Consider the following 56765-nt stretch of genomic DNA (forward strand, 5'->3'; position numbering starts at 1 on the left):
GTCATTTTCCGTTCGATGGGCGCAAGTATATATTGCCGCAGATTTTGTGTGTGCTTGTCCCGTCCACAGGGTGAAGTTCGCAGAAGTCGGACTAACCTTACATCAACAACAAAAATGAGTTGGATCAGCCGATGAACAAGCTATTGGTGAGTCTGCTCCTGCTGCTGGGCATTACCGGCGCAGCGCGAGCCGCTGATGTGGTCGTGGGAGACCCCGCCGCTGGCCAGGCGAAAACCGCTGTGTGTGGTGCCTGTCATGGCCCGGATGGTAACAGCATGGCTCCCAATTTTCCGAAACTGGCCGGACAGGGCCAGCGCTATCTGCTCAAACAACTGCACGAAATAAAAGACGGCAAGCGCACCGTGCTGGAAATGACCGGGATGCTGAACGCCCTCAATGATCAGGACCTGGCGGACATCGCCGCTTATTTCTCCGGCCAGAAAGGCAGCGTCGGCGCGGCGGACGCCAACCTGGTGGCGCGGGGCGAATCACTGTTTCGCGGCGGCAAGATTGATCAGGGGATGCCCGCGTGTACCGGTTGTCATTCACCCAACGGCGCTGGTAATGCGGCGGCAGGCTTTCCGCATCTGGGTGGGCAACATGCGGACTACGTGAAAAAGCAGCTGACGGCCTTCCGCGAAGGTGACCGCACGAACGATGGCGACACCATGGTCATGCGCACCATTGCATCCAAACTGAGCAACAAGGATATCGACGCGTTGGCGGCCTACATACAGGGTCTTCATTAAGTCTGGATTAACGCTAAAGCCTTGATTCAGGGCCATTCGACGGCCGGAAAACGTCGTTCACGTTTATCGTGCAGACGGGCTAAAAAGGGTAGCGAACGGCTGCCCTTTTTTGTGCGCGCAAGCGTTACACTTGCGAACTCACATCACCCCGCCCGGTCCAACTGCGGCCATCGTGGTGACTTTTCATGCCCAGGAGTTAAGCATGCGTAATCTGATTCTCAGCGCCGCTCTGGTGTTCACCAGTCTGTTCGGTCTGACCGCTCAAGCGGCAGAGCCGATCGAAGCTGGCAAGCAATATGTCCAGCTGAGCAGCGCCGTTCCGGTCGCCGAGCCAGGCAAGATCGAAGTCGTTGAAATGTTCTGGTATGGCTGCCCACACTGCTACGCGTTCGAGCCGACCATCAATCCATGGGTTGAAAAGCTCCCGGCTGACGTTCACTTCATCCGCATCCCGGCGATGTTCGGCGGCCCATGGGATGCCCACGGCCAACTGTTCATCACGCTGGACACCATGGGTGTAGAGCACAAGATTCACACTGCTGTGTTCGATGCCATCCAGAAAGGCGGCAAGCGTCTGACCGACCCGAACGACATGGCTGACTTCGTCGCCACTCAAGGTGTCGATAAGCAGAAATTCCTCGAAACCTACAACTCGTTCGCGGTTAAGGGCAAGATCGCTCAATACAAGGACCTGGCCAAGAAGTACGAAATCACTGGCGTCCCTACCATGATCGTCAACGGCAAATACCGTTTCGACCTGGGCACGGCCGGTGGTGCTGAGCAAGCGCTGGATGTGGCCGATCAGTTGATCGCCAAAGAACGCGCAACGCTTGCCAAGTAAGCGCCGATCATGACGCGCTGGGGTACTGAACGCACCGTTGCCCGGCATATCCCCAAGGTCAACGAGCGACACCTGCAAGAAACCGGATTGCCTGCCGATGGCCGGCTCCGGTTGCTCAGCTTCAATATTCAGGTGGGCATCAGTACCGAGCGCTATCGGCATTACCTGACCCGTGGCTGGCAGCATTTGCTGCCCCACACCGGTCGGGCTGGAAACCTGCAAAAGATCGGCAACCTGCTGAACGACTATGATCTGGTCGCGTTGCAGGAAGTCGATGGCGGCAGCCTAAGGTCAGGCTACGTCAATCAAGTCGAACACCTCGCCCAGCTCGGATCATTCCCGTACTGGCACCAGCAGCTTAACCGTAACCTCGGACGTTTCGCCCAGCACAGCAATGGCGTGCTGAGTCGTCTGCGCCCGTGGGACATCGAAGATCATCCGTTGCCCGGCCCCTCGGGTCGCGGCGCGATTCTGGTCCGCTTCGGTGAAGGTGAAGACGCGTTGGTGGTGGTCGTCATGCACCTCGCACTCGGGGCGCGCACCCGAACCCGGCAACTGGCGTACATCCGCGAGCTGATCGGTGGCTACAAGCATCAGGTGCTGATGGGTGATATGAACACCCACGCAGCGGACCTTTTGGAAACCTCCCCCCTGCGCGATCTGGGCCTGCTTGCGCCTCAGATCGAAGCCACATTTCCCAGCTGGCGCCCGCAGCGCTGTCTGGACCACATCCTTCTCAGCCCGACCCTGACGCTTGAAAAAGTGCAGGTGCTGGCTCAGCCCATTTCCGATCATCTGCCGGTTGCGGTGGAGATTCGCTTGCCGGCCTCATTAATCGGTGACTCCCTGCCGATAACAAGCACATCTCCCCGTGAGCCCTCGGAATGAGCGACGAAGCCCAACGCTGGAAAGAAAAATACCTCAAGAGCATCGAGCAACAGGACAAGCTCGAAAAGCGCTGGAATGCCCGTCTCGACCTGCTGCGGCGTGGTCTCGTGCGCAGCAGCCTGGCGGCTGAAGGCGCTGACAAGGCAGTCGATCAGTGCATGAAAGAAATGCGCGAAATTGTGCGCAGAGACGACATGGACGCCGGATTGGCGGCACTGATTCCACGGCTCGAAAAGGCGGTGCTGGATTCCGAACAGCGCCGCGAACAGCGTATCGAGCAAATGGGCACCGCGCTGACCTCGTTGGTCACTCAATTGCAGTCTTTGCCTCTGCCTCGCGAAGTCGCCAAGCCACTCAAACGCTTTGCCAAGAACCTCGAAGACCGCGTCAATCAAGCCCGTGAGTTGCCATTGCTGCTGAGTGAGCTCAGCGGTTTGCAAGGCCAGGCATTGTCGCAGGTCGAACACCCGGAAGGCGCGAGCCGGCCAGGCTTCTTGCAGCGCTTGTTCGGTAATCGTGATTCGGCAGCCGACGGCACTGACGCCTCGCTCCCGCCTGATCACCCCGTTGCCGAGGCGCCCAAGCCGATTGCGCCGGTTGCGCCGGTCAAGACTCACAATGATGACGACGATGACGAGGTGCCTGCCGCGCCGGTCGCGCAAACGGCGCAGTGGACTAACGAAGCCCCTCCCGCCGAGCTTCCAGCCATGGTTGAGCGTCCTGTCTCGCGCGCCGATGCTGCTGCGCCAGTCGAGGCCCCCGAGACGGTGGCGATGGCCCCGTCCCACGAGGTCAAGCCTGCCCCTGAACCTCGGTCGATCGAGCAACTGGAGAGCGAAGTTCCTATCGCCGAGGCAGCCCCATCGCCCGTGGCAGTGGTCGAGTCGCCTGCGGTCGTCGAGCCCGAGCCTGCGGATGTGGTCAGTGAAGTGCCGCTGAGCGACGAAAACAAGACGGGCGAAGAGACGTCCAGCGAAGAACAAGCCATTGAAGCTGCCGAGGCTGAGCGGGTGGAAGACGAGGTCGCTCAGGAAGCGATCGATGACCGTGCCAATGAAGAACAGGCCGACGAAGACGAGGCCGATGAGACTGAAGAGGAGGGTCCTTATGCGCTGCCGTCCTCTCCAGAGCCTAGCTACAGCTCTGTCGCCGCGCACATTGAAGAGACATTGCTGGGTCTTCTCAACGATCTGACCCTGCCCGAGCACCACCGGCCCCAGGCCGAAGCCATGCGCGTCAGGCTTGAGCATGGGCTGAACTGGTACGAACTGCTGCCGATCCTCGATGACCTTGCCGTGCTGATGCTGGCCATCACCGACAGCGGCCAGCACGAATTCGAGCTTTATCTCAAACAACTGAACGAGCGTCTGGAGTCATTCCAGGCGAATCTGCAAGCGGCCAGCGACGATCACGCAGGGCAGCAGACCGCCTCCCGCGAAATGAGTGATCAGTTGCGCGAGCATGTCGGTGATTTGCAGAGCAGTGTGCAGGAAGCGGCTGATCTCACCAGCCTGAAAACGATTCTGGAAACCCGGCTGGAAGATTTGCTGGGCACCATGGACGCGCATCAGCAGCAACGCGATGAGCGCGAGCAGGAAGTCGCATCGCGGTTGCAGTCCCTCGCCAGCCGCGTGGCGACCATGGAGCAGGAAGCGGTTGGCTTCCGTGCGCACCTTGAAGAGCAGCGGCAAAAAGCCCTGATCGATACGCTGACAGGGTTGCCCAACCGTGCCGCCTGGAATGAGCGCCTGGAGCACGAAGTCGCTCAATTGCAGAAGCGGCGCTCCAACTTGCTGCTCGGCATTCTCGATCTGGACCATTTCAAGCGCATCAACGACGGCTACGGTCATCTGGCGGGCGACAAGGTGTTGAAGATCGTCGCCGCACAGCTGAAGAAGCGTTTGCGGTCCTCGGATTTCATCGCCCGTTTTGGCGGTGAAGAGTTCGTGGTGCTGCTTCCTGACACTCAGTTGCCCGATGGCGTGGCGCTGCTGGAGCGACTGCGAGAAGCCGTCGAGCAATGCCCGTTTCACTTCAAAGGCGAGCCGGTGACAATCACGGTCTCGATGGGCGTCACCCTCTTCAAACCGGGTGAACGCAGTGATCTGGTGCTTAAACGGGCAGACGAGGCCCTGTACCGGGCCAAGGACAGCGGTCGGAATCGCATCGAGCAAGGGTGAGACAGCACGCGTTCAGTTTCGGCCTATCGCAACTTTGGGCGCCGCGCTGGCATTACGTTACACTGTTGCATTACTTGCCTCAGTGTTCTGCCTTTTTATGAAGTCTTATTGCGTACTTTTCCTCGCCCTGCTGCTGACAGCTTGCTCCAGCGGACCGAAGCTGGACACCAGCCATCCTTCGGCAAATTTCGACAGCCGCGCCCAGTTCGTGGTGGTCCATTACACCTCTGCCTCTCTGGATCGATCCCTCGCGTTGCTGACCCATGGCGAAGTCAGCGCTCACTACCTGATCGGCGATGGCCCTGCCACGACCTACAAACTGGTGGATGAAAGTCAGCGCGCCTGGCATGCCGGGGAAAGCGAATGGGACGGCCGCACCTGGCTCAATTCCAGCAGCATCGGTATCGAGATCGTCAATCCGGGCTATCGCGACACACCGACCGGGCGCCTGTGGTACCCATACAGCGAAGCGCAGATTCAAGCGCTGATCGTGCTGCTGAAAGACATCGTCAAACGCAACAAGATCGAACCCCGTCATGTGATCGGCCACAGTGACATTGCGCCCTTACGCAAACTTGATCCGGGGCCGTTGTTCCCGTGGAAGCGTTTGGCTCAGGAAGGGCTTGGCATCTGGCCGGACGAGCAGCAGGTTGCCCAACAGCAGGCGCAGATGACTGGCGTGGTGCCGAGCGTCACCTGGTTCCAGCAACAATTGGCGATGCTGGGTTATCCGACCCCGCAAACGGGCGAGTGGGATATTGCGACGCGCCACGTGCTGGGGGCGTTCCAGATGCACTATCGACCGCAGAAATTTGACGGCGAGCCGGACCTGCAAAGCGCGGCGATCCTGCAGGTATTGAATTCAAAGCACTAAATTTTTCTTAGGGCCGCTTTTTAACGGGCTATTTCTGCGCTTGTTGCTATACCTCATGGGTATTCCACTGGATATTGGCCGATGTTCACGGCTTCACCGCAGTTGCGCTCAGTCTTCTACCGCCCTTCGCTCCTGGCTTTGCTGGCAGCGTTGTTGAGTGCGGTCGTGCTGCTGGCGGGCAGTTTCGGGCTGGCGATGCATCAGGCCAAGCAGGAAGAAAGCGCGCAGATGAATGCTCAGGGCGAGCGTTTTCTGGTGCGTCTGGAGCAGCTTTTCGACCAGCTCCGCGCTGGCCTTGATCAGCTCGAAGCCCAGCCCTTGCGTGGTTGCAGTCCGGAAATGGTCGAGCAATTGCGTCAGGTAAACTCGCGCTACCGCTTCATTTATGAAGTCGCGTACGTCAGTGAGGCTCAAACCTGTTCCAGTTGGACGCGCGAGAGCATGATCGGCAAGCCCCGAGCACCGGACATTCGCGGCCCCATCTACGATTACTGGCTCAACACCTCGACTCAACCGGACGATAACCTCGCCTCGCTGATGCTGGGCAGGGGTGATTTTCGCGTATCAACGTCACGCGGCCATTTGACCGACGTGGTCGATCTGCCTGCAGGCGGGAGCCTGGTTGTGGTGCTCAATCAGGGTAAAAAAGCCGTCCCGGTGCTCGGGCCGCCCCAAGCGTGGCCGCCTACGCCCGACTGGTCGCCAACGACCATCGAGACATTGATCACCACTCAGGACAAGTTGGTCTACCGGATGCCCACGCAGAGCCCGGAATACCAGTTGGTCCTGATCACGCCGCGTAACGGCTTGCAACAGAAAATCACCGGCGCCTGGTGGCTGCTGGTTCCCGCCAGCGTGTTGGTCTCGTTGTGCATCGGGATTCTGGTGTTGCAGCTCGTTCGGCAACGCCAGTCGCTGGGTGGGGAATTGCACGGTGCGCTCCGTCGGGGCGAGTTGAAGGTTCTGTACCAACCCATCTTCGACCTGAATACCCGCTTGTGCGTGGGCGCTGAGGCACTGGTGCGTTGGCGACGACCTGACGGCACGCTAACCAGCCCCGACCTCTTCATTCCGCTGGCCGAAAACACCGGGCAGATTCGTCAGATCACTGATTTCGTGTTGCAGCAGTTGCTTGAGCAGCTCGGGCAACTGCTGCGCGCCAATCCGCATTTGTACGTGTCGGTAAACCTAGCAGCCTGCGATGTGATGGCACCTCGGATTGGTCGAGTGACTGCAAAGCTGCTGGCGCTGCATCGCGTTGCAGCCCGGCAGATTGCGTTTGAAGTGACCGAGCGGGGGTTAGTGGACGTGGTGGTCGCACGCAATCACCTGCAAGCGTTGCGTGACCGCGGGCATCAGGTGCTGATCGACGACTTCGGGACGGGGTATTGCAGCCTGGCGTACTTGCAAACCTTGCCGGTGGATTGTTTGAAGATCGACAAGGCCTTCATTGATGCCCTTGGTCATGACGCCGCCAGTAGCGGCGTTGCTCCACACATCATCCGCATGGCCCACGCCCTACAATTGAAAGTGATCGCCGAGGGTATCGAATTCGAATCCCAAGCCCTGTTACTCAAGAGCGAAGGCGTGATCTACGGCCAAGGCTGGCTCTTCGCCCGGCCTCTGACAGCAGCCAAATTCACCGAACTGGTGACCGGTGGGCGGCGCAATGCCGGACGCAGGGCCGATGATGTGGCGTGATGGGTTTAGTGGTTACGAAGTCAGCACTGGCCCTCTGTAGGAGCGAATTCATTCGCGAGAGGCGGGTGCATCCAACAGACATCTTTCGTCTGTACCACCGCATCGCGAATGAATTCGCTCCCACATGGGGCAGTGTTTATTCTGCGAGGGTTAAGCAGCGTCCAGGCTTGCGAACGATGCCTACAACGGCAACGCCATATAAAACTGCGTGCCTTGCCCCGGCCGTGAGTACACGCCCATGCGTCCGCCGTGGAGTTGGACGATTTCCTTGCACAGCGCCAGTCCCAGTCCCGCGCCACCTTTCTTGCGCCCGACCTGCACGAACGGTTCGAATATCCGGGCCTGCTGGCCGTAGGCGATGCCCTCGCCGTTGTCTTCGACGCTGATGATCAGCCGCTCCCCGTGTCGACGCGCCTGGAGCCGGATGAGCCCGGATTGCGGCGTGTGGCGCAGGGCATTGTCGAGGAGGTTGTCCAATACGCGGTCCAACTGGACCTTGTCGGCCTGCAGACGTGGCAAGGGTTCCTGCATTTCCAGCAGGACCATTACGTCCTGTTCCTGCGCGGTTTCGGCAAAGCGCTGACGCGCCTCAGTGAGCAGGTCATTAACATCACAGGGCGCCAGCGCGAGTTTTTGCAGGCCATTCTGGTAGCGCGAGAAATTCAGCAGGTCGTTGATCAGCTGCATCAGCCGCTGCATCTCTTCATTGACGGTCTTCAGCAAGTCCGTTTCCCGGGAATCGGGGGCGAAGTGCACGCGCTCCTGCAACAGCCCGAACGCCATGTGCATGCCGGTCACCGGGGTGCGCAATTCGTGGGAGGCGCGAAGCACGAATTCGCTGCGCACCCGTTCGAAGGCCCGCTGCTCCGTCACATCGTGCAACACCATCACCGCCCCGAGGATGTGGCCTTTGGTGTGGCTGACAGGGGTCAGGCTGTAGGTCAGCAGGCGGGTTTCGCCGTCGACCTCGATAGACAAGTCTTCCGGCGCTCGCTCCAGCGTTCCGCCGCGCAGCACCAGATACAACTGCTCATCCAGTTCCGGACGCTGCAACGCTTCACCCAGTCCTTGGCCCAAACGTCCCTCTTCCCAACCCAGCTGCCGCTGCGCGACTGGGTTCAGGTGTTCGAGGCGGCCTTGGCGGTCGATCATCAACAGCCCGTCGTCGATGCTGTCGAGGACCGCTTGCAGCCGCTGCTGACCGGCGAGCAGCTCATCCACGTTGGTGACCTGATGCTGGCGCAGGGCCTCGGCCATGATGCCGAAGCGACGCGTCAGCAAATTCATCTCGGCAGAGGATGAAATGGGCAGCAGCACTTCAAAGTTGCCTTGGCCAATGTTGTCCGCCGCCTTGGCCAACGCCTCGATAGGGGCGCCAAAACGGCGGGCGATGCCGTGGGCCGTGACGAAACCGATGGCGAGCACCGCCAACCCGACCAGCCCTAATAAAGCAGCCACCCACAGCGCGCGAGTTCGCGAGGCGCTTTCAGCCTGGCTGATGTTTTCCAGCGCCTGACGATGGGCGTCGAGCAAGCCATTGCGTAGCGCGTTGAAGGCCGTGGTGACCGTCTTGTCGTCATTCAGTGCATCGGCAGAGTCGCCCGCTTCTTCCAGCGACTTGAGGAATCGCTCGTAATCCACCCGCGCTTTCTCGAAACCGCTGTGGATGTTGGTCTGCTGATCGTGATCGATGCCTTGATCGAGCAAATCCTGGAACTGCGCCTGATTCTGCTTGAGCGCCGCTTGATCGGGACGGTCCTTGAGCAGCATCACCAACTGATCGCCCAGGTTCTGGCGCAGTTTGAGGCCGATATCGAGCGTGATGAAGTTGTGGTGGATCAAATCCTCCTGGGACTTGGCCATCTGCATGACGCTGACCAGACCTAGTATCAGCCCCAGCAACGCAACGGTCATCAGCGCCGAAATGCTGAGGAACAGTCGGGTGCGCAACTTCATCGCGAACTTCATGGGCGCCCTGTCACAAGTTGTACTGCTTGCGTTTGCGGTACAACGTCGAGGCGTCGATGCCCAGCGTGCGCGCAGCCTGATCGAGGGTATCGCTGGTGGCCAGCACGGCGCCGATGTGCGCCTTTTCCAGTTCGTCCAGACTCAACGCAGCGCCCACACGTGGTGCATTGTTGGTCGGTTGTTCACCCATGCCCAAGTGAGTGATTTCGACCTTCTCTTGCGGACAGATAATGCTGGCCCGCTCGATCACGTTACGCAGTTCGCGAATGTTGCCCGGCCAGCGGTAATTCACCAGCGCGCTCCGGGCTTCTTCACTGAAACCACGGGCAGGGCGACCGTATTCCTTGACGAAACGGGCCAAAAAGCGGTCCGCCAGCGTCAGGATGTCCTCGCCGCGCTCACGCAACGGCGGCAGGTGCAGCGTGATCACGTTCAAGCGATACAGCAGGTCCTCGCGGAAACGGCCTTCGCGAACCATGTCTTCCAGATTCAGGTTGGTGGCCGCAAGGATGCGCACGTCGGCACGGCGGGTAACAGGGTCGCCTACGCGCTCGTACTCTTTGTCCTGAATGAAACGCAGCAGTTTGGGCTGCAATGTCAGTGGGAAATCGCCGATTTCGTCGAGGAACAATGTACCGCCGTCTGCCTGATTGACCCGGCCCAGTGTGCTTTCGCTCGCCCCGGTGAAGGCGCCGCGGCTGTGACCGAACAGCTCGCTTTCCATCAGCTCGGCGGTGAGCGACGGACAGTTGATGGTCACGCAGGCTTTTTTCGCCCGTTTGCTCCAGCCGTGAATCGCCCGCGCCAGCTCGCCTTTACCGGTTCCGGATTCGCCGAGGATCAGGATGTTGGCGTCGGTGTTCGCCACTTGGCGAGCTGTTTCCAGAATCGCCATCATCGACGGGCTGTGGGAATCCAGACCGTCCTTGGGTTTGCGCACTTCGCCTTCCAGCGCTTCCAGACGCGCCGACAACTGACGCACCTCCAATTGTTTGGCGGTCGCCAGACGCAACTGATCAGGGCTGCACGGTTTCACGAGATAATCCGCCGCACCGGCCTGGATGGCGTCCACCGCAGTGTCCACCGCCGAATGTGCGGTCACGATGACCACGCGCATCCACGGCGCCTGAATGCGCATCTGCGCCAACACGTCGAGACCATTGTCTTCACCCAGACGCAGGTCCAGAAAGCACACGTCGAACACTTGACGTTGCAACAGCGCCTCGGCCTGGGCCGCACTGTTGGCGGTGGCGACGCTGTAGCCTTCATCTTCCAGGCAATAGCGGAAGGTGCGAAGGATGGCGGATTCATCATCCACAAGCAGAATACGGCCCTGATTCTCAGTGGCTGCTTCCATTTTTCCTACGCTCCTAAATGAATGATCATGGTTAGTCCCGGAAAAATCGGGCAAGTTGCATGGTTCATTCTGATTGATTCAATGCGATGCCGGGTAGTTATCTGGCGAAATTTCAGACAACAGATTGATCTACGTCCTACAGCGTCGACTCTCTGTCTGGTGCAGGGATCGTGATCTGCATCGCCATCCTCGGGTGTAGAACGTCTGGGCGAATGGAAAGTCTCTCCAGTAGCACCTTTTGGAACTGTCTGGAGAATTGCCATGCACCCGTTCAAGAAAATCGCCTTGGCTGTGGCCACCACCGGCTGGCTCGCGGCGATGCCGGTCGCGCACGCCGCGCAAGGCGATGTGCAAACGCAACTGGCGGAAGCACGTCAGGAAGGCTCGATATGGACGGCCTTCGCACTCAATCGCCATTTGAGCCCGTTCAACATCGGCGTGAAGGTCGAGCAAGGCACGGCCATTCTGACCGGCAAGGTGGAGAACGAGGTGGACAAGGAGTTGGCGACGCAAATCGCCGGCGACACGCAAGGCATCAACAAGGTCGACAATCAGCTGCAGATCGATCCGGGGGTCGCAGCGGAGCCCGGCACCAAAGCCAACATGGCACAGCGCTTCGACGACGCCACGCTGACCGCGACGATCAAATCCAAGCTGTTGTGGAACAGCGTCACAGAAGGACTGAACATCGATGTCGCGTCCGCCAAGGGCGTGGTGACGCTGAAGGGCCAGGCAAAAGATGCCGAGGCCAAGCAACTGGCGGGCAGCCTGGCGAGCAACACTGACGGTGTGACGGAAGTGAATAACCTCATCAGCGTCAGCGCACGCGACACCCAAGCCATCAAAGAGCAGAGCGAAGCGCAGGCCAACAGCGTGCGTGAAGAGTTCAGCGACGCGTGGATCACCAGCAAGGTGAAGTCCAGCCTCATCTATAGCCGCAATCTCGATGGCCTGAATATAAAGGTGGAAACCAAAGGCGGCGTGGTGAGCCTGGATGGCGTGGTAGCCAACTACGCCGAGAAAGAGCTGGCCGTTGAAATTGCTCGCAACATTCGAGGGGTCAAAGGCGTGGATGCCGATACCTTACGGGTGATGACCCGCAGTGCCGGTTGATAGCCAGCCTCTCTAGAGCAGCATGTTTGTCGGCGGTGGCGTCCTTGACGCCTGCCGCAACCGGCCAGCCCGCCGCTAAAGGCCGCGACACTTTGCCCCACCTCTTCGTGCAATACGCACGATGTCAAATGTTCAATCGTGCAGCTTGCTCGTAGGAAGCTTCATCACATCATTGCTAAGCGACTGATTTATAAAGGCTTTATAGGATCAAAAAAGCTGGCACACAGGCTGCAATATCTCTAGCAACAAGGTCTGAACCGTCGACCGACAAGATTGCCTGGAGCCCACTGCATGAACACTCAACGCCTCGCCACTCTGCGTATCTCTCCACTGCACCTGCAGCAAGGTTTGTTCGCCAGCCTGGCGTTGATGATCACGCTGATCGCCGTTCAGCAGTTCGCACACTGGACCCAGAAACAGCAAGAGGTTGTCCAGATTCACCACACCTATAGCCATGCAGCGCCTTTCGCCAAAGCGAGCGCGCTCAAGGCCACTGATGTAGGCCTGAGTCTGCAACCGGTTGAAGACGCCGCTGCCGCCGTTGAGCAAGCGCCGCGTCAACAGAGTTGGGTTTTCTGACCAGCAATGGCGAAGACGCAATCTATGCCGAGGTTCTTATCCGATACCTCGCTGTAGCTGAAAATTAAAAACAGTAAGGAGAATCACCATGTTGAGCTGGGCTATCACATTTCTGATCATCGCTATCGTCGCTGCAGTTCTGGGCTTTGGTGGCATCGCAGGCACCGCCACGGGTATCGCCAAGATTCTCTTTATCGTGTTCCTGGTGATGTTCGTCGTGTCGTTCTTCTTCGGTCGTCGTGGTCGAGGCTAACCAGAATGATCCGCAAGCACTTCCATGCCATGACGCTGGCGCTCCTCACGAGCGCCAGCGCCATGGCGATGGCAGCAAACGATGGTCAGGCGCGGGTGAACGAGCTGTTGAGTTCTGACCCCGAATACCGCCAGACCTGGTCGAGCGTTGTGAAGAAAGAAGAACGATTGCCCGATTGGGTGATCAATCTGTCCGGCGCATCGGATCAGATGAATGCCGTGACTGAAGACGGTGACAAATACCTGGTAGGGCCTCTCTGCGAAACCCAGGACACGTGCACCCATAACCGGCTCATCGTAGCGTTCAGTCTCGACAAGTCGCACGCCTATGCCATGTTGGTCGAGGTCCCAGCGGGCCTGCCGGCGGATAAATCCCCGACGCGCCATGCTGAATACCGTTTCATCGGCAAGCCGGACGAGGGCATGCAAGGCCTTCTCAAAGAGCAGCTAAAGAAAGATCCAAACTGGTACTGATTCAAATGATGGAAGACCGAATGCCGTTGGGTCTTCCTGAAGCCGCGCAACCCGAGGAGGGCCTGCGCGTGACCAAGGGGCCGGGGCGCTCTGACCAATGGAGTGGTTGCAGCGCGCCAGGTGTACAGGGAGTACTCCCACTTGTGGGCCGGGTCAGGAAGCCGCACCGCAAGTCCATCGTCCGATCGCCTTTGAGTGGCGAGCCGACAGTGGGCTTGCGACGCGCAAATGATAAGTTCGTATCACTCCGCTCAAAGCCCCCTGCTTCTAATTCTCTACGTCCTACGACCGTATATCGATAAATCTGCCCCTTCAGATGACGTCTCGGTCGTGTGTGACCATTTTGTCACTTGCCTCTCCCGATACACCTCCCACTGGGCTGCAGGCGACGTTTTAGCCACTTCTCAGCATAAATGTGCGCATCGGCTAATGCTGTGTTTCAGGGCATTTCACAGTAAGTCTTTGATTTTCCTCATGCCGATTACGCATGAGGTAGTCGTTTACGGCATTAGACGCTGATGGTCTGGATGGGAATAGTTGCGCCCTTTTTCCGCCTGCCGAGAGCTTGGACGCTCGTTTGCAGAGACCTTCTGGACAGATTCAAGGGCATCCGCGCTTCGATTCGACTTCACAAGAGCGACCCCGAAAGTGTCGGTGAGAAATGTCCACGCCAACTACAACAAGGTTAACGACATGAAGAAGGCAAAAATCAGCCTCGCCTGGCAGATCCTCATCGGTCTGGTGCTGGGCATCGCGCTGGGTGCTGTGCTCAACCACTTCAGCGCTGAGAAGGCCTGGTGGATCAGCAACATTCTGCAGCCCGCAGGCGATATTTTTATCCGCCTGATCAAGATGATCGTTATCCCGATCGTCATCTCGTCGTTGATCGTCGGCATCGCAGGGGTGGGCGACGCGAAAAAGCTCGGTCGCATCGGCCTGAAGACCATTTTGTATTTCGAAGTCGTCACCACCATCGCCATCGTTGTCGGCCTCTTGCTGGCCAACGTTTTCCATCCGGGCACTGGCATCGACATGAGCACGCTGGGCACCGTGGACATCTCGCAATACGAGAAGACCACCGCCGAGGTGCAACATGATCACGCCTTTATCGCGACGATCCTCAACCTGATCCCGTCGAACATCTTCGCCGCCGTTGCTCGTGGCGACATGCTGCCGATCATCTTCTTCTCCGTATTCTTCGGCCTGGGCCTGTCCAGCCTGAACGCAGAAGTGCGTGAACCGCTGGTCAAAGTGTTCCAGGGCGTCTCGGAAACGATGTTCAAGGTCACTCACATGATCATGAACTACGCGCCCATCGGCGTGTTCGCGCTGATCGCCGTGACCGTCGCCAACTTCGGTTTCGCCTCGCTGCTGCCCCTGGCCAAGCTGGTGATTCTGGTTTACGTCGCCATCGCTTTCTTTGCTTTCGTAGTGCTAGGACTGATCGCCCGTTTGTTCGGTTTCTCGGTGATCAAGCTCATGCGCATCTTCAAGGATGAGCTGGTGCTGGCTTATTCCACCGCGAGTTCTGAAACCGTGCTGCCGCGCGTGATCGAAAAGATGGAAGCCTACGGCGCGCCGAAGGCTATCAGCAGTTTTGTGGTGCCGACCGGCTATTCGTTCAACCTCGACGGCTCGACCCTGTACCAAAGCATCGCGGCGCTGTTCATCGCGCAGCTTTATGGCATCGACATGCCGATCAGCCAACAGATCATGCTGGTGCTGACGCTGATGGTCACCTCCAAAGGCATCGCCGGTGTGCCGGGCGTGTCGTTCGTGGTGCTGCTGGCGACCCTGGGCAGCGTGGGTATCCCGCTGGAGGGCCTGGCGTTCATCGCTGGCGTTGACCGGATCATGGACATGGCGCGTACCGCACTGAATGTCATCGGTAACGCCTTGGCCGTCCTGGTCATCGCCCGTTGGGAAGGCATGTACGACGACGCCAAGGGTCAGCGCTACTGGAACTCTCTGCCCCATTGGCGCAGCAAGGAATCGTTGCCTGCGGCGCATTCAGCGGTTGATTGATCGCTGCACCGTTTGAGTACAAACCCCGGCCTTGGCTGGGGTTTGTTGTTTTTGGGATTTTGCTCGCCCCGCGATCCTGATCTCTGCACAGTCTCTTTGAGCAGTTCAGGGGCAGTCGCTCAGGACTTCTTCAGCAACCGCTCCAATGCCGCCTTGCGCTCCTCTTGGGGCAACCTGCCGAGCGTTTCCGCGGCGGTGAAAAACGCTGGCCAATCCCCGTCCACCTGTTTGAACAGCGCCGCAAACGCTGGCGTCCATTGGTCATACAACCCAATCGGCAGCAGCCGCGCGTTGTTCATCGGTGCGTACACCCACGCATCGAAACGCTTGTCGCCACCCCACTGACTGTCGCGCAATTGCTTGTATTGACCACGCAAGCGCTCAAATTCGGTGGCCTTACGCTGACGCATGACGTCCGCGCTCAACGGTTCGGCATACAACGTTTTCAGCCGGTCTCGCGTATCCAGTACCAGTTGCGTCAGTTGATCGCGACGCAGGGTTTCGGATGACGCTGTTTCAGGCGACATCCCACGGGCTGCACGCCATTGTCGTGTGCCTTCCTGCTCCACGAAGGTGGCATAGGACTCGTTGAACTCGCTGTCGTCCTTCACGTAAAAACGCTGGTGCGCCAGCTCATGGAAGATCAGCGTCGCGAGACGTTCATCGCCCCAGGTCATCATCGAACTGATAATCGGGTCGTTGAACCAGCCCAGCGTCGAGTATGCCTCCACGCCGCTGACGTAAACGTCCTTGCCGTCGAGCTTTTGCAGCGCCGCTTCGCCCCGCGCCGCGCTCTGGTCGTAGTAGCCGCGATAGGCCACGCAGCCTGCGATGGGAAAGCAGTGGGTCACGGGGTCGAGCGAGAACTCGCCCGTGGCAAAAACGTTCCAGACCACGTATTGCCGATGAATGTCGGCATAGAGTCGATAGCTCTGATTGTCCGGCAGATGCAGGTGCCGACTGGCGAACTCGCGGGCCTGCTGCGACGTGCGCAGACGGTCGCGCAGTTTGGGGTCGCGCTGCGGATCGGCAATCACGGCGGCCACCGGTTCGCGGGCGCGCAGCAATGCCAATTGGCCGCCCGCCAACTGTGTGTAATAGGAAAGACTGGAGCAACCGCTGAGGAGTAAAATCGCCAGCATCGGCACGCCGCGCCGGAACCACAAGATGTTCAATCGATTCATGCAGCGGCCTTAACGTCGGAATAAAGGGTTGCCCCCAGCGTTATGCCGGAGAGACGACCTTCGTCGCAACCTTCTTGTTATTTCCCTGAATGCGGAGTTTGTCATGCGCCTGCCCTTGTCGATCATTGCCCTGAGTCTGCTGGCCGGATGCGCAGGCCCGTTGCCTGCGGTTGACCCGCAACAGGCGTGGGTCGATCTGCACACGTTCACGGGCAAGACCCTGATGGCCGACAAACTCGACGGCGTCAGAACGGAAGACGGTCGCTATTTCCAGGTAACGCCGGGCAAGCATAAGCTCGAAGTGCGCTACGACTATGAATACGCGCCGGGCGGGATGGGGTTGTCGATGGACATCTACAACGAGCTGACCTGTTACGTGACGATCAACTATGACCATTTCGAAGCGGGCCGCCGTTACAGACTCGACGTCCGCCACATCGCCAACAGCATCGACGCGCAATTGCGCGATGAACAGCGCAAGGTGCTGGCGGAAGAGGGGCAGATTTTTTGTATTCCGTGATCAAGATCAAACGCGATTGCACAGTGGGTTGATGGCCAGTGGGAGCCAATTCATTCGCAAAAAAGGGTCAGGCGAAAGAAGTGCATTGCCTGCACCGGCCAATCGCGAATGAATTCGCTTCTACAGGGATCGTCGCTGGCTCGGGGATCAGCGATCATTCTTCTGATAAATGATCTTCTTCGTGCCGTTTTCACACGTACCCACGACCATATTCTGGTCATGAACCTCTTCGTTGCTGACGACTTCAAGGGTGTACGAGCTGACATTTTGCGCCTGAATCTTGGCCTCGATTTCGGCCTTGAGCTCATCACAAGGCTTGGGAGCGGCGAACACGCTGGTGGTCAGTGCAGCGAGGATCAGGGTGGTAGCGATACGTTTCATGTTCGACTCCTTCGATGCCGCGCGGATCGCGTCGGCCCTTCATATGACCTTGCTGACCTGAACCGGTTCTCATGACCCTGAAACGCAGATGACCCGCATGGGCGGGTCATCGGGGTGTCGCGTCAGCGCAGGATTAGCTCAGCAGTGTGGCATCCAGCGTGATCTTGGCATTCAGCACTTTGGAGACCGGGCAGCCTTCTTTGGCTTTGGCGGTCAACTCATCGAACTGCGCCTGAGTGGCGCCTGGCACTTTGGCCTTGAGGATCAGGTGCACGGCGGTGATCGAAAACCCTTCGCCATCCTGGTCGAGAGTGACCTCGGCTTGAGTGTCGATGCTGTCGGCTTTCAGGTTCGCGCCGCCGAGGATCATCGACAGGGCCATCGAGAAACAACCCGCGTGGGCCGCGCCGATCAGTTCTTCAGGGTTAGTGCCTTTGCCGCCTTCGAAACGGGCCTTGAAGCCGTACGGTGCTTCGCGCAGCACGCCGGTTTCCGTGGAGATGCTACCGATGCCGGACTTCAGGTCACCTTCCCAATGGGCGGATGCTTTCTTGACGATGCTCATGGTGTCTCCTTGTTGAATAAGTGCGATGGACTCGCACGCTGACCAAAAGTCTGAGGAGTGTAGGCGGGACTAAGTTCAACGGTTGTGACGCACGTGCTTTATTTGCCGATTTCTTGAAAGGTAATTTCCGACCAAATTAGTAGGAAATTTCGCTTTGCCCATTGCAACCTCAGAATCCAGACGTATCCTAAGGCCTTAACGCAAATATTTAGGCTTAACGCAGGCTATGCTCTCGCGCCCATCAACTTCGGGCGTCCGACTTGGCCCCCAAGAGGACTCACCACAGCCTATGAAACGCCTAGCTGATGTGAAAATTTCCATGCTCGATCTGGTGCCGGTGCGCGAAGACAAAGGCCCGGCCTTATCGCTGCACAATTCGCTGGATCTGGCGCAACACGCCGAGAAATGGGGCTACAACCGTTTTTGGGTCGCTGAACACCACAACATGGACGGCATCGCCAGCTCCGCGACCTCGGTGTTGCTGGCCTACCTGGCGGGGGGCACCTCGACCATTCGCGTCGGCTCCGGCGGCGTCATGCTCCCCAACCACGCGCCACTGGTCATTGCCGAGCAGTTCGGCACCCTGGCCAGTTTGTACCCAGGCCGCATCGACTTGGGTCTGGGCCGTGCACCGGGCTCCGATCAAATGACCGCGCGTGCCCTGCGCCGCGAACGCTCCGGAAGCGCAGACGACTTTCCCGACGACGTCGCCGAGCTGATGAGCTACCTCGGACCGCGTCAGCCCCATCAGCGCGTGATCGCTGTGCCGGGCACCAACACCAACGTGCCGATCTGGCTGCTGGGTTCGAGCCTGTTCAGCGCACAGCTGGCCGGTCAGCGCGGGTTGCCGTATGCCTTCGCTTCGCACTTCGCGCCGCGATTCATGCACGAGGCCATTCGTGTGTACCGCAATCACTTCCAGCCTTCTGCCGTGCTGGACAAGCCGTACGTGATGCTCGGCGTGCCTCTCGCAGCGGCAGATACCGATGAGCAGGCGGATTATCTGGTGACGTCGGTCTACCAGCGCATTCTCAACCTGATGCGTGGCCAGAGCCTGATGCAAAAGCCGCCTGTGGAAACCATGAACGGCCTGTGGCTGCCCCACGAACGCGAAGCGGTGATGGACTTCCTCGGGTTGGCGATGGTCGGCGGCCCCGAGAAAATCCGCGCCAAGCTGGACGTGCTGCTAGAGCAGACCGACGCGGACGAGCTGATCTTCACGTGCGACATGTATGAGCATGCGGATCGGTTGCGCTCGTATGAGATTTTGGCGCAGGTGGCGATGGGCTGATCACCGTTTCCAAGCTGTAGGAGCGCGGCTTGCCCCGCGATCGGCGACGCAGTCGTCGTGGATCGGTTAACACGGCGTATCAGGTAGACCGCATGCACCGGGGTTACGACTGCTTCGCAGCCGATCGCGGGACAAGCCATGCTCCTACAGTGAGGGTAACGCCCATAAAAAAACCGACGCGTGATGCGTCGGTTTTTTATTGAAGCGAGCAGAATCAACCGCGTTTGTAGACGATTTCCTTGCTGCCGCCGTCGCAGGTGCCGACGACTTTTCCGTCTGCCGCGCTGCCTTTGTCCACCGCTTCCAACGTGTAAGACGCCACGCCCTTGGCCTTGATCTTCGCATCGATGTCCGCCTTCACGTCATCGCACGATTTCCCGGCTGCAAAGGTGGTGCCCGCAATACTCAACAACCCTACCGCCAAAAGAATCTTCTTCATCGGTCACACTCCCTCGTCAGGCGCTTTTCAAGCGTAAGAGGCCGCCCAAAGGAGCGGCCCGTGCACATGATCCTCGCGTCCGAATTCACGAACGGCGCGGTATGTATAGCGAAGGTTGTGGCATTCAGCCAGCGTAAAAGTTCATCAGCTGTTTTCGAGGCGGAAGCCCACTTTGATGGTCACCTGGAAGTGCGCGACCTTGCCGTCCTTGATGTGGCCGCGGGTTTCGAGCACTTCGAACCACTCCAGGTGCTTCACGGTTTCGGCGGCACGAGCGATGGCATTCTGGATTGCATCGTCGGTGCTGGTAGTCGACGAGCCGACCAGTTCAAGCAGTTTGTAAGTGTGATGATCAGACATGGCAGTTCTCCAAGTGGACTTCTAAGGGAGCGTAGCAGTGAAAAGCTCTTTAGCTCTGGCGGGGAAAGGCTCACAAAAGTTCACAAATAACCGCGCGGTAAAACCGCACTGCACTTTCTGAAAACCCTGTAGTCGGAATCAACACACGCCACTCATCACTGCAGGAGAGTCAAATCATGGCATTCACGTCATCCCGTAAAGCGTCTTTGCAAAGTATGGAAGCTGAGATCGAAAGTCTGCTCAAGTCGTTGGAGAGCTTGAAGTCGGACGCTTCGGACGAGTCGCGGAAAACCCTGAAGACGCTGAAAGCCAACGCCGAAAGCGCGCTGAGCCATTCACGCAGCCTGTTGAGCGACGTCTACGAAGACGCCAAAGTGAAGACCCGCGAAGCCAGCGTCGCAACCCGTGACTATGCGCAAGAGCACCCTTGGACCACAGCCGGTGTGGCCGTCGGTGCAGTGGGCCTGCTGGCCGCTTATCTGCTGTGCAAGCGCGGCAACTGATCACACCTGATCAGGCCCGGCCTGAATGCGCCAGCTCTTGCTTGAGCCATTGAGCCAGTTGCTGGGCCCGCCCATCGGCGGCGCGTTTAGGCACCCATAACGCCAGTTGCGCCGGGGTTTCGCTGAAGCCCCACGGCGCAGCGAGGCGTCCGGCTTTTAAGTCATCGGCCACCAACGGTTCCGGGGCGATGGCGATGCCAAGGCCCGAGACAGCGGCCTCCAGCAAGTAATACAGATGCTCGAAACCCTGACCGTATTTCAGCGCGCCGGGATCGATGCCGTTCTGCTTGGCCCAGCTCGGCCACGCTTGCAGACGCGACAGGGTTTGCAGCAGCGGCTCATGCAGCAATGCCTGTGCGGGGCTGTTCCGTAACGTTTCGTATCGCGAAAAACGAGGGCTCAGCACTGGCCCGATGCGCTCGCTCGCCAGTTCGATTACCTGCATGTCGGAGGGCCATGGCGGCTCTGCGAAGATTAGCAGTGCGTCCAGACCAGGCCGCCGAGGATCGAGATCGCCTTCGCCCGCTGACAGGTGTAACCGCAGATCGGGCAGGTCGGCATTAAGTCGGCCCAATCGCGGAATGAACCAGCGCGCCAGCAAACTCCCTGAACATCCCAAGACGAACGGCGCATCGGCGCTGCCCTGACTCAACTCGGCGCACACGCTGCGCAACCGGTCGAACGCCTCGCCACTGGCATCGCGCAGACGAACACCTGCATCTGTGAGTTTCAGGCCGCGTCCATCCTTGCTGAACAGGCTCACGCCCAAGTGTTCTTCCAACACTTTCAACTGGCGGCTGACTGCACCATGGGTGACGTGCAACTGTTCGGCGGCCTGACTAACGCTGTTTAGGCGGGCGGTGGCTTCGAAGGCGCGCAAAGCGTTTAGGGGGGGAAGGTCGCGGCTCATGGTATCTGTGAGTTTTTCTGACAGGTTGCGGCGATCTTATCGGTTTTCATCGGCTTTGGCGCTGGTTAAAGTGTCTTCACTGCCTCAACGGCTCACCCTATTTGTCACCCTGGAGGTTCCTATGTCCCAGACAGAGACCCAATACCGCAATGGCCCGGATGATCGCGGCATGTTCGGCGCGTTCGGCGGTCGTTACGTCGCTGAAACCCTGATGCCCCTGATCCTCGACCTAAACCGCGAATACGAAGCGGCGAAGGAAGATCCTGCGTTCCTCAAGGAACTGGCCTACTTCCAGCGCGACTACGTCGGACGTCCAAGCCCGCTGTATTTCGCTGAGCGTCTGACCGAACACTGCGGCGGCGCGAAGATTTACCTGAAGCGCGAAGAGCTGAACCACACCGGCGCTCACAAGATCAACAACTGCATCGGCCAGATCCTGCTGGCGCGTCGCATGGGCAAGAAACGCATCATCGCCGAAACCGGCGCGGGCATGCACGGCGTAGCGACTGCCACCGTAGCGGCGCGTTTCGGTCTGGAATGCGTGATCTACATGGGCACCACGGACATCGAGCGCCAGCAGGCCAACGTGTTCCGCATGAAGCTGCTGGGTGCCACGGTGATTCCGGTCGTGGCCGGTACCGGCACCTTGAAAGACGCGATGAACGAAGCCCTGCGTGACTGGGTGACCAACGTTGACACGACGTTCTATTTGATCGGCACAGTGGCTGGACCGCACCCGTACCCGGCAATGGTCCGCGATTTCCAGGCCGTGATCGGCAAGGAAACCCGCGTGCAGTTGCAAGAACAGGAAGGCCGCCTGCCAGACAGCCTGGTGGCGTGCATCGGCGGCGGCTCCAACGCCATGGGGCTGTTCCACCCGTTCCTGGATGACACCAGCGTGCGCATCATCGGCGTCGAAGCGGCCGGTCACGGCATCGAAACCGGCAAGCACGCGGCGAGCCTGAACGGCGGCGTGCCAGGCGTCCTGCACGGCAACCGCACCTTCCTGCTGCAAGACGACGATGGCCAGATCATCGACGCCCACTCGATTTCCGCCGGTCTGGATTACCCCGGCATCGGCCCTGAGCATGCGTGGTTGCATGACATCGGTCGCGTGGAATACACCTCGATCACTGACGACGAAGCCTTGGCGGCGTTCCACCAGTGCTGCCGTCTGGAAGGCATCATCCCGGCGCTGGAAAGTGCTCACGCCCTGGCCGAAGTGTTCAAACGCGCGCCGACGCTGCCGAAAGATCACCTGATGGTGGTCAACCTGTCCGGTCGCGGCGACAAGGACATGCAAACCGTCATGCACCACCTGGATCTGTCCCAGCAGGAGAAACACTGATGAGCCGCCTGCAAACCCGTTTTGCCGAGCTGAAAGAACAAGACCGCGCCGCCCTGGTGACCTTCATCACCGCAGGCGACCCGGCGTATGACACCTCGCTGGCGATCCTCAAGGGTCTGCCAAAAGCCGGTGCTGACGTGATCGAGCTGGGCATGCCGTTCACCGATCCAATGGCCGACGGTCCGGCGATTCAGCTGGCGAACATTCGCGCGCTGGACGCTAAGCAAAACTTGGCGAAAACTCTGCAAATGGTTCGCGAGTTCCGCGCCGAAGACAGTAGTACACCGCTAGTACTGATGGGTTACTACAACCCGATTCACAACTACGGCGTCGAGCGTTTCATCTCCGAAGCGCACGAATCCGGCGTTGATGGCCTGATCGTCGTGGACCTGCCGCCCGAGCATAACGGCGAGCTGTGTGATCCAGCGCAAGACGCGGGTCTGGACTTCATTCGCCTGACCACGCCGACCACTGACGACAAGCGTCTGCCAACCGTTTTGAATGGCAGCTCGGGCTTCGTCTATTACGTGTCGGTGGCCGGTGTCACGGGCGCGGGCTCGGCGACCATCGAGCACGTCAAGGAAGCCGTTGCGCGTCTGCGCCGTCATTCGGACCTGCCGATCAGCGTCGGCTTCGGGATTCGTACGCCGGAACAGGCGGCCGCGATTGCTCGCGTAGCCGATGGCGTGGTGGTGGGTTCGGCACTGATCGACCACATCGCCAACGCGCAATCGCCTGATCAGGCGGTGAGCAACGTGCTGAAGCTGTGTTCGGAACTGTCGGAAGGCGTGCGTAAGGCCCGTGTGTCCTGAACGTAAAGTTTCTGATACAGAGGAATCAACGGGTTCGTTAGCAGACTAAGCAGTACAGCAAAAGGGGTTCAGGACCTGATTCTGAACCCCTTTTTGCTGCCTCGAATTCGCCCAGGAGCACGCTACATGAAAGTCTCGAATCGTTTGATCGCCGGGTTGGGCGTGCTGATGCTCAGTGCCAGTGCCTTGGTGCACGCGGCGCCGCCGGATCAACGTGACGGTCATGATGATCACGGCCAAGGCCAGCATCAGGATCATGGGCCACAAGGGGGTCCACAGAATAATCGGGGCAATGATCATCGCGCTGACAACCGTGGCGACGATCATCGCGGAGGTGGTCGCCCGCCAGCTGATTTCGGTGACGTTCGCCGCACGATTCAAGAGCATCGCGAGGTCATCGGTCGCGGCCAGCCGCTGCCACCGAACGTGCACATCGTGAAGGGTCATCCGCTGCCACGGGGTTACGGCCGCCGCCTCGACGCCCGCTCGCAGGAATTCTTGCCACGTTACGACGGCTACGAATGGCGCCGCCTGGGCCCGGATGTCGTGCTCGTCGCGATTGGCAGCGGGATTGTGTATGAGATTCTGGACGGTGTGCTGAACTAAGGTTCCCCCTGGCAAAAAGGGGCAAACCTGTGGGAGCGAATTCATTCGCGAATGGCCGGTACATCCGACAGATATCTGTGGGATGTGCCACCACTTCGCGAATGAATTCGCTCCTACAGTTGATATCGGCGCCAGACAACGACTACCTGAACATCCCCACATTCAACTCCCGAATCGCTCCCATCCAGATCGCATGCTCGGTGTGATCCGCCAGGTCATCCCCGGTAAGAGGGTGGGTGAACACCACCAGCCCGCTGCGATTCAGCGCCAGATACAACATCACATCCGCAAATTGCTCGTGGGCGAATGCCAACTGGCAACTCCAGTCCGGATGCGGTCCGACAGGCCGTTCATGCACACGCCCCATGCGGATATCGAATTTCGCCGCAACCGTCTCGCACAGGGCCCGCGCCTGCTCGATTGTCTGGGCGTCGAAGTAGACATGGGCGTGGTAGCCCTCGATTGATGACATCTGGGTTCTCCCTTCATTTGGCATGACACATTGTGAGCCGGCCGCGTCTAAACCGCGATGGACGGCAACGGCTTGCCGACCAGCGAATCCCCGCTTAACGCCTGCTCGCTTTTTAACCAATCAACAAACCGCTGCACGATCTGCACCCGCCGTTTGCGTTGCGGGAGCACGATGTAATAACCGTAGGCTGAAATGGCCGTGGCCTCGATGGGCCGGCACAACAGCCCCTGCTCCAGCAGCTCATCCACCAGATGCCGCCAGCCGATGGCCACGCCTTGCCCGCCAATCGCGGCCTGAATCAACAGCGTGTAATTGTCGAATCTCAACTGCCCGGGTGCAGGCGCTTGAGCGATGCCGAGGGCGCGAAACACGCCGCCCCAATCGAACCAGTTGTTGCCGCCTTCACCCCGCAGGTGCAGCAGCGGAAACTCTTTCAGCGCTTCGGGCCGCAGCGGCAGATCACGCCCGGCCAGCAGTTTGGGGCTGCACACCGGAAACACCTCTTCGCTGAACAGCCAGTGGCTTTCACCCTGCTTGAAACGGCCGTCGCCAAACAGCACCGCCACGTCGATATCAGCACGCAACATGCTGTGGCTGCGTTCGCTGGTGACCAGACTGACGTCAACGTCGGGGTTGTCTTTGTGAAAGCGGTGCAGACGCGGCATCAGCCAGTACGCGGCGAAGGCGAAGTCGGTCGCCACTTGCAACACCTCATGCTGATGCTGCTCGGTGATCAGGCTCAATCCGGCGTCCATCGACTGCAAACCGGCCTGCACGTGATTGAACAGAATCTCCCCCGCGTCGGTGAGTTCGATGCCGCGATAGATGCGATCGAACAGGCGCGTTGCCAGTTGTTCTTCTAACCTTTTGATTTGCTGGCTAATGGCCGGTTGGGTGGTGCCGAGTTCGATGGCCGCCGCTGTAAAACTGCGCAGTCGGGCAGCGGACTCGAAACCGCGAAGCAGGTCCAACGACATGTCACCGAGGGCTTCAAACATAAGTGTGGCTTATCCTAGGCATTGCGTTTTATGGGCTTTACCGCTGAATCCATGGGTCTCATTCTCTGGACCAGCAATTTCGCATAAATATTCACTATGGAATGCCGCGAAGACATGAAGCGCAAGAACATTCTTTTCATCATGGCCGATCAGATGGCCGCGCCGATGTTGCCGATTTACGCCTCATCTCCAATCAAGATGCCCAATTTGAGCCGCCTCGCCGCTGAGGGCGTGGTGTTCGACGCTGCCTATTGCAACAGCCCGCTGTGCGCACCGTCGCGTTTTACCCTGGTCAGCGGCCAGCTCCCGAGCAAGATTGGCGCTTACGACAATGCTGCCGACTTTCCTGCCGATGTTCCGACCTACGCCCACTACCTGCGTCGTCTCGGCTATCGCACCGCGCTGTCGGGCAAGATGCATTTCTGCGGCCCGGATCAGCTGCACGGCTATGAAGAGCGCCTGACCAGCGACATCTACCCCGCCGACTACGGTTGGGCGGTGAACTGGGACGAGCCGGACGTGCGCCCAACCTGGTATCACAACATGTCGTCGGTGCTGCAAGCCGGCCCATGCGTGCGCACCAACCAGCTCGATTTCGACGAAGAGGTGGTGTTCAAGGCTCAGCAATACCTGTTCGATCACGTGCGTGAAGATGGCGATCAGCCGTTCTGCCTGACCGTGTCGATGACTCACCCCCACGACCCGTACACCATCCCCAAGGAATACTGGAATCTCTACAACGACGACGAGATTCCGATGCCGCCTGCGCCCCCTGTCCAGGCCGATCAGGACCCCCACTCCCAGCGCCTGCTCAAGGTCTACGACCTGTGGGACAAGCCGCTGCCGGAGAACAAGATCCGTGACGCCCGCCGCGCGTATTTCGGCGCGTGCAGCTATATCGACGACAATGTCGGCAAACTGCTGAAGACCCTCGAAGACACCGGCCTGGCCGACGACACCATCATCGTGTTCTCGGGCGACCACGGCGACATGCTCGGCGAGCGTGGTCTCTGGTACAAAATGCACTGGTTTGAAATGTCGGCCCGCGTGCCGCTGCTGGTGTACGCTCCGGGGCAATTCAAGGCTGGCCGCGTGAAGGCTGCCGTGTCCACCGCCGACCTGCTGCCGACGTTCGTGGCGCTGGCCGAAGGGAATCTGGAAGCCGGTCTGCCACTGGACGGTCGCTCGCTTTTGCCGCATTTGCAAGGCGAGGGCGGCCATGACGAAGTGTTTGGCGAGTACATGGCCGAAGGCACCAACAGCCCGTTGATGATGATTCGTCGCGGCGCCTATAAATTTATCTATTCGGAACAGGACCCATGTCTGCTGTACGACGTGCACGACGATCCGAAGGAGCAGGAAGAGTTGAGCCAATCCGAGGCCCATCGCGACCTGTTCAACACGTTCCTGGCTGAAGCGAAGGCCAAATGGGACATTCCGGCGATACACCACCAGGTGCTCGCCAGCCAGCGTCGTCGGCGTTTCGTCGCCGAGTCGCTGGCGCTCGGCAAGCTGAAGAGTTGGGATCACCAGCCGCTGGTAGACGCCAGTCAGCAATACATGCGCAACCATATCGATCTCGACGATCTGGAGCGCAAGGCCCGTTATCCACAACCTTGAACCCTGCCAACACCTAGAAAACCAAAAAGGGGCACACCATGAAGAAGTTGTTCACAACGCTGGCGGTTGCGGTGATGAGCTTGGGCAGCGTCGTTGCATACGCCGCTGACGCGAGCTGCAGTACGGTCAAGATGGCCGATCCAGGTTGGAGCGACATCGCTGCAACCAATGCCACGGCGGGTTTCCTGCTCGAAGGCATGGGTTACAAGACCAAGGTCGATACGCTGGCAGTGCCGATTGCCTATGGTGGTCTCAAGGACGGTCAGATGGACGTGTTCCTGGGCAACTGGATGCCTGCGCAGCAGGGGTTCTATGACAAGTTTATCGCCACGGGGGACGTGACGCAGTACAAGAAAAACCTGGAAGGCACCGAGTTCACCCTCGCGGTCCCGGACTATGTCTACGACGCGGGCGTGCATGATTTCGCCGACCTGAACAAATTTGCCGAGAAGTTTCACAAGAAGATCTACGGCATCGGCTCGGGGGCTCCGGCCAACGCGTCGATTCAGGAGATCATCAAAAAGAACGAGTTCGACCTGGGCGACTGGAAGCTGGTCGAGTCCAGCGAACAGGCGATGCTGGCCGAAGTGAAGCGTAACGTGAAGAAGAAAGACTTCGTGGTCTTCCTCGGCTGGACCCCGCACCCGATGAACGTGCAAATCAAAGGCATGCACTACCTGAAGGGCGGCGAGAAATACTTCGGTGACACCGGCAGCGTCTACACCGTGACCCGCAAAGGCTACGCCGACGCTTGCCCGAACGTGGCCAAACTGTTCTCCAACCTGACGTTCACTCAGGACATGGAAAACAGCATCATGCAGGAAGTGGACAGCAAGAAGATCAGCAACACCGACGCGGTGAAGGCGTGGATCAAGGCCAACCCTGCCGTGCTTGAAAAATGGCTCGACGGCGTGAAAACCATCGACGACAAAGATGCACTGACGGCGGTTAAAGCAAAGTTATAAGCGTGACGCACGGCCTTGTGATCTCTCCGATCTCAAGGCCGGTGCCTGACCTGTAGGAGCGAATTCATTCGCGAATGGCCGGTACATTCGACGCATCTCCGTCGCTTGTACCACCGTTTCGCGAATGAATTCGCTCCCACAGGGGGACACCGTTGGCAGGAATATTTATGACGGCTCGGGATCAGGCCTCGGCCATCAACCGCCGCAACTCCGCCAGTACTGGCGTCGAATCAGGGCGAACACCGCGCCATACGTAGAATGCCTCTGCCGCCTGCTCCACCAACATCCCCAAACCGTCCACCGCCTGCCCGGCCTGATGCTCGGTCGCCCAACGGCAGAACGCGGTCGGTTCCTTGCCGTACATCATGTCGTAGCAAAACGTTTCGCCCGGCTGAATCAAGCTCGGCGCAATCGGTGGCAACTCACCCGCCAGGCTCGCTGACGTGGCGTTGATGATCACGTCGAAGGGCTCTTCCAGCCAGTCATACCCGGCCGGCAAAACAGGTCCCAATTCGGCGAATTCCTTCGCCAATTGCTCGGCCTTTTCCACCGTACGATTGGCGATCACCAGCACGTAAGGCTCTTCCGCCAGCAATGGCGCCAGCGCACCACGCACCGCGCCACCGGCCCCTAGCAACAGGATGCGTTTGTCTTTGAGAGTGACGCCGTGGTTCACCGTCAGGTCTCGCACCAACCCGGCGCCGTCGGTGTTGTCGCCCAACAACGTGCCATCCACCTGAATCGCCAGCGTGTTCACGGCACCGGCGCGACGGCCGCGATCGGTCAGTTGATCCGCTAGTCGATACGCCTCTTCCTTGAACGGCACCGTGACGTTTGCGCCCTTGCCTGACTCGAAGAACTGTTTGGCGAACGCCGGGAAACCGTCCAGCGGCGCCAGCGCGGTCTGGTAATCCAGCGATTCGCCGGTCTGTTCCGCGAACAAGCGATGAATCAGTGGCGACTTGCTGTGAGCGATAGGGTTGCCGAAAACAACGTAGTGATCGGTCATGCTTGTGCTCCTTCGGCCAGCCAGTCGCGGTCTTGCAGGAAATACTCGGTCAGGCGCGCCTCTTCACTGCCCGGCGCGGCCTTCCAGTCGTAGCCCCAGCGCACTTGCGGCGGCAGCGACATGAGGATCGACTCGGTACGCCCGCCCGATTGCAGCCCGAACAGGGTGCCGCGGTCGTACACCAGGTTGAACTCCACGTAACGGCCACGGCGGAATTCCTGAAATTCGCGCTGCTGCGGCGTAAACGGCGTGGCCTTGCGGCGTTGAACGATCGGCAGGTACGCCTCAACAAAGGCATCACCGATGGCGCGCAGGAAGGCAAAGCTGGTGTCGAAATCCCATTCGTTCAAATCATCGAAAAACAGGCCGCCGACGCCCCGGGGCTCGTTGCGGTGCTTGATGTGGAAATAGCGGTCGCACCAGGCTTTGTAACGCGGGTAGACGTCCGCTCCGAACGGCGCACAGGCCTGCTCGGCCACACGGTGCCAATGAACGCAGTCTTCCTCGACGCCGTAATAAGGCGTGAGGTCGAACCCGCCGCCGAACCACCAGACCGGCTCTTCGCCCTCTTTTTCAGCGATGAAGAAACGCACGTTGGCGTGTGAGGTCGGAACATGTGGGTTGTGCGGATGCATCACCAGCGACACGCCCAGCGCTTCGAAGCCGCGACCCGCGAGTTCCGGTCGATGAGCGCTGGCGGAAGGGGGCAAACCGGCGCCGAAGACGTGGGAGAAGTTGACCCCGCCTTTTTCGAACAGGCCACCGTTCTCGATCACGCGAGTACGACCACCGCCGCCCGCCGGACGCTCCCAGGCGTCTTCGACGAAGCGGCCGCTGCCGTCTTCTTGCTCCAGCGCGGCGCAGATCCGGTCTTGCAGGTCGAGCAGGTAGGCTTTGACGGCATCGGTGCGTGAGGACATGGGCGTACCTTGAAGTAACGTGTAACCGGTATTTTGAGCGTCGTTCCGCTTCTGGCGTGCATTCGGCAATGGCACCGCTGGCGTGAACGACATCCTGAAAGTGGCGCGTAGCATACACCGGCTCGCGCGCGGCCGCAGTTGACGAAGTCCGAGCGAAGGAGTCCGATAGAGCCCTTTCGCACCCACAGTTTTGTTCCAGCAGTTTCGATCCATGACGGAGAAAGCAAATGGCAAAGCGTATCCAGTTCCGCAGCCACGGCGGCCCTGAAGTCCTTGAATATGTCGATTTCGAACCGGCCAAACCGGGTCCAAAAGAAGTCGTCGTGCGCAACAAAGCGATTGGCGTCAACTTCATCGAAACCTATTTCCGCACTGGCCTGTATCCCGTCGCCTCGATGCCGTCGGGACTGGGAAATGAAGGTGCGGGCGTGGTCGAGGCCGTCGGCAGCGAAGTGACTCACGTCAAGGTGGGCGACCGTGTCGGTTACGGCACTGGCCAGTTGGGCAGCTACGCGGATCTGCACCTGACGCAAGGCGCCAACGTGGTGAAACTGCCGGACGACATCAGCTTCGAACAGGCCGCCGCGATCATGCTCAAGGGCCTGACCGTGCAGTACCTGTTCCGCCAGACGTATGAAATCCGTCCTGAAGAAATCATTCTGTTCCACGCGGCCGCCGGTGGCGTGGGCTCGATTGCCTGCCAATGGGCGGCTGCGCTGGGCGTGAAGCTGATCGGTACCGTCAGTTCTCCGGAAAAAGCCGCTGTCGCCAAGGCGAACGGCGCGTGGGAAGTGATCGACTACAGCAAGGAAGACGTGGCCAAGCGCGTGCTGGAGCTGACCGACGGTAAGAAAGTATCGGTGGTGTACGACGGCGTCGGCAAAGACACGTGGGAAACGTCGTTGGATTGCCTGGAGCTGCGCGGACTGCTGGTCAGCTTCGGCAATGCCTCGGGCGCGGTGTCGGGTGTGAACCTGGGGATTCTGGCGCAGAAAGGCTCGCTGTACGTGACCCGTCCGACCCTGGGCTCCTACGCCAACAGCCCGGAAGCCTTGCAGGCGATGGCGGATGAAGTGTTCGCGATGGTCACCAGTGGCAAGGTGAAGGTCGATGACATCAAGAAATACGCGTTGAAAGACGCAGCTCAGGCGCACACCGACCTGTCGGGTCGGCGCACCACGGGGTCGATCATCCTGGTGCCTTAACGCCGCTGGCTCTTGATCGTTCTCACGCTCCGCGTGAGAACGATCAGAGAATTGCCTCAGCCTGCACGCACCACTTCAGCTGTCACTAAATCCCGAATCACGCTCGGATTGCGGCGGCCGCCCAGTTCGCCGTTCAACACCATGTCCAGCTGTCCATGGAAATACTGCTCGATCCGCAAGCGGGAGCGGGCAGCCGGGCGGCCGGTGGGGTTGGCTGAGGTGGAGACCAGCGGGCCGGTGAGGGCACACAGTTCGCGGACTTGCGGATGGTCGCTGACGCGTAGGGCCACGGTGTCGCGCCCACCGGTGATCCAGTCGGGGAGCAGACCCTGGTGCGGCACCAGCCATGTGTTCGGGCCCGGCCAGGTGCTGGCCATGCGGTCGATCCACAGCTCTGGAAAGTCTTCGAACAGAAAGTCGAACTGACGGATGTTGTCGGCAATCAGGATCAGGCCTTTTTCCACAGGCCGCGCCTTGATCGCCAACAAACGGTACACCGCCTCGAAATCCCAAGGATCACAGCCCAAACCCCAGACCGCTTCGGTTGGATAGGCAATCACCGCCCCGGCACGAATTTCTTGTGCGGCTTGTTGCACACGCCAACTGCTGACCATCACTCGCTCTCCGAATAAACCCTGGTCGGCAGTTTAACCTCAGCGTGCCCGGGCAAACCATCGTCCCGCCTCACTCGCCACGCAACCGTCCAGCTCAAGCTCCGTCAGCGCCACCAGCACATTCGGCAGTGACCACCCGCTACTGGCAGCCAGCCCTTCGCTGGTATGCGGCGCAGCGTGCAGCAGCGCCAGCAGGGGATGGTCGGGCTTGGCGGGGTTTTCCACAGGCGCTTGAGCGGGCGCCAGATTCTTCCAACCTTGCAAACCCTCAAGAATATGATCGACGGTTTCGACCAGCGTCGCGCCTTCCCGAATCAACTGATGACAGCCCCGCGCACCGGGATGATGGATCGACCCCGGAATGGCGTACACCTCGCGGCCTTGTTCCGCTGCCAGCCGCGCCGTGATCAGCGAACCACTGGCAACACTCGCCTCTACCACCAGTACGCCCAGCGATAGGCCGCTGATAATCCTGTTCCGACGCGGAAAGTTACTGGCATGAGGATCAGCATCCAACGGCAGCTCCGAAACCACCGCACCACCGTGAGCCACCATGTTCGCCGCGAGCTGACGGTGCCGCTGTGGATAAAGTTTTTCGATCCCCGTTCCCAAGACGCCAATTGTGGCGCCTTTAACGTCCAGTGCACCCTGATGAGCAGCCCCATCAATGCCCAACGCCAAGCCGCTTGTGACGACAAATCCGGCGCCCGCCAGGCTTCGTGCAAATGCGGCAGCGGTATCGAGCCCGGGTCGGGATGCACGCCGACTGCCGACCATTCCCAACTGTGGGCGATCAAGCAAAGCGCGATTACCGGCGACGAAAAGGAGTGGCGGCGGATCAGGAATTTCGGCCAGCAGGGCGGGGTAGTCCGGGTCGTCCCACATCAACAAATGCTGGCCCGGACGCTCTAGCCAGGCCAATGCGGCGCTCGCGCCATCGCGTACGGTTGGGTCGCGACGGGCGTCGGCACTGATCGCGGGCAGACGCAAAGAACGCCAGGCGGAGGCTGGCGCACTCAGGGCAGCAGAGGCGCTGCCGAAGGCATTGATGAGGGTCTGAAAACGCTTGCCACCAATTTCAGGCAAGCGATGGAGCCGCAGCCGCGCCTCCAGTTCGGCAGGCGACTGCCCCACTTTTTCGAACATCGGCATGAGATCTTCCTTGACCGGCAACCCACCTCAATAGGTGGGCCAACCTGTGGATAACTCTGTTGACAACGTTTAGATAAGTGAAGCATGCCGGTGGAAAAAAGTGTTTTAGAGCTGATACATAGGATTACGGATTGCGCACCCGGTCGTTGACCGCCAACGATCGGGTTGCGTGCAATACCATGCCGTAAGCGAGGTGGTTATAGGTGCGGAACACCATCAGCAGACCGGAGCGCTCGTCGGGAATCTTTACCTGTTCGCCCGTGATGCGGTCACGGACGGTTTCACCCGCTTTGTAGATCGCCAACACGTTGCCATCGGACAGACCGTCCATCTTTCCGCGATCGAGGGTGACCACGTCGAACTCGCCGATCTGCGTCACACCCCGTGGCACGTCGATGATCGTGCCGCGAATTTCCTGCTGCGGCTCGCTTGGGACGAAGGTCGAGTTGATCGCACGCTCTTCGCTGACGAACAGGCGGTCACCCAGACGGACTTCCTGAGTGGAGCGCTGCATCTGCACGGTTGCGATGTCGCCTTCAGCCGCCACGATTTCACCACTGCCCACGTCGTCGGCATTGATGCCCAGCGGAACGTTGGTCTCTGGATCAAAGTAGGTCTTGCCCTTACGGAAGACCCCGTACGACACGTGGTCCGGGCTGAATTGGCCACGGGCGTAGATGCGGTCCCCGGCGCCACTGAGCACGCGCTCGCCGTTGCCAGCCACGATGTACGGGGCGGTTTCGAATTCTTCAGGGGTGTCGATGATGCGGTTGTTCAGCAGAAACGCGTTGATCGCGCCCAACGGGATGGTGGGAATCGCGTCGGCAATCGGCGTGCTACGCACACGCGGTGACAATTTGATGGTGCCGCGAGACTCGCCACGATTGGCGACGATCCTCGGTTGACCGTCCACGTAGATCAGCGTCAGGGTGTCGCCGGGGTAGATCAGATCCGGGTCGTGAACCTGCGGATTGGCTCTCCAGAGCTGCGGCCATTTCCATGGCTGACTGAGAAACTTGCCTGAGATGTCCCAAAGCGTGTCACCGGCGACAACGGTGTAGCGCTCTGGATGGCCTTCCTTGAGTTGTACTTGCGCCTGGACAAGGCCTGTCGCGGCCAACAGCAGCAGGGCGAGTAGTGATTTCCTCATGCGGTGAATCCCTTTATCATGTTGGCTTCGCGTGAAACGTGGAGTCTTGCGAGACTTCTGTTTTACAAGGGCTGCCCGCTTGTCTTGTAACGCCCCCAAGCCTAGCAGCCGATTTTGACTTTACCCTACAAGTGCATCTCTTACGTATATGGCCATTTTAAACATTCTCGAATTTCCCGATTCGCGCCTGCGTACCATCGCCAAGCCGGTGGCTGCTGTGGACGACGGCATTCGCCAGTTGGTCGACGACATGTTTGAAACCATGTACGAAGCGCCTGGCATCGGTCTGGCGGCGACGCAGGTTAACGTACACAAGCGCGTCGTTGTAATGGATCTCTCGGAAGACCGCAGCGAACCACGGGTTTTCATCAACCCGGAGCTGGAGCCGCTGACCGACGAGATGGACCAGTATCAGGAAGGCTGCCTGTCCGTTCCCGGTTTCTATGAGAACGTCGACCGCCCGCAGCGGGTCAAGGTCAAGGCGCTGGACCGCGACGGCCAGACCTACGAACTGATTGCCGAAGGCCTGCTCGCGGTGTGCATCCAGCACGAGTGCGATCACCTCAACGGCAAGCTGTTCGTCGATTACCTGTCCACACTCAAGCGTGACCGGATCAAGAAAAAGCTGGAAAAACAGCACAAGCAGAACGCTTGATCCCTCACCCAAAAGGCCTCTTGCTGAGGCCTTTTCTTTTTTACACAACGAGAAGCCCATGACTGAGCCATTGCGCATCGTCTTCGCCGGCACCCCGGAATTCGCCGCCGAACACCTCAAAGCCCTGCTCGACAGCCCTTACGAGGTGATCGCGGTTTACACCCAGCCTGATCGCCCGGCGGGTCGCGGCCAAAAGCTGATGCCAAGCCCGGTCAAGCAACTCGCCCTGCAACACGCCATTCCCGTGTTTCAACCGCCGACCCTCCGTGCCCCCGAAGCCCAAGCCGAACTGGCCGCGCTCAAGCCGGACCTGCTGGTCGTCGTCGCCTACGGCCTGATCCTGCCGCAGGTGGTCCTCGACATTCCGCGGCTCGGTTGCATCAACAGCCACGCTTCGCTGCTGCCTCGCTGGCGCGGTGCGGCGCCAATTCAGCGCGCTGTGGAAGCGGGCGACGCCGAAAGTGGCGTGACCGTGATGCGTATGGAGGCAGGGCTGGACACCGGCCCGATGCTGCTCAAGGTCGTCACGCCCATTACGGACGAAGACACCGGCGGCACCTTGCATGATCGCTTGGCCGAACTTGGCCCGCCTGCTGTGGTGCAAGCCATTGCCGGTCTGGCTGAGGGCACGCTGGTGGGCGAAGTGCAGGATGACAGCCTCGCCACTTACGCTCACAAACTGAATAAAGATGAAGCGCGCATCGACTGGTCGCGTCCGGCCGATGAGCTGGAGCGACTGGTGCGTGCCTTCAATCCTTGGCCGATCTGCCACAGCACCCTCAACGGCGAAGCCTTGAAAGTTCTGGCCGCGCAAACCGCTGAAGGGCAGGGCGAGCCGGGTACGATTCTGAGCGCCAGCAAAGACGGCCTGATCGTGGCCTGTGGGCAACAGGCCCTGCGGCTGACCCGCCTGCAATTGCCGGGTGGCAAGCCGCTGGGGTTCGCCGACCTGTTCAACAGCCGTCGTGAGAAGTTCGCGACCGGGACCGTTTTGGGTCTCTCGGCTGACGCGCAATGAACCCGCGTCTGGCCGCCGCCAAGGCTTTGGCTGCCGTGCTCAGCGGCAAGGCTTCGCTGAACAGCTCGTTGCCCACGCAACTCGACAAGGTGGAAGATCGTGATCGCGGTCTGACGCAAGACCTGGCGTTTGGCACGGCGCGTTGGGAGCCTCGTCTGTCGGCGTTGGCGGCCAAGCTGCTGCAAAAGCCCTTCAAGGCAGCCGATAACGACGTTCAAGCGCTGCTGCTGGTGGGCCTCTATCAGCTGTTTTATTCGCGCATTCCCGCTCACGCCGCCATTGGCGAGACGGTCGGCTGCGCTGACAAACTGAAGAAACCGTGGGCCAAGGCGTTGCTCAATGCCGTGCTGCGCCGTGCCCAGCGCGAAGGCGAAGCGCTGTTGCTTGAGCTGGAACACGACCCCGTGGTCCGCACGGCGCACCCGCGCTGGCTGCAAAAAGCTTTGAAGGCCGCGTGGCCCGAGCATTGGGAAGCCATCTGCGCCGCGAACAACGCGCACCCGCCGATGATTCTACGGGTCAATCGCCGCCACAAAACCCGCGAGCAATACCTGCAGCTGCTGCAAGACGCCAGCATCTCGGCCATTGCCAGCGCGTTCAGCCAGGACGGCATCGTGCTGACCGAACCCGGCGACGTCCGCTCGCTGCCGGGCTTCGCTGACGGCTGGATCAGCGTTCAGGACGAGGCCGCGCAACTGGCCGCCGACCTGCTGGAGCTGGCGCCGGGTCAGCGCGTGCTCGACGCGTGCTGCGCGCCGGGGGGCAAGACCTGCCATCTGCTGGAAGTGCAACCGGGCTTGTCCGGTGTCGTCGCGGTGGACCTTGAAGCCAAGCGCATGGTGCGTGTGAAAGAGAACCTCGACCGTCTCGGGCTGAGCGCCGAACTGATCGCCGCCGACGCCCGCGCCACCGATCAATGGTGGGACGGCAAGCCGTTCCAGCGCATCCTGCTCGATGCGCCGTGTTCGGCGACCGGCGTGATTCGTCGTCACCCGGACATCAAACTGACCCGTCAGGCCGACGACATTCCGGCCTTGGCGACGCTGCAAGGCGAACTGCTCGACGCGCTGTGGCCGACGCTGCAAGTGGGCGGGATCTTGCTGTACGCAACCTGTTCGACGCTCCCGACTGAGAACACCGACGTGATCGACGCTTTCCTCGGGCGCACACCGGGTGCGCGCGAGCTGGACATCGCTGGTCAGCAAGGAAACCCGCCGCCGGGGCTGAAACAGCCGCACGGTCGGCAGTTGTTGGCGCAGGAAGGCGGGCACGACGGGTTTTATTACGCGAAGTTGATCAAGATTTCTGCGGGTTGAAATAAGACCTGTAGGAGTGAGCTTGCTCGCGATAGCAGTGTGTCAGGCGACAAATCTGTGACAGGCCTACCGTCATCGCGAGCAAGCTCACTCCTACAGCACTGTGCAGAATTCCTAAGGAGAGGCTGATTGAAAATCATCATTCTCGGTGCAGGTCAGGTCGGCGGCACGTTGGCTGAGCATCTGGCCAGCGAGGCGAATGACATCACCGTCGTGGACACCGACCCGGATCGCCTGCGAGCGCTGGGCGACCGTCTGGACATTCGCACCATTCAGGGCCGCGGCTCGTTCCCCACCGTGCTGCGTCAGGCCGGGGCAGACGACGCCGACATGCTGGTCGCCGTGACCAGCAGCGACGAAACCAATATGGTCGCCTGCCAAGTCGCCTACACCCTCTTTCATACCCCGACCAAGATCGCCCGTGTGCGCGAGTCGGCGTACCTGACCCGCTCGGGCCTGTTCGACAACGACGCCATTCCGGTGGACGTGCTGATCAGCCCCGAACAGGTCGTCACCAATTACATCAAGCGCCTGATCGAATACCCGAGCGCGCTGCAAGTCATCGACTTCGCGGACGGCAAGGTGCAACTGGTGGCCGTGAAAGCCTATTACGGCGGCCCGCTGGTGGGTCAGCAACTGCGCCAGTTACGCGCCCACATGCCGGAAGTCGATACACGCGTCGCGGCCATCTTCCGTCGTGATCGTCCGATCATTCCTCAAGGCGATACGGTGATCGAGGCCGACGATGAAGTCTTCTTCATCGCAGCGAAGGCGGACATTCGTGCGGTGATGGGCGAAATGCGCAAACTGGACGTCAGCTACAAGCGCATTGTCATCGCCGGGGGCGGGCAGATCGGCGAAAGACTGGCCGAGGCCATCGAAAACCGTTACCAGGTGAAGATCATCGAGATGAACCCGGCGCGTTGCCGCTACCTGTCGGACACCCTCGATAACACGGTGATCCTGCAAGGCAGCTCTTCGGACCGCGACCTGCTGATGGAAGAAAACATCGACAACGCTGACCTGTTCCTGGCGCTGACCAACGACGATGAGGCCAACATCATGTCCTCGCTGCTGGCCAAGCGGCTAGGGGCGAAGAAGGTCATGACCATCATCAACAACACGGCGTATGTGGACCTGGTGCAGGGCGGGGAGATCGACATCGCTGTCAGCCCGCAGTTGGCGACCATCGGCACGTTGCTGGCCCACGTGCGGCGCGGCGATATCGTCAGCGTGCATTCATTGCGGCGGGGTGCGGCGGAAGCCATCGAGATCGTGGCCCACGGCGACGCCAAGTCGAGCAAGGTGATTGGCAAGGCCATCATGCACATCAACCTGCCGCCCGGTACCACCATTGGCGCGATCACGCGTGCGGACAAAGTGCTGATCGCTCACGACAGCACGGTCATCGAATCCGGCGACCACGTGATCATGTTCCTTGTGGATAAAAAGCATATCCGCGACGTGGAACGGCTGTTTCAGGTCGGGTTGAGTTTTTTCTAAAGGAGGGTCTGCATGCTCGAATCACTGGAAAAGATGCTCGCCAAGGGCATGGACAACGCCCTGCTGCGCTTCGGGCTGGGCAAGGGCTATCTCGATGCCGGGGATCATGCCAAGGCAGCGGAGCATTTGCAGCGCTGTATCGAATTCGACCCGAAATACTCGGCGGCGTGGAAGCTGCTCGGCAAGGCCTGGCTCGCTTCAGGGGATCACGCAAAGGCTCGTCAGGCGTGGGAGCAGGGAATTCAAGCCGCGGTCGGCCATGGTGACAAGCAGGCCGAGAAGGAAATGACGGTGTTTCTCAAAAAGCTGGATCGCAAGGCGTAACGCCATCCCAGATTGAAATGTGATCCCTGTAGGAGTGAGCTTGCTCGCGATAGCAGTGTGTCAGTTAGAGCATGTATGACAGTCATTGCGTGATCGCGAGCAAGCTCACTCCTACAGGGGGTTGCCCTGGCTCAATACCAGCGCTTCTCGCCCTCAGGTCGTTTCTTGAAGCGCTTCATCGTCCACATGTACTGGCTCGGATACGCCCGCACATATTTCTCCACGACCTTGCTCATCGCCGCCGCCGAGGTTTCGGTGTCGGTGCTGTACATGTCGTCCGGCGCGGCCTCCAGGACCACCTTGTAGCCTGAGCCATCCTCAAGGCGCATCGCGTGCAGGAACACACCGACGGCCTTGCCACCGGCCAACATGTTCGGCACGAATTTGCTGGTCAGCGCCACCGTCCCACAGAACGGCACGAAGACACCCGCCGACTCTGCTGGCTCCGGGTCAGCCGGAATGCCCACCGAGCCACCTTTGCGCACTTCTTTGATGACGCTGAGAATGCCTTCCTTGGTCGATGCCGCGACGCGGTTACCCAGTTGCACGCGCTGTTTGCGCAGCAGTTCATCCACCGCCTTGAGCTTTGGCGGGCGATAGAAAATGATCGGTTTGCACTGGCTGCAATAGAAGTGGTTCAGCACTTCCCAATTGCCGAGGTGGCTGGTGATGCCGACTACGCCTTTGCCGGAGGCCAGCGCGTCTTTCAGCACCTGTAGCCCTTCGACTTCGCGCACCAGATTGATCGATTTTTGCGCAGGCCAGATCCAGGCGCAGGCGCTTTCGGTCAGGGTCTTGCCGATGTCCATCAGGCTGCGACCGACCAACGCTTCAAGCTCCGTCGGGCTCAGCTCGGGAAAGCACTTGGAAAGGTTGATTCGCGCGACTTCGCGAGAGCGATTGGGCAGCTTCCACATCAACCAACCAATGCCGGTGCCCACCCACTGCACGGCGCGCCAAGGCAACAATGCAAACAATCGCAACGCCCCGACCATCATGGCGCCTTTGAACTTATCCACAGATCACTCCTGAATCGATGAGGCGGGCATTGTAACCATTCAGCACAAGCGTTCGCACAACGATGCACTGTCGCCCGCTGAGCTGAACGAACATCCCCTGTGGGAGCGAATTTATTCGCGATAGGCCGGTACAGCCGATGCATCTCTATCGCTTGGCAGATTTTTCGCGAATGAATTCGCTCCCACAGATGTTCATCTCTCACGCGTTAGCCAACTGCGCATACCGATCACAATCGGTCGTGTGGTCCATGACCATTCCGGTCGCCTGCATATAGGCATAACAGATGGTCGGCCCCACGAACGTGAACCCGGCTTTCTTCAACGCCTTGCTCATGGCCTCGGCCTCAGGCGTGATCGCCGGGACTTCACTGCGTCCCTGGAAGTGATTGATTTTGGGCTGCCCACCGACAAACGACCAGACAAACGCCGCCGGGTCTTCGAGGCGCAACCAGGCCTGTGCATTCTTGCGGGCGGCGTTGAGCTTGAGGCGGTTGCGAACGATGCCCGGTTCCAGCATCAATTCTTCGATTTCAGCGTTGGTCATGGCCGCGATGCGTCGCACGTCGAAGTCGAACATTACTTCGCGGTAGCGGGCGCGTTTCTTCAAAATGGTGATCCACGACAGGCCGGCCTGGAACCCTTCGAGCAATAGAAACTCGAACAGCTTCTGCGCGTCGCGCAACGGCACACCCCACTCTTGGTCGTGGTAGTCCATATAAATCGGCTCTTCGTTGCACCAAAAGCAGCGTGGCATAGGGCTCCCAAGGGTGGAGGCGCTGCCGAATCGGGTATACTCCCGCTCTTTAAATCGCAGCCCCCCAGTACAGGTGAATTTCGTGAGCCAGCCTACGCCAGCCGTGCGTACCTTCCAAGACTTGATCCTCGCCCTCCAGCAATACTGGGCTGAGCAAGGTTGTGTGGTACTTCAGCCCTACGATATGGAAGTGGGCGCCGGCACTTTCCACACCGCCACGTTTCTGCGCGCCGTTGGCCCGGAAACCTGGAACGCCGCCTACGTACAGCCGAGCCGTCGTCCTACCGATGGCCGTTACGGCGAGAACCCCAACCGCCTGCAGCACTACTATCAGTTCCAGGTGGTTCTGAAACCCAACCCGGACAACTTCCAGGAGCTGTACCTGGGTTCGCTGAAACACGTCGGCCTGGACCCGCTGGTCCACGACGTGCGTTTCGTCGAAGACAACTGGGAATCTCCAACCCTGGGCGCCTGGGGCCTGGGCTGGGAAATCTGGCTCAACGGCATGGAAGTCTCGCAGTTCACCTACTTCCAGCAAGTGGGCGGCATCGAGTGCTACCCGGTCACCGGCGAAATCACCTACGGCCTTGAGCGTCTGGCGATGTACTTGCAAGGCGTCGATTCGGTCTACGACCTGGTCTGGACCGACGGCCCGTTCGGCAAAGTGACCTACGGCGACGTGTTCCACCAGAACGAAGTGGAGCAATCGACCTACAACTTCGAACACGCCAACGTCGACAAACTGTTCGAACTGTTCGACTTCTACGAAAGCGAAGCGATGCGTCTGATCGAAGCCGAGCTGCCACTGCCGAGCTACGAAATGGTCCTCAAGGCCTCGCACACCTTCAACCTGCTGGATGCCCGTCGCGCGATTTCCGTGACTGCGCGTCAGCAATACATCCTGCGCGTACGCACCCTGGCCCGCTCCGTCGCCCAGGCGTACTTGATGGCCCGGGCCAAGCTTGGCTTCCCGATGGCCGCACCTGATATCCGCGACGAAGTGTTGGCGAAGCTGGAGGCTGCACAATGAGTGCTCAAGATTTCCTGGTTGAATTGGGCACCGAAGAACTGCCACCCAAAGCATTGAACACCCTGGCCGACGCGTTCCTGGCCGGTATCGAAAAAGGCCTGCAAGCCGCTGGTCTCACCTACAGCGCCAAGCAGGTGTACGCCGCGCCGCGCCGTCTGGCCGTGTTGATCACCGAGCTGGCAACCCAACAGCCGGACCGCAGCGTCAATCTGGACGGCCCGCCACGTCAAGCGGCGTTCGACGCCGACGGCAATCCGACCCAGGCAGCTCTTGGCTTCGCCAAGAAGTGTGGCGTCGATTTGAGCGAAATCGATCAGAGCGGCCCGAAGTTGCGTTACAGCCAGAGCATCGCCGGTAAACCGACCGCGAGCCTGCTGCCAACCATCATCGAAGACTCGCTCAACGACCTGCCGATCCCGAAGCGCATGCGCTGGGGTGCGCGCAAGGAAGAGTTCGTGCGTCCGACCCAATGGCTGGTGATGCTGTTCGGTGACCAGGTCATCGATTGCACGATCCTCGCCCAGACCGCTGGCCGTGAATCCCGTGGCCACCGTTTCCATCACCCGGAAAGCGTGCGCATCACCTCGCCAGCGAACTACGCCAGCGACCTGCGTGCCGCTCACGTGCTGGCTGATTTCAACGAGCGTCGTGCGCTGATCAGCAAGCGTGTCGACGAACTGGCGACCCAACACGAAGGCACCGCCATCGTGCCGCCTGCGTTGCTGGACGAAGTGACCGCGCTGGTCGAGTGGCCAGTGCCACTGGTGTGCTCGTTCGAGGAGCGTTTCCTCGAAGTGCCGCAAGAAGCCCTGATCACCACCATGCAGGATAACCAGAAGTATTTCTGCCTGCTGGACGCTGAAGGCAAGCTGCTGCCGCGCTTCATCACGGTCGCCAACGTCGAGAGCAAAGACCCGTCGCAGATCGTCTTGGGTAACGAGAAGGTCGTTCGCCCACGCCTGACTGACGCCGAGTTCTTCTTTAAACAGGACAAGAAGCAGAAGCTGGAAACCTTCAACCAGCGCCTGCAGAACGTCGTGTTCCAGGCCCAGTTGGGCACCGTGTTCGACAAGGCCGAGCGCGTGTCGAAGCTGGCCGCGTTCATCGCGCCACGCATCGGCGGCGACGCCCAACGCGCGGGCCGTGCCGGTCTGCTGTCCAAGTGCGACCTGGCGACCGAGATGGTCGGCGAATTCCCTGAAATGCAGGGCGTGGCGGGTTACTACTACGCGCTGGCCGATGGCGAGCCGGAAGACGTCGCACTGGCACTGAACGAACAGTACATGCCACGTGGCGCAGGCGCTGAACTGCCAAGCACCCTGACCGGTGCGGCGGTGGCCATCGCTGACAAGCTCGACACCCTGGTCGGCATCTTCGGCATCGGCATGCTGCCAACCGGTAGCAAAGACCCGTACGCACTGCGTCGCGCCGCGCTGGGCATCCTGCGGATTCTGATCGAGAAGAAGCTGGATCTGGACCTGATCAAGACCGTGCAATTCGCCGTCACTCAGTTTGGCGCGAAGGTCAAACCGGCCGGACTGGCCGAGCAAGTGCTGGAGTTCATCTTCGACCGCCTGCGTGCGCGTTATGAAGATGAAGGCGTCGATGTCTCGGTCTACCTGTCGGTCCGTGCCCTGCAACCGGGCTCGGCGCTGGACTTTGACCAGCGCGTGCAAGCCGTTCAGGCGTTCCGCAAGTTGCCGGAAGCCGCTGCACTGGCCGCCGTGAACAAGCGCGTTTCGAACCTGCTGAGCAAGGCTGAGGGCAGTATTGCCCAGACCGTCGAGCCGAAATACTTCGACAACGCCAACGAGTTCTCGCTGTACTCGGCGATTCAGCAGGCAGACCAGGCCGTCGCGCCAATGTCTGCCAACCGTCAGTACAACGAAGCGCTGGCCCGTCTGGCAGCACTGCGCGAGCCGGTGGACGCCTTCTTCGAGGCCGTGATGGTCAACGCCGAAGACGCCAGCGTGCGCGCCAACCGTTATGCGTTGCTGGCGCGTCTGCGCAATCTGTTCCTCGGCGTCGCTGACATCTCCCTGTTGGGCTAACGCCGGAGCGCATGATTTGAAACTGCTGATTCTCGATCGGGACGGGGTGATCAACGAAGACTCCGATGCTTACATCAAGTCGGTGGAGGAGTGGATTCCGATTCCCGGCTCGATCGAGGCCATCGCGCAGTTGAGCAAGGCGGGCTGGACCGTGGCCGTGGCCACAAACCAGTCTGGTATTGCTCGCGGTTATTACGACCTCGCCACGCTGGACGCCATGCACGCCCGTTTGCGCGCACTGGTGGCGGAGCACGGCGGCGAGGTCGGCCTGATCGTTTATTGTCCGCATGGCCCGGACGCGGGGTGCGATTGCCGCAAGCCCAAGCCGGGCATGCTGCGCAACATTGCCAGCCATTACGCCGTGGACCTTCGCGGAATCTGGTTCGTCGGCGACAGCAAGGGTGACCTGGAGGCGGCGGTGGCCGTCGACTCTCAACCTGTTCTGGTCATGACCGGCAAAGGACACAAGACGCGGAGCAACCCGTTGCCCGCAGGAACGTTGATTTTTGACGATCTGGCGGCGGTTGCCGCAAAACTTATTCACAACAGCGCATCAACGAACGACTGACCGGTCGTCCAACGGTACGCTCCATCCGGGCACTGCCCGTAACGGTAAAAGCAGCTATGTCGATAGTGCAGGCCATCAGGATCTTCATCTTTTACCTGCTGCTGGGCACCACTGCCCTGCTGTGGTGTTCGCTGAGTTTCTTCGTTGCGCCTTTTCTGCCTTTCCGCGTTCGTTATCGCTTCATCAACGTGTATTGGTGTCGCTGTGCGGTCTGGCTGACGAAGGTGTTCCTTAACATCAAGGTCAACGTCACCGGCCAGGAAAACGTGCCAAAGACGCCGTGCGTGATAGTGTCCAATCACCAGAGCACGTGGGAGACCTTCTTCCTGTCGGCGCATTTCCAGCCCCTGAGCCAGGTGCTCAAGCGTGAATTGCTGTACGTGCCATTCTTCGGTTGGGCGATGGCGATGCTTCGCCCTATCGCCATTGACCGCAACAACCCTAAGGCCGCGCTCAAGGTGGTGGCCAAGAAGGGTGACGAACTGCTCAAGGACGGCGTGTGGGTACTGATTTTCCCGGAAGGGACGCGGGTGCCTTACGGCCAGATCGGCAAGTTCTCACGCAGCGGCTCGGCCATGGCAGTAAATGCTGAATTGCCGGTCCTGCCCATCGCCCATAACGCGGGCAGGTATTGGCCAAAAGAAGGGTGGGCCAAGAAGCCCGGCACCATCGAAGTAGTGATTGGTGAGCCGATGTATGCAGAAGGCACTGGCCCTCGGGCGATTGCCGCGCTGAATGATCGAGTGTCCGCCTGGAACGAGGCCACACAGAAGGCGCTAGGCTCGCCTGTCATGCCAGCGCCCACACCGGAAAAATCACCGGCGTGAATTGTGGATAACCTGTGCACCAAATGTGTGAAATTTTTGAGAATCGTCCGTAACCTTATGATTTGGTTGCTTATTTCCAGAGGCGATGATCGAACCAAAAACGTGCATAAGTTTTTTCTGACAGACATTTTTTACGCTTGAAAACATCGGTCTTGAGCCTTCACGGTCAAGACCGATGTCGTTTTGACGCGAGTGTTTTTGGCGTGGATATCCACAGATTGCAAAGCGCCGCCATTCCGATCAAAACCAGACCTCCGCTAGCTGCCGCAACGAACCCCATCGCAGGGGAAAGGCTGTCGATGGCGAAGCCAACGAGCGGGGCGGACAGTGTCTGGCCTATTCGATACGCCGAGTCATGCAGCCCCATCACTTCGCCTCGCACATCCGAAGGCGCCAGTTTAGCGACAGCTTCCGATCCCGCTGCCAGCGTAGGCGTGCACAACAGATTGGTGGGCAACAGCGCCAGCATCAGCCACCACCAGACTTGATCGAACAGCGCCACCGGCAGCAGCAGCAAACTCATCGCCAACGCCAGTCGGGCCTGGGACCACGACCGCCGAACAATGCCATGGACAAATCCGCCCGTGATCGATGCTACGGACATGGCCGCGATCACATACCCCGTAAACGCGATTTCGCCATTGCTGCGCAGCACAGCAATCAGCGCCAGCTCAGTCCCGTAGAGCACAAACAACGCCGCCGCACTGACAAACATTGCAGACAGCAGCGGGCCGCTCATCCACGTCCTCAACTTGGGTCGGACACGCTGTATCTTCTGAGCGGCTTCGTCGAGAGAACGCGTAGGCCAGTTCAGCTTGTACAGCACAATGTACGAAATGGCCCGCCACACGCCGATACCAACGATGGTCGCCGTCGCTGAATAGGACGTGATCAGGAGAATGCCGGTGGCAGGCGCAATGACGAAGCCCAGCTCCATCAACATCATGTTCAGCGAATACGCCGGGCGACGCTGGTCTTCAGGCACCAGGCTGGCCACGAATTGGCGAGCCAGCGAACCCGTCGGCACCGTAAATACGCCTGCAATAAAAGCCAGACAGACATAGACGGGATAACTCGCCAGCGGCAGGCCCAGCCACGCGACGGTGGATATCGTGCCGCTGACGGCCACCACCGGGCGCAGACCGTGGGAATCGATCTTGCGCCCCAACAGCGGCGAGCCCACGGCAAACCCCAACGCCGTGGCGGTCGCGACGACACCGGCATCGAAATAACTGCGCCCCATTTCATTCAGCACATGCAGGCTGAGCGTGAGGGTCATGATCGTCAGCGGCAAGCCGGCGACAAACATGAACAGCGTCGCTGGCAACACCCGAGGGATGGCCAACACTTTCTGGTACTTGCGAAACGACATCCGGTTACCGCTCCTTTAACCCCGTCCCTGTCCTGATACAGCGCCTCTCACCGAATCAGCCGGCGAGTTTATGCCTTTGGTTGAAGCAGAAGGGCCACCAGCGCGCTCCAGCCCGTCTGGTGTGATGCCCCAAGGCCACGGCCGTTTTCGCCGTGGAAGTATTCGTGAAACAACACGAGATCCCGACTCTGCGGGTCTATTTCAAGCTGTGGATAACCGGCCATGGAAGGCCGGTTGCCTTCTTCGTCGCGTAGGAAAAGTCTGTTTATGCGGTGGCTGAGTCCGTCAGCCACTTCGTCGAGCGAGGCCAGATACCCTGAGCCGCTGGGGTATTCGACCGAAAAGTTCTCGTCGTAATAGCGATGAAACTCACGCAACGATTCGATCAGCATGTAGTTCAAGGGCATCCACACCGGCCCCCGCCAGTTGGAGTTGCCGCCGAACAGACGGGAGTTCGACTCCGCCGGTTCATAATCCGCCGACAGTGTGTTGCCGTTGATCTTCATGCTGAATGGGGTTTCGCCGTAGTACCGAGACAACGAGCGGATGCCGTGGGGCGACAGAAATTCGCTTTCATCGAGCATGCGTTTGATCAGGTCTTTGGTGCGTTGGCCGCGCAACAGCGCCAGCAGCAACCGATTGCCTTTGCCCGGTTCGGTCCAGCGTGAGACCAACGCCGCCAGATCAGGCCGGTGATGCAGAAAACCCAGCAACCGTTCACGCAGGCCTTTCAGGCCTTCATGTTCGCGCTGCTCCAACACGCGGACGGCGAACAGCGGGATCAAGCCCACAAAGGAACGCAGTTTCACGGACTCACGCACGCCATCCGGCCGGTGCAACACGTCGTAGAAAAAGCCGTCCTGATCGTTCCACAGGCCTTCCACTTCGTCCTTATCGACTTCGTTGATCGCGCCAGCGATATAAAGGAAGTGTTCGAAGAACTTCACCGCAATGTCGACGTACACCTCATTGTGCTGCGCGAGCTCCAACGCGATGCGCATCAAGTCCAGCGCGTAACCCGCAACCCACGCCGTGCCATCCGCCTGATCGAGCTGATAACCGGGGGCGAGGGCGGCCGAGCGGTCGAACAGACCGATGTTGTCCAACCCGAGGAATCCACCCTGAAAGATGTTGTGGCCCTCGGCGTCCTTGCGATTGACCCACCAGGAAAAATTCAGCAGCAGCTTGTGGAAAACCTTTTCAAGAAACACCCCGTCGCCTTGGCCTTTTTGCGCCTTCTCCATCTGGTACACGCGCCACGACGCCCAGGCATGAACGGGCGGGTTGGCGTCGTCGAAACGCCATTCGTAAGCGGGCAACTGGCCGTTGGGGTGCATGAAGCGGTCTTTGACCAACAGCAGCAGTTGATCCTTAGCGAAATCGACGTCGATCAAGGCGAAGGCCACGGCCTGAAATGCCAGGTCCCACGAGGCGTACCACGGGTATTCCCACTTGTCGGGCATCGAGACGATGTCGAAATTGCACAGGTGGCGCCATTGGTTATTGCGAATGTGCGAACGCCCTTCAGGTAAAGGGGGTAGTCCGGGGTCACCCGCGAGCCACGCCTTGACGTCGAAGTAATACAGCTGCTTCGACCAGAGCAACCCGGCCAGCGCCTGACGCTGAACATTGCGGGCGTCGGCGTCTTCGAGCTTGTGCTGCAAGGCGCCGTAGAATTCGTCGGCTTCCCTGCGACGTTGGTCGAAGAGCGCGCGGGCATTCACGTGGGCTGAACCGGCGGGCGCAAACCGGAGGTACACCGCTTGGGAGGCGCCGCCTTCCAGCGTCAGGACGAAATGAGCGGCGGCCTTGGTACCCAAGTCTCGATGAATCGCGTCCGGGTTTGCGCCAATCAGCCAGTCATTAATGCCGTCTTTGAACGGGCCGGCTTCAGGACGACCGAACAGCTTCGGCGCATTGGTGCGGTTCTCGCAAAAGACCCACTCGGCCGTTTCATGCCCCCAGGCCGTGGCTTCTCTCGCGGACGCCTTGGGATGCCGAGCGGTCACCACGTTATCCACACGCGACAGGGCAGGGCGGTCGACCTCGTCGGCCCAACTCCAGATGTCCCGCGCCCAGAGTTGCGGCAGGACGTGCAAACGCGCCTGCCGATCCGAGCGGTTGACCACGGTAACCCGCATGAAGATGTCATCGGGCGTGTGTTTGGCGTATTCGACGCTGACGTCGAAGTAGTGGTTGTCGTTGAACACGCCGGTGTCGAGCACTTCGTATTCAGGGTCGTCCAGCCCTCGACGCCCGTTTTCTTCCACCAGATCGCTATAAGGGAAAGCAGCGTGAGGGTACTTGTAGAGCATGCGCATGTAGGCGTGGCTCGGCACGCCATCGACGTGGAAATACAGCTCTTTCACGTCTTCGCCATGGTTGCCTTCCGCGTTGTTCAGGCCGAACAAGCGTTCCTTCAGAATGGGGTCACGCTCGTTCCACAGCGCCAGCCCGAGACACCAGTGCTGGGCCTTGTCGGAAAAACCTGCCAGGCCATCTTCGCCCCAGCGATACACCCGGCTGCGAGCATGATCGTGGGGGAAAAAAGCCCACGCATCACCGTCTGCGCTGTAGTCCTCGCGAACCGTGCCCCATTGCCGGTCGCTCAGGTACGGCCCCCATTCGCGCCACTGCTCGGCAGTCTCACCTTGCAGTCGCAGCCCTTCGGTGGTGTGCAGCGGTGTCGCATTGGCAGAGTCGGCAGGCATGTTCACTTCCAGAATTAACGCCGTGGAAACGGCTGGAAACCGGCGCAGGATGCAGAGAAATCTATCGCGCCGCAGGTTTGGTCAATATTTTGGCAACCGGGTTATTCACAGGCCGATTAGTGATGGCAATTAGACGCTGTACACGGTCGGCGTATGGTTTCAACGTGGGATACGCCTATGGCCCCTTCGGTGTTGCGCCAGTTTCTCTGCGCAACGCATCACAGCGGTGAATGGATCGAAACGTGGTTGCTCGTTTAACGGGCGGAGGCGGTATGAATACATTGGGTGATCTGGCGTCCAGACGGAACAACAATTTCAACCTGATCAGGATGCTCGCCGCCACTGCCGTGCTGATTTCGCACAGTTACCCACTGTCGCAGGGCAGCACGGCGGTTGAGCCTTTGTCCGGTTGGCTGGGCCTCTCGCTGGGCGAATTGGCCGTGATCACCTTCTTCTGCGTGTCAGGTTTTTTCATTTCGCTGAGCCGTGACCGCGCCCCCGGCACGATTGATTTTGTCTCTGCGCGATTCCTGCGCATCTACCCCGGGCTGACGCTGGTGCTGTTGATTAGCGTGTTTCTGATCGGCCCGGTCTTTACGACACTCGGCACGCAAGAATATTTCCGCTCGGGCGCAATATACGGTTACCTGAGCCACAACCTGACGCTGTTCAGCATGCAGTTTCAATTGCCGGGGCTGTTCGAAGATAACCCATGGCCTGGCATCAATGGCTCGCTGTGGACGCTGTTCTACGAGGTGATGTTGTACGTGCTGGTCGGCGGTTTAGGGGTGTTCGTCTGCTATGGGCAGAATCGTCGCTTCGCCGTGTTTCTGCTGGTGTACGCGATTGCTTATGTCGCGTTCAAAGTGCTGTCGGCCAATACCACGCTGCTGGCGGACATGCACCGCCTGCAATACTTCTTCACGTGGGGTTTGCCGTTCGTACTGGGCATGTCGCTGTACCGCTATCGGCAGCACATCCCGCACCGCTTCATTTGGTTTGTGCCGCTGGCTGCGCTGGCGGTCGGGTCTTACAAGACGCCATATTTCAGCGAGTGTTTCGTGCTGGCCTGGACCTACCTGATCTTCTATCTCGGCTTCGCGACCCACCCGCTGATCGACCGCTACAACCGGTTGGGCGATTACTCGTACGGCGTCTACATTTATGCGTTTCCGGTGCAAGAAATCCTTGCTCATCAGTTCAAGGGCATCGGGCCGGTGACCATGATGCTGGTGGCGTTCCCGATTGTGCTGGCGGCGGCGGTGTTCTCCTGGCACTTCATCGAGAAACCGGCGATGGCGCGACGGCATGCGTTGGCTGCGCACATCACCCATTCGTTCAGCGGCCTGAAAGCGTATTGGGCGGCGATGGGAAAAGGCACGGCGTAAAACGCAAAAAACCCCGGGCGATGTAAATCGACCGAGGTTTTTGACGACGAGCATTGGGCACTGTAGGAGCGAATTCATTCGCGAAAAATCGTTCGGGCGATAGAGATGTGTCGTCCGTACCCGCCAATCGCGAATAAATTCGCTCCTACCGATGGGGTTGAGTCACCTGGACGGGATCAAGTGCCCGAACGATTACGGAACTGCCGAGCGATGATCGGCAGAATGCGGTAGGCATCCACCGCGTAACGTCGACCCAGCCGTTTGGGCTCAGTGCACAGCCGATGCAGCCACTCCAGTGAAAGCCGCTGGACCCACATCGGCGCTCGCCTGACTTTGCCTGAGAGAAACATCAGCGACGCCCCCGTGCACAACCCGACTCCGGTGGCACCGCCACGCTTGTACACCTCGCAGGCGAGAACCTCCTGGCGTGGCGAGCCGACGGAAAACACGGTCATACGCGAATGCTGCCGCTGAATGAAATCAACGCAACGCTCGACCTCTTGCGGGTCGTCGATGAAACCCATGGGCGGGTTGTAGTGATGAAAGGTCACGGAAGGATAACTGCGCTTGAGCGTGGTGATGACGTCTCGCTCGCACCCCAGAACGGTGACGTCCCATTGCCTGAGCTGGGCGATGTTCATCATGGCCCTGGTCAGTGTGCTGCCGGGAATGGGCTCGGCGATCCCCGCATTCAAGCGCTGAAGCACCGGATAAAGAACGCGGCTGTCGCACAACCGATGGCCCGCATACCGATAGGCTTCGCGAAGCTGCTCGTCATGTTCGAGCAATACGATGTGATTGACGTTGGCAGTCACCAGGTATTTAAAAGGGGCGTCTGTGAGGTTGATCAGCTCGTCGATGAGCTCCCGTTGTCGTCCACGATAGAACTCGATTCCAAACACTTTCATAGGGCGGGCTCCTGCTAATGAATAATCGCGTGCAGTGCCGGACCACACTGAACAGCAGCGCGAATCCGGCGTGTGCGACCCTCTCGGGTACCAGCGGCAAACATCGGGAGCGACGAAACAAACAGGCACGGCAAAGCCGCGCGTTGCCTGAACAACACGAATTCCGTCCGGGAGATTTCCGCGGTGAAAAAACGGTGAGGATGAGTCGCGCTATGAGGTGGTTGCGCAGATCGGTGTTGGCCGGCCTGACGCTGACGGTCTTTCAGGGGCTATACATCCCCGCCCAGGCGGCCACCTTGCCCATGGTGCTGATCAACGTCTCGGGCGCCGAGTCGTCGGAAGGCAAGTTTCCGGGCGAAAACGGAACGGACTACTTCTTCCCCAGCGAAGGCTATTTCGCCCGCTGGAAAGCCAAGGGCATACGCACCGTGCGCTTTCCAGTGAAGTGGGAGCGATTACAGCCGGTGTTGGGCGATGGGCTGGACGCCACGTATGCCGGGTTGATAGACAAGATGCTCATGCAGGCGAACCAGCAAGGCATCGGCGTGATCATCGATGTGCATAACTATGCTCGGTATCGACAGCAGGTGATCGGCAGTCGCGACGTGACCGTCGACCATTACCGTCAGTTGATGCAGCGCATTGCCGAACGCTGGCACGACGCGCCAGCGCTGTATGCATACGACTTGATGAACGAACCCCACGATGACTCCGACGCCATCTGGCCGCAGGCCGCGCAGGCCGGGATCGACGGAATTCGCAAGGTGGACCGCAAGCGGCTGATCATTGTCGAGGGTCGTGACTGGGCAAGCGCTGCCCGCTGGCCGCAGAACAACGACGCCTTGCTGAAGCTGAAAGACCCGGCCAACAACCTGGTGTTTTCAGCCCATCTCTATCTAGACAGCAACGGCGGCGGGACCTACACGGACCCGAAAAACCGTCCCATTGATCCTGATATTGGCGTGAACCGAGCCAAGCCCTTCATTCAATGGCTACAGAAAAACGGCCGTCGTGGGCAAATAGGTGAAATGGGTTTTCCGGATAACGACCCTCGCTGGGCGGTAGCCTCGGAACGACTGCTCAAATACTTGCAGCCGTATTGCGTGCCGCTGGCGTACTGGACGTCGGGCGAGAGCTGGGGCCCCGAGCCGATGAACCTGGAACCGATCGATGGCCAGGACAGGCCGCAATGGCAGGTGCTGGCCAAATACCTGGACACGCCCACATGCACACAATACGGCCCAGGCGCTGCCCGCCGCTGACTTAGCGGTGCGGTTGAATGGGTGACTGAAATACCGATTCCGGCAAGGGCCGACCCACGCTTGACTCGCGCACCGCCGAGGCGCGCGCAAAGTACACAAATGCCGCGAGGGCCAGCCCCGTCAGGTCGCCGCCGTACATGATCGAAGTCGACAGGAAAAAATTGAACGCGTTAAGGGTGAAATCCAGCTGCAAGCCACTGAGCAGATCCCCCTTGCGTCGGCACTTGCGCATGATTCGCCAGTAACCGAAGTAGTAGAACCCGGCGATCAGCGGGGTGAGAAAGCCGAAGCGGTACAACACCCCCAACAGCCCCACGTCCGACAGGTAAAAGTAGGCGTTGTACAGCCGCGCAAAACCGCTCTGCCACTGCAACGACAACGCCCCCATGCCGACGTAATAATTCGCGGGCACTTCTCGTAGAACGATGTCTGAGGTGGTCACTCGCACGCCGCCTTCGGTGGTGGCTTCGCCAATGAGCGCGTTGAATTGCTGGTATTGGTCCTCGAAAAAATCGGGCGCGATGAAGTATGCGACCAATACAATCCCGATCACCGCTGCGCCGGTTTTCAGCAGCACGCCCCAACGTGTGCGAAAGATCCAGATGCCTCCCAATACCCACATCAACATGGTGTTGCGTGTTTGCAGCACCAGCCAGAGATAGGACGCGAACAGCAACAGCAGCAAGACCGATCCCAGCGAGTAGGCGCGTCGGATGCGGTACATCAGCATGTAGGCACACACGCTGACGTAGGCCGCGCCAATGCTGAAGCGATTGGGTCGGAGCGGGTTGAGGCCGTAATCCTTGTCGTCGACGTTGAACGTGACGTCGTTGTTTTCCGGCACCACGCCGAAGTAATACAGGTAGCCGACGAGCACGCAGGCCAACCCGGAGATCAGGAAAAACCGCTCCAGTTCGTCCTGAGTTGGTTTCGCCCTGATCATCAGAAACAGGGCCGGGAAGAACAGCAGGTACAGAAAGCTGCGACGTTCTTCGAGCATGCCGTAGAGAAGGGGCTGTCCGAATTTTGCGTTGGCCAAGAACGCTGACAGCAATGGCAACAGCAGGCCGAAGCACACGATCCACAGCGCCGCTCTCGACTGATGCGCCCGCTTCCAGACCAACAGCAAGCCGAGCGCGGACACCACGACTGCAACGATGAACAGCTCGCGCACGTAGGGCAGTCCGGCTTTTTTGTTGTCGGTCAGGAACAGGCATGCCGAATTCAGAAACAGCAGGATGAACAGCAACGTCCGGTATGAAAAAAGCGCTCTGGTCACGACGAAATACCTTCATGGGAGAAGCCAGGCAAGGCAGGGGGTTAGCCCTTCAGCGCCAGGAAAACGCGAACCCCTCGCTGATGCCTTTCAGGCCATAGCGAATGTTTTTCAGACTACGGCTGTTTTGCAGCACGGTGATCGACGCCAGCGCCAGCGAGGAAACGACGCAACATGCAGTGGAGTGGAATTTGCGGTTGTACATGATGGCGGCACGGTTCCGGTAAAAATGGTACAGGTGGCTTTTACCTTTGGTGCTGCCGCTGTCGCCATGCCGGGCGAAACTGCCCAGCGCGACTTGGCAAGAAATACCTCGGGCCGCTGCACGCCGTTGCCAGTCCACTTCTTCGGAGTACATGAAGTAGCGCTCGTCCATGAGGCCCACTTCTTCAACCACTCTGCGGGAAACCAACATCGACGCTCCCATCAAATAATCGGGCGTGGGCAAATTGAGCTGCGGGAGTTGCGAGCGATCGGCTTTTTTACCGATCAACCTGGTCTTGCCCAACCACGGGTAAACGGTGCCGCCGCCCACGCACTGAACCATGTCCGGGTTGTCGGCGTAGACCAGAACGGACGCGCTGAATCCGCAATAAGGATCGCTGTGCATCGTGTCGAGCAGCCGTTCCAGCGCACCGGGTTCGACGGTGATGTCGTTGTTCAGAATCCAGAAATAGTCGTACCCGGCGCGGGCCGCGTAAGCGATGCCGACATTATTGCCTCCGGCGTAACCGTGGTTGCCGTTGTTCCTGATCAAGCAGCGGTCATACCGGCGGGATTCGTGAGCGATCTCTTCTTGCGTGGTGATGAGCGTGTCGGTGACATCCCGCTGCACCATGTCACTCAGCAACTTTTTGTAATCGGAAGCATGGGAGTCGTTATCGATGACGATCACCGGAATCGAACCACAGGCCTCAATCGAGCGGATGCAATTGAGCGTCTGCTCGGCGCCGTTCCAGTTGAGGATGATCGCGCAAACCTTTTCAGTATTCATGGGTGCAGAGCCTCAAGAGGGATGAGCGAACGGCAGGCGTAGCTGCCGCCCGATTCGGAAAAAACCGTTTTTTTAGGTCAGGGGTGTGCCGCCTGAAGACGGCGATGCCAACGCCGCCCTTCGATCAGCACGATCACAATCATCGACAGGTTGATCAGCACGTTCGCGGCGGCGAAGGCCATGACCACAGCCAGTGCATCCTTGAAGAAAAACGCTCCCGCCATCACCGCCGAAATACGCAGACTGGTGCTGACGATTTCGAACACTAGAAAAGTTTTTTGCAGCGAAAGCGCGGGGATGGCCACCAGGCAGGGGCCACCAATGAATCCGGCAAATTCAGAAATCGCCAGCCATCGTGCGTACTCTCCAGCAGTGTGCCATTGCCCTCCGAATGCCAGATCGAACAGCCACGGCCCGGCGATGACCAGCGCAGCGAACGGCACCAGCCCTGCGAGCGACATGCCCATCACGCCACGCAGCAACAGACCGGTCACAGCTTCTCGGGCATGAATCGCTTGGGTGATGCGCGGGTAATACACGCTGCCAACAGCCTTGCCGATGAAGTTGCTCGGCATGGCCAGCACTTGCAGGCACAGCGCGAAAAAGCCAGCCGGGACAGCGCCGAAAGCGGACGCCAGCACCAGGGTCGGCATGTGCACCGACAGGGCATTGATCAAGACTTGAGGCGCACGGAAGAGTGGGAAGTCCCGGTATTCGGACGCCAGCTGACGCAGCGTCTTACGAGGTTCGATCATCGCTTCCGGCGAGGCCTTGAATAAGCTCGGCTCCCGTCGCAGGCGAATGCCGATCAGCAGCAACGCGCTGTGGATCACGTAATAGAGCGAGCTGGTGATCACCAGAACTGGCGCCGTCGCCATGATCAGACCGGCGCCCGTGCGCGTCGCGTTGTAGATCAAGGCGTGAAACGTAGCGGCGCGGGCGGTGAGGTTGAAGCGCTGATTTCGGTAGAGCCACTGCTGGGTGATTTCCAGCACGGCCGAACTGAACATGACCACAGGCAGCCACATCAGGTAGGGGATCAGCAGATCGATGCCCAAAGCATGGGAGGCCTGTTCACCCCAGCCGTATAAGAGGAGGGCCGTGATGCCACAGATCAGCGCCGCCACCCACAGCGACAAGCGAATCAAACCCCGGGCATCCCGCTCTGATTGCGGCAGCACAATCGACATCGGGTAGGTGAGGGCGCACCACGGGATGAGGATAATGGTCAGGCTTTGGAAGGTGCCGACCACGCCGAAGGCTTCCGGCCCATAGATCCGCATGATCACCGGGATCAATGCCAGGTTGATCGCCTGCGCCCCCGCGCTCCCGGAAATAGTGGTGGCGATGTTGCGCACCAACCGCGCCTGCCATACCTGCCGAACCGCGCCGCGCCACCCAGTACCGGGCAAACCCGAGGCGGTGAATTCGGGATCAGCCATGCCGTTCTCCTTCGCCAGCAGGCGCTTAATAAATGTTGCGTGAGAACAGGGTGAACGGGGTGATCAGCAGAATCTTGATGTCGAGCCAGAGCGACCAGTGATTGATGTAGGCGAGGTCTTTTTCGATCCGCAGTTGCATCTTTTCAATGGTCTCGGTTTCGCCACGCAAGCCACTGATCTGCGCCAGGCCGGTGATGCCCGGCTTGATCCGATGCCGCGCCATATAAGCGAGGATCTTGTCGCCGTAATAGTGATTGTGGGCGACGGCGTGAGGGCGCGGGCCGACCAGCGCCATTTCCCCGCGCAGCACATTGATCAGTTG

General features: G+C 59.6%; 55 protein-coding genes (1 of these 55 only partly in view). 31 read left to right on the top strand and 24 right to left on the bottom strand.

Annotation, left to right across the window (positions count from 1 at the left end; genetic code table 11):
• The first annotated feature begins 131 nt into the window (after positions 1–131).
• The 6 genes from GVN17_RS03620 to GVN17_RS03645 all read left to right on the top strand — a co-directional run bounded on the left by GVN17_RS03620 (position 132) and on the right by GVN17_RS03645 (position 7233).
• Positions 132–749: a cytochrome c gene (locus tag GVN17_RS03620; RefSeq protein ID WP_166593876.1), complete on the top strand. Its 618-nt coding sequence runs from the start codon at positions 132–134 to the stop codon at positions 747–749.
• A gap of 202 nt (positions 750–951) precedes the next feature.
• A complete protein-coding gene (locus tag GVN17_RS03625; RefSeq protein WP_166593877.1) occupies positions 952–1590 on the top strand; it encodes a thiol:disulfide interchange protein DsbA/DsbL in 639 nt (212 codons plus the stop codon).
• Positions 1591–1596: 6 nt separating this feature from the next.
• On the top strand, positions 1597–2478 hold the full coding sequence (locus tag GVN17_RS03630) for an endonuclease/exonuclease/phosphatase family protein (RefSeq protein ID WP_371928481.1): 882 nt from the start codon (positions 1597–1599) through the stop codon (positions 2476–2478).
• Positions 2475–4658, top strand: coding sequence for a GGDEF domain-containing protein (locus tag GVN17_RS03635; protein WP_166593879.1), 2184 nt, complete (start codon positions 2475–2477; stop codon positions 4656–4658). Before GVN17_RS03630 ends, GVN17_RS03635 begins: the two co-directional genes overlap by 4 nt.
• Before the next feature lie 97 nt (positions 4659–4755).
• Complete coding sequence (locus GVN17_RS03640; protein ID WP_166593880.1) at positions 4756–5532, top strand: N-acetylmuramoyl-L-alanine amidase; 777 nt, start codon at positions 4756–4758, stop codon at positions 5530–5532.
• 81 nt (positions 5533–5613) lie between these two features.
• Positions 5614–7233, top strand: coding sequence for an EAL domain-containing protein (locus GVN17_RS03645; RefSeq protein WP_166593881.1), 1620 nt, complete (start codon positions 5614–5616; stop codon positions 7231–7233).
• Between the two features lie 180 nt (positions 7234–7413).
• Here GVN17_RS03645 and GVN17_RS03650 read toward each other — a convergent pair whose 3' ends face one another.
• Entirely contained in the window at positions 7414–9201 is a 1788-nt protein-coding gene (locus tag GVN17_RS03650; RefSeq protein WP_166593882.1) for a KinB sensor domain-containing domain, read from the bottom strand.
• A gap of 10 nt (positions 9202–9211) precedes the next feature.
• Positions 9212–10558 (bottom strand): sigma-54-dependent response regulator transcription factor AlgB, encoded by a 1347-nt coding sequence (gene algB / locus GVN17_RS03655; protein WP_166593883.1) that lies wholly within the window; start codon positions 10556–10558, stop codon positions 9212–9214.
• A gap of 261 nt (positions 10559–10819) precedes the next feature.
• Here algB and GVN17_RS03660 point away from each other — a divergent pair, with 261 nt between their 5' ends.
• The 5 genes from GVN17_RS03660 to gltP all read left to right on the top strand — a co-directional run bounded on the left by GVN17_RS03660 (position 10820) and on the right by gltP (position 15001).
• Positions 10820–11671: a BON domain-containing protein gene (locus tag GVN17_RS03660; RefSeq protein WP_166593884.1), complete on the top strand. Its 852-nt coding sequence runs from the start codon at positions 10820–10822 to the stop codon at positions 11669–11671.
• Positions 11672–11962: 291 nt separating this feature from the next.
• The gene (locus GVN17_RS03665; protein WP_166593885.1) at positions 11963–12250 is read left to right on the top strand and encodes a hypothetical protein; all 288 of its coding nucleotides are present in this window, start codon (positions 11963–11965) and stop codon (positions 12248–12250) included.
• A gap of 88 nt (positions 12251–12338) precedes the next feature.
• Complete coding sequence (locus tag GVN17_RS03670; RefSeq protein ID WP_025257796.1) at positions 12339–12503, top strand: DUF1328 domain-containing protein; 165 nt, start codon at positions 12339–12341, stop codon at positions 12501–12503.
• Positions 12504–12508: 5 nt separating this feature from the next.
• Positions 12509–12976, top strand: a complete 468-nt coding sequence (locus tag GVN17_RS03675; protein ID WP_166593886.1) for an inhibitor of vertebrate lysozyme family protein — start codon at positions 12509–12511, stop codon at positions 12974–12976.
• A gap of 693 nt (positions 12977–13669) precedes the next feature.
• Positions 13670–15001, top strand: coding sequence for a glutamate/aspartate:proton symporter GltP (gene gltP, locus GVN17_RS03680; RefSeq protein WP_166593887.1), 1332 nt, complete (start codon positions 13670–13672; stop codon positions 14999–15001).
• Between the two features lie 119 nt (positions 15002–15120).
• Here the strand turns inward: gltP and GVN17_RS03685 are convergent, their stop codons facing one another.
• Complete coding sequence (locus tag GVN17_RS03685) at positions 15121–16185, bottom strand: aminopeptidase (RefSeq protein ID WP_166593888.1); 1065 nt, start codon at positions 16183–16185, stop codon at positions 15121–15123.
• A 103-nt stretch (positions 16186–16288) separates the two neighbouring features.
• On the opposite strand from GVN17_RS03685, the gene GVN17_RS03690 reads away from it, so the two are divergent.
• On the top strand, positions 16289–16705 hold the full coding sequence (locus tag GVN17_RS03690) for a hypothetical protein (protein ID WP_166593889.1): 417 nt from the start codon (positions 16289–16291) through the stop codon (positions 16703–16705).
• A gap of 147 nt (positions 16706–16852) precedes the next feature.
• On the opposite strand, the gene GVN17_RS03695 is transcribed toward GVN17_RS03690, so the two are convergent.
• Both GVN17_RS03695 and GVN17_RS03700 read right to left on the bottom strand, forming a co-directional pair.
• Positions 16853–17086 (bottom strand): DUF1161 domain-containing protein, encoded by a 234-nt coding sequence (locus GVN17_RS03695; RefSeq protein ID WP_166593890.1) that lies wholly within the window; start codon positions 17084–17086, stop codon positions 16853–16855.
• Positions 17087–17219: 133 nt separating this feature from the next.
• Positions 17220–17651: an OsmC family protein gene (locus tag GVN17_RS03700; protein ID WP_166593891.1), complete on the bottom strand. Its 432-nt coding sequence runs from the start codon at positions 17649–17651 to the stop codon at positions 17220–17222.
• Between the two features lie 289 nt (positions 17652–17940).
• Between GVN17_RS03700 and GVN17_RS03705 the strand changes: the two genes are divergently transcribed.
• On the top strand, positions 17941–18942 hold the full coding sequence (locus GVN17_RS03705) for an LLM class flavin-dependent oxidoreductase (protein ID WP_166593892.1): 1002 nt from the start codon (positions 17941–17943) through the stop codon (positions 18940–18942).
• 214 nt (positions 18943–19156) lie between these two features.
• Here the strand turns inward: GVN17_RS03705 and GVN17_RS03710 are convergent, their stop codons facing one another.
• Together GVN17_RS03710 and GVN17_RS03715 are read right to left on the bottom strand one after the other, a co-directional pair.
• On the bottom strand, positions 19157–19381 hold the full coding sequence (locus GVN17_RS03710; protein ID WP_074757492.1) for a DUF1161 domain-containing protein: 225 nt from the start codon (positions 19379–19381) through the stop codon (positions 19157–19159).
• A gap of 144 nt (positions 19382–19525) precedes the next feature.
• Entirely contained in the window at positions 19526–19741 is a 216-nt protein-coding gene (locus GVN17_RS03715; protein ID WP_166593893.1) for a dodecin, read from the bottom strand.
• A gap of 176 nt (positions 19742–19917) precedes the next feature.
• Between GVN17_RS03715 and GVN17_RS03720 the strand changes: the two genes are divergently transcribed.
• Entirely contained in the window at positions 19918–20244 is a 327-nt protein-coding gene (locus GVN17_RS03720) for a YqjD family protein (protein ID WP_166593894.1), read from the top strand.
• Positions 20245–20254: 10 nt separating this feature from the next.
• On the opposite strand, the gene GVN17_RS03725 is transcribed toward GVN17_RS03720, so the two are convergent.
• Positions 20255–21154, bottom strand: a complete 900-nt coding sequence (locus tag GVN17_RS03725) for a LysR family transcriptional regulator (protein WP_166593895.1) — start codon at positions 21152–21154, stop codon at positions 20255–20257.
• A 121-nt stretch (positions 21155–21275) separates the two neighbouring features.
• Here GVN17_RS03725 and trpB point away from each other — a divergent pair, with 121 nt between their 5' ends.
• The 3 genes from trpB (at position 21276) to GVN17_RS03740 (ending at position 23920) form a co-directional block, all read left to right on the top strand.
• A complete protein-coding gene (trpB, locus tag GVN17_RS03730) occupies positions 21276–22502 on the top strand; it encodes a tryptophan synthase subunit beta (protein ID WP_166593896.1) in 1227 nt (408 codons plus the stop codon).
• A complete protein-coding gene (gene trpA / locus GVN17_RS03735) occupies positions 22502–23314 on the top strand; it encodes a tryptophan synthase subunit alpha (RefSeq protein WP_166593897.1) in 813 nt (270 codons plus the stop codon). The genes trpB and trpA overlap by 1 nt, the downstream gene beginning before the upstream one ends.
• Before the next feature lie 126 nt (positions 23315–23440).
• Positions 23441–23920: an anti-virulence regulator CigR family protein gene (locus GVN17_RS03740; protein ID WP_166593898.1), complete on the top strand. Its 480-nt coding sequence runs from the start codon at positions 23441–23443 to the stop codon at positions 23918–23920.
• A 142-nt stretch (positions 23921–24062) separates the two neighbouring features.
• Here GVN17_RS03740 and GVN17_RS03745 read toward each other — a convergent pair whose 3' ends face one another.
• Positions 24063–24392 (bottom strand): DOPA 4,5-dioxygenase family protein, encoded by a 330-nt coding sequence (locus tag GVN17_RS03745; protein ID WP_166593899.1) that lies wholly within the window; start codon positions 24390–24392, stop codon positions 24063–24065.
• A 47-nt stretch (positions 24393–24439) separates the two neighbouring features.
• Positions 24440–25390 (bottom strand): LysR family transcriptional regulator, encoded by a 951-nt coding sequence (locus GVN17_RS03750; RefSeq protein ID WP_166593900.1) that lies wholly within the window; start codon positions 25388–25390, stop codon positions 24440–24442.
• A 114-nt stretch (positions 25391–25504) separates the two neighbouring features.
• On the opposite strand from GVN17_RS03750, the gene betC reads away from it, so the two are divergent.
• Together betC and choX are read left to right on the top strand one after the other, a co-directional pair.
• Entirely contained in the window at positions 25505–27010 is a 1506-nt protein-coding gene (gene betC / locus GVN17_RS03755) for a choline-sulfatase (protein WP_166593901.1), read from the top strand.
• A gap of 38 nt (positions 27011–27048) precedes the next feature.
• Positions 27049–27975, top strand: a complete 927-nt coding sequence (choX, locus tag GVN17_RS03760) for a choline ABC transporter substrate-binding protein (protein WP_166593902.1) — start codon at positions 27049–27051, stop codon at positions 27973–27975.
• Between the two features lie 181 nt (positions 27976–28156).
• On the opposite strand, the gene aroE is transcribed toward choX, so the two are convergent.
• Positions 28157–28984, bottom strand: coding sequence for a shikimate dehydrogenase (gene aroE / locus GVN17_RS03765; protein ID WP_166593903.1), 828 nt, complete (start codon positions 28982–28984; stop codon positions 28157–28159).
• Complete coding sequence (hemF, locus tag GVN17_RS03770; RefSeq protein ID WP_166593904.1) at positions 28981–29904, bottom strand: oxygen-dependent coproporphyrinogen oxidase; 924 nt, start codon at positions 29902–29904, stop codon at positions 28981–28983. Before hemF ends, aroE begins: the two co-directional genes overlap by 4 nt.
• Before the next feature lie 227 nt (positions 29905–30131).
• Between hemF and GVN17_RS03775 the strand changes: the two genes are divergently transcribed.
• Positions 30132–31109, top strand: coding sequence for an NADPH:quinone reductase (locus tag GVN17_RS03775; protein WP_166593905.1), 978 nt, complete (start codon positions 30132–30134; stop codon positions 31107–31109).
• A 56-nt stretch (positions 31110–31165) separates the two neighbouring features.
• On the opposite strand, the gene GVN17_RS03780 is transcribed toward GVN17_RS03775, so the two are convergent.
• The 3 genes from GVN17_RS03780 to GVN17_RS03790 form a co-directional block, all read right to left on the bottom strand.
• Complete coding sequence (locus tag GVN17_RS03780; protein WP_166593906.1) at positions 31166–31723, bottom strand: L-threonylcarbamoyladenylate synthase; 558 nt, start codon at positions 31721–31723, stop codon at positions 31166–31168.
• A 39-nt stretch (positions 31724–31762) separates the two neighbouring features.
• A complete protein-coding gene (gene dprA, locus GVN17_RS03785) occupies positions 31763–32875 on the bottom strand; it encodes a DNA-processing protein DprA (RefSeq protein WP_166593907.1) in 1113 nt (370 codons plus the stop codon).
• A 124-nt stretch (positions 32876–32999) separates the two neighbouring features.
• The gene (locus GVN17_RS03790) at positions 33000–34025 is read right to left on the bottom strand and encodes a LysM peptidoglycan-binding domain-containing protein (RefSeq protein WP_166593908.1); all 1026 of its coding nucleotides are present in this window, start codon (positions 34023–34025) and stop codon (positions 33000–33002) included.
• A gap of 148 nt (positions 34026–34173) precedes the next feature.
• Here GVN17_RS03790 and def point away from each other — a divergent pair, with 148 nt between their 5' ends.
• From def to GVN17_RS03815, 5 genes are all read left to right on the top strand, one after another.
• Positions 34174–34680: a peptide deformylase gene (gene def, locus GVN17_RS03795; protein WP_166593909.1), complete on the top strand. Its 507-nt coding sequence runs from the start codon at positions 34174–34176 to the stop codon at positions 34678–34680.
• 58 nt (positions 34681–34738) lie between these two features.
• The gene (gene fmt, locus GVN17_RS03800; protein WP_166593910.1) at positions 34739–35698 is read left to right on the top strand and encodes a methionyl-tRNA formyltransferase; all 960 of its coding nucleotides are present in this window, start codon (positions 34739–34741) and stop codon (positions 35696–35698) included.
• The gene (gene rsmB / locus GVN17_RS03805) at positions 35695–37014 is read left to right on the top strand and encodes a 16S rRNA (cytosine(967)-C(5))-methyltransferase RsmB (RefSeq protein WP_166593911.1); all 1320 of its coding nucleotides are present in this window, start codon (positions 35695–35697) and stop codon (positions 37012–37014) included. The genes fmt and rsmB overlap by 4 nt, the downstream gene beginning before the upstream one ends.
• A 129-nt stretch (positions 37015–37143) precedes the next feature.
• Positions 37144–38517: a Trk system potassium transporter TrkA gene (gene trkA, locus GVN17_RS03810; protein WP_166593912.1), complete on the top strand. Its 1374-nt coding sequence runs from the start codon at positions 37144–37146 to the stop codon at positions 38515–38517.
• Positions 38518–38529: 12 nt separating this feature from the next.
• Positions 38530–38841, top strand: a complete 312-nt coding sequence (locus GVN17_RS03815) for a tetratricopeptide repeat protein (RefSeq protein WP_166593913.1) — start codon at positions 38530–38532, stop codon at positions 38839–38841.
• A gap of 131 nt (positions 38842–38972) precedes the next feature.
• Here the strand turns inward: GVN17_RS03815 and GVN17_RS03820 are convergent, their stop codons facing one another.
• Together GVN17_RS03820 and GVN17_RS03825 are read right to left on the bottom strand one after the other, a co-directional pair.
• Positions 38973–39860: a lysophospholipid acyltransferase gene (locus GVN17_RS03820; protein WP_166593914.1), complete on the bottom strand. Its 888-nt coding sequence runs from the start codon at positions 39858–39860 to the stop codon at positions 38973–38975.
• A gap of 199 nt (positions 39861–40059) precedes the next feature.
• A complete protein-coding gene (locus GVN17_RS03825; RefSeq protein ID WP_166593915.1) occupies positions 40060–40614 on the bottom strand; it encodes a DNA-3-methyladenine glycosylase I in 555 nt (184 codons plus the stop codon).
• 82 nt (positions 40615–40696) lie between these two features.
• On the opposite strand from GVN17_RS03825, the gene glyQ reads away from it, so the two are divergent.
• From glyQ to GVN17_RS03845, 4 genes are read left to right on the top strand one after another with little or no spacing between them, the layout of a single operon-like run.
• Positions 40697–41644 (top strand): glycine--tRNA ligase subunit alpha, encoded by a 948-nt coding sequence (glyQ, locus tag GVN17_RS03830; protein ID WP_166593916.1) that lies wholly within the window; start codon positions 40697–40699, stop codon positions 41642–41644.
• Positions 41641–43695, top strand: a complete 2055-nt coding sequence (glyS, locus tag GVN17_RS03835) for a glycine--tRNA ligase subunit beta (protein ID WP_166593917.1) — start codon at positions 41641–41643, stop codon at positions 43693–43695. Before glyQ ends, glyS begins: the two co-directional genes overlap by 4 nt.
• Positions 43696–43711: 16 nt before the next feature.
• On the top strand, positions 43712–44263 hold the full coding sequence (gmhB, locus tag GVN17_RS03840; RefSeq protein WP_256665065.1) for a D-glycero-beta-D-manno-heptose 1,7-bisphosphate 7-phosphatase: 552 nt from the start codon (positions 43712–43714) through the stop codon (positions 44261–44263).
• Positions 44264–44319: 56 nt separating this feature from the next.
• Positions 44320–45090 carry a 1-acyl-sn-glycerol-3-phosphate acyltransferase gene (locus tag GVN17_RS03845; protein WP_166593919.1) on the top strand — a complete coding sequence of 257 codons (771 nt, stop codon included), beginning with the start codon at positions 44320–44322 and terminating at the stop codon, positions 45088–45090.
• Positions 45091–45256: 166 nt separating this feature from the next.
• Here the strand turns inward: GVN17_RS03845 and GVN17_RS03850 are convergent, their stop codons facing one another.
• A complete protein-coding gene (locus GVN17_RS03850) occupies positions 45257–46462 on the bottom strand; it encodes an MFS transporter (RefSeq protein WP_166593920.1) in 1206 nt (401 codons plus the stop codon).
• 68 nt (positions 46463–46530) lie between these two features.
• Positions 46531–49173, bottom strand: coding sequence for a glucosidase (locus GVN17_RS03855; protein ID WP_166593921.1), 2643 nt, complete (start codon positions 49171–49173; stop codon positions 46531–46533).
• A gap of 272 nt (positions 49174–49445) precedes the next feature.
• On the opposite strand from GVN17_RS03855, the gene GVN17_RS03860 reads away from it, so the two are divergent.
• Positions 49446–50561 carry an acyltransferase gene (locus GVN17_RS03860; RefSeq protein WP_166593922.1) on the top strand — a complete coding sequence of 372 codons (1116 nt, stop codon included), beginning with the start codon at positions 49446–49448 and terminating at the stop codon, positions 50559–50561.
• 176 nt (positions 50562–50737) lie between these two features.
• Here the strand turns inward: GVN17_RS03860 and GVN17_RS03865 are convergent, their stop codons facing one another.
• Positions 50738–51469: a WecB/TagA/CpsF family glycosyltransferase gene (locus tag GVN17_RS03865; RefSeq protein ID WP_166593923.1), complete on the bottom strand. Its 732-nt coding sequence runs from the start codon at positions 51467–51469 to the stop codon at positions 50738–50740.
• Positions 51470–51681: 212 nt separating this feature from the next.
• Between GVN17_RS03865 and GVN17_RS03870 the strand changes: the two genes are divergently transcribed.
• On the top strand, positions 51682–52731 hold the full coding sequence (locus GVN17_RS03870) for a glycoside hydrolase family 5 protein (protein ID WP_256665066.1): 1050 nt from the start codon (positions 51682–51684) through the stop codon (positions 52729–52731).
• Between the two features lies 1 nt (position 52732).
• On the opposite strand, the gene GVN17_RS03875 is transcribed toward GVN17_RS03870, so the two are convergent.
• The 4 genes from GVN17_RS03875 to GVN17_RS03890 form a co-directional block, all read right to left on the bottom strand.
• The gene (locus GVN17_RS03875; protein WP_166593925.1) at positions 52733–54010 is read right to left on the bottom strand and encodes a hypothetical protein; all 1278 of its coding nucleotides are present in this window, start codon (positions 54008–54010) and stop codon (positions 52733–52735) included.
• A gap of 49 nt (positions 54011–54059) precedes the next feature.
• Positions 54060–55001, bottom strand: a complete 942-nt coding sequence (locus tag GVN17_RS03880; protein ID WP_166593926.1) for a glycosyltransferase family 2 protein — start codon at positions 54999–55001, stop codon at positions 54060–54062.
• A gap of 77 nt (positions 55002–55078) precedes the next feature.
• Positions 55079–56443, bottom strand: a complete 1365-nt coding sequence (locus GVN17_RS03885; RefSeq protein WP_166593927.1) for a lipopolysaccharide biosynthesis protein — start codon at positions 56441–56443, stop codon at positions 55079–55081.
• 25 nt (positions 56444–56468) lie between these two features.
• A protein-coding gene (locus tag GVN17_RS03890; RefSeq protein WP_166593928.1) for an undecaprenyl-phosphate glucose phosphotransferase crosses the window boundary here: on the bottom strand, positions 56469–56765 show its 3' portion. 1095 nt of this gene lie beyond the right edge of the window; 297 of the gene's 1392 nt are visible here — the last part of the coding sequence; its start codon lies off the right edge, out of view; it ends in the stop codon at positions 56469–56471.

Source organism: Pseudomonas sp. SLFW (assembly GCF_009905615.1).
In the GTDB taxonomy this organism is placed as follows: Bacteria; Pseudomonadota; Gammaproteobacteria; order Pseudomonadales; family Pseudomonadaceae; genus Aquipseudomonas; species Aquipseudomonas bambusae.

Excerpts from the sequence above, each read along its gene's own strand:
- GVN17_RS03690 (WP_166593889.1), top strand. The coding sequence starts at position 16,289 with ATGCGCCTGCCCTTGTCGATCATTGCCCTGAGTCTGCTGGCCGGATGC.
- GVN17_RS03665 (WP_166593885.1), top strand. The coding sequence starts at position 11,963 with ATGAACACTCAACGCCTCGCCACTCTGCGTATCTCTCCACTGCACCTG.
- GVN17_RS03780 (WP_166593906.1), bottom strand. The coding sequence starts at position 31,723 with ATGGTCAGCAGTTGGCGTGTGCAACAAGCCGCACAAGAAATTCGTGCC.
- GVN17_RS03635 (WP_166593879.1), top strand. The coding sequence starts at position 2,475 with ATGAGCGACGAAGCCCAACGCTGGAAAGAAAAATACCTCAAGAGCATC.
- trpA (WP_166593897.1), top strand. The coding sequence starts at position 22,502 with ATGAGCCGCCTGCAAACCCGTTTTGCCGAGCTGAAAGAACAAGACCGC.
- aroE (WP_166593903.1), bottom strand. The coding sequence starts at position 28,984 with ATGACCGATCACTACGTTGTTTTCGGCAACCCTATCGCTCACAGCAAG.
- GVN17_RS03860 (WP_166593922.1), top strand. The coding sequence starts at position 49,446 with ATGAATACATTGGGTGATCTGGCGTCCAGACGGAACAACAATTTCAAC.
- GVN17_RS03675 (WP_166593886.1), top strand. The coding sequence starts at position 12,509 with ATGATCCGCAAGCACTTCCATGCCATGACGCTGGCGCTCCTCACGAGC.
- GVN17_RS03845 (WP_166593919.1), top strand. The coding sequence starts at position 44,320 with ATGTCGATAGTGCAGGCCATCAGGATCTTCATCTTTTACCTGCTGCTG.
- GVN17_RS03725 (WP_166593895.1), bottom strand. The coding sequence starts at position 21,154 with ATGAGCCGCGACCTTCCCCCCCTAAACGCTTTGCGCGCCTTCGAAGCC.
- choX (WP_166593902.1), top strand. The coding sequence starts at position 27,049 with ATGAAGAAGTTGTTCACAACGCTGGCGGTTGCGGTGATGAGCTTGGGC.
- hemF (WP_166593904.1), bottom strand. The coding sequence starts at position 29,904 with ATGTCCTCACGCACCGATGCCGTCAAAGCCTACCTGCTCGACCTGCAA.
- GVN17_RS03670 (WP_025257796.1), top strand. The coding sequence starts at position 12,339 with ATGTTGAGCTGGGCTATCACATTTCTGATCATCGCTATCGTCGCTGCA.
- def (WP_166593909.1), top strand. The coding sequence starts at position 34,174 with ATGGCCATTTTAAACATTCTCGAATTTCCCGATTCGCGCCTGCGTACC.
- GVN17_RS03865 (WP_166593923.1), bottom strand. The coding sequence starts at position 51,469 with ATGAAAGTGTTTGGAATCGAGTTCTATCGTGGACGACAACGGGAGCTC.
- rsmB (WP_166593911.1), top strand. The coding sequence starts at position 35,695 with ATGAACCCGCGTCTGGCCGCCGCCAAGGCTTTGGCTGCCGTGCTCAGC.
- glyS (WP_166593917.1), top strand. The coding sequence starts at position 41,641 with ATGAGTGCTCAAGATTTCCTGGTTGAATTGGGCACCGAAGAACTGCCA.
- GVN17_RS03640 (WP_166593880.1), top strand. The coding sequence starts at position 4,756 with ATGAAGTCTTATTGCGTACTTTTCCTCGCCCTGCTGCTGACAGCTTGC.
- algB (WP_166593883.1), bottom strand. The coding sequence starts at position 10,558 with ATGGAAGCAGCCACTGAGAATCAGGGCCGTATTCTGCTTGTGGATGAT.
- GVN17_RS03720 (WP_166593894.1), top strand. The coding sequence starts at position 19,918 with ATGGCATTCACGTCATCCCGTAAAGCGTCTTTGCAAAGTATGGAAGCT.
- GVN17_RS03850 (WP_166593920.1), bottom strand. The coding sequence starts at position 46,462 with ATGTCGTTTCGCAAGTACCAGAAAGTGTTGGCCATCCCTCGGGTGTTG.
- GVN17_RS03620 (WP_166593876.1), top strand. The coding sequence starts at position 132 with ATGAACAAGCTATTGGTGAGTCTGCTCCTGCTGCTGGGCATTACCGGC.
- GVN17_RS03740 (WP_166593898.1), top strand. The coding sequence starts at position 23,441 with ATGAAAGTCTCGAATCGTTTGATCGCCGGGTTGGGCGTGCTGATGCTC.
- betC (WP_166593901.1), top strand. The coding sequence starts at position 25,505 with ATGAAGCGCAAGAACATTCTTTTCATCATGGCCGATCAGATGGCCGCG.
- GVN17_RS03710 (WP_074757492.1), bottom strand. The coding sequence starts at position 19,381 with ATGAAGAAGATTCTTTTGGCGGTAGGGTTGTTGAGTATTGCGGGCACC.
- trpB (WP_166593896.1), top strand. The coding sequence starts at position 21,276 with ATGTCCCAGACAGAGACCCAATACCGCAATGGCCCGGATGATCGCGGC.
- GVN17_RS03885 (WP_166593927.1), bottom strand. The coding sequence starts at position 56,443 with ATGGCTGATCCCGAATTCACCGCCTCGGGTTTGCCCGGTACTGGGTGG.
- GVN17_RS03705 (WP_166593892.1), top strand. The coding sequence starts at position 17,941 with ATGAAACGCCTAGCTGATGTGAAAATTTCCATGCTCGATCTGGTGCCG.
- GVN17_RS03815 (WP_166593913.1), top strand. The coding sequence starts at position 38,530 with ATGCTCGAATCACTGGAAAAGATGCTCGCCAAGGGCATGGACAACGCC.
- GVN17_RS03855 (WP_166593921.1), bottom strand. The coding sequence starts at position 49,173 with ATGCCTGCCGACTCTGCCAATGCGACACCGCTGCACACCACCGAAGGG.
- GVN17_RS03745 (WP_166593899.1), bottom strand. The coding sequence starts at position 24,392 with ATGTCATCAATCGAGGGCTACCACGCCCATGTCTACTTCGACGCCCAG.
- GVN17_RS03715 (WP_166593893.1), bottom strand. The coding sequence starts at position 19,741 with ATGTCTGATCATCACACTTACAAACTGCTTGAACTGGTCGGCTCGTCG.
- GVN17_RS03625 (WP_166593877.1), top strand. The coding sequence starts at position 952 with ATGCGTAATCTGATTCTCAGCGCCGCTCTGGTGTTCACCAGTCTGTTC.
- GVN17_RS03825 (WP_166593915.1), bottom strand. The coding sequence starts at position 40,614 with ATGCCACGCTGCTTTTGGTGCAACGAAGAGCCGATTTATATGGACTAC.
- GVN17_RS03695 (WP_166593890.1), bottom strand. The coding sequence starts at position 17,086 with ATGAAACGTATCGCTACCACCCTGATCCTCGCTGCACTGACCACCAGC.
- dprA (WP_166593907.1), bottom strand. The coding sequence starts at position 32,875 with ATGCCGATGTTCGAAAAAGTGGGGCAGTCGCCTGCCGAACTGGAGGCG.
- GVN17_RS03880 (WP_166593926.1), bottom strand. The coding sequence starts at position 55,001 with ATGAATACTGAAAAGGTTTGCGCGATCATCCTCAACTGGAACGGCGCC.
- GVN17_RS03660 (WP_166593884.1), top strand. The coding sequence starts at position 10,820 with ATGCACCCGTTCAAGAAAATCGCCTTGGCTGTGGCCACCACCGGCTGG.
- GVN17_RS03650 (WP_166593882.1), bottom strand. The coding sequence starts at position 9,201 with ATGAAGTTCGCGATGAAGTTGCGCACCCGACTGTTCCTCAGCATTTCG.
- GVN17_RS03685 (WP_166593888.1), bottom strand. The coding sequence starts at position 16,185 with ATGAATCGATTGAACATCTTGTGGTTCCGGCGCGGCGTGCCGATGCTG.
- GVN17_RS03775 (WP_166593905.1), top strand. The coding sequence starts at position 30,132 with ATGGCAAAGCGTATCCAGTTCCGCAGCCACGGCGGCCCTGAAGTCCTT.
- GVN17_RS03700 (WP_166593891.1), bottom strand. The coding sequence starts at position 17,651 with ATGAGCATCGTCAAGAAAGCATCCGCCCATTGGGAAGGTGACCTGAAG.
- GVN17_RS03750 (WP_166593900.1), bottom strand. The coding sequence starts at position 25,390 with ATGTTTGAAGCCCTCGGTGACATGTCGTTGGACCTGCTTCGCGGTTTC.
- gltP (WP_166593887.1), top strand. The coding sequence starts at position 13,670 with ATGAAGAAGGCAAAAATCAGCCTCGCCTGGCAGATCCTCATCGGTCTG.
- GVN17_RS03870 (WP_256665066.1), top strand. The coding sequence starts at position 51,682 with ATGAGGTGGTTGCGCAGATCGGTGTTGGCCGGCCTGACGCTGACGGTC.
- GVN17_RS03790 (WP_166593908.1), bottom strand. The coding sequence starts at position 34,025 with ATGAGGAAATCACTACTCGCCCTGCTGCTGTTGGCCGCGACAGGCCTT.
- fmt (WP_166593910.1), top strand. The coding sequence starts at position 34,739 with ATGACTGAGCCATTGCGCATCGTCTTCGCCGGCACCCCGGAATTCGCC.
- GVN17_RS03645 (WP_166593881.1), top strand. The coding sequence starts at position 5,614 with ATGTTCACGGCTTCACCGCAGTTGCGCTCAGTCTTCTACCGCCCTTCG.